53 protein-coding genes, 1 tRNA gene and 1 other RNA gene (2 of these 55 cut by a window edge) are annotated in these 56864 nt (G+C 54.6%); 27 read left to right on the top strand and 28 right to left on the bottom strand.

The window, feature by feature from the left end:
* The 3 genes from ACG0Z5_RS12915 to ACG0Z5_RS12905 form a co-directional block, all read left to right on the top strand.
* Positions 1-526: the 3' portion of an ABC transporter ATP-binding protein gene (locus ACG0Z5_RS12915; RefSeq protein ID WP_394447915.1), read on the top strand. The gene continues 269 nt to the left of window position 1, outside the view; 526 of the gene's 795 nt are visible here — the last part of the coding sequence; the start codon falls outside the window, past its left edge; the stop codon is at positions 524-526.
* Positions 523-2019 carry a histidine ammonia-lyase gene (gene hutH / locus ACG0Z5_RS12910; protein ID WP_394447913.1) on the top strand — a complete coding sequence of 499 codons (1497 nt, stop codon included), beginning with the start codon at positions 523-525 and terminating at the stop codon, positions 2017-2019. The genes ACG0Z5_RS12915 and hutH overlap by 4 nt, the downstream gene beginning before the upstream one ends.
* Positions 2020-2080: 61 nt before the next feature.
* Entirely contained in the window at positions 2081-2461 is a 381-nt protein-coding gene (locus tag ACG0Z5_RS12905) for a cytosine permease (protein WP_394447936.1), read from the top strand.
* A gap of 177 nt (positions 2462-2638) precedes the next feature.
* On the opposite strand, the gene ACG0Z5_RS12900 is transcribed toward ACG0Z5_RS12905, so the two are convergent.
* The 4 genes from ACG0Z5_RS12900 to ACG0Z5_RS12885 form a co-directional block, all read right to left on the bottom strand.
* Positions 2639-4012 carry a serine/threonine protein kinase gene (locus tag ACG0Z5_RS12900; protein ID WP_394447911.1) on the bottom strand — a complete coding sequence of 458 codons (1374 nt, stop codon included), beginning with the start codon at positions 4010-4012 and terminating at the stop codon, positions 2639-2641.
* Positions 4013-4043: 31 nt separating this feature from the next.
* Positions 4044-4994 (bottom strand): hypothetical protein, encoded by a 951-nt coding sequence (locus tag ACG0Z5_RS12895; protein WP_394447909.1) that lies wholly within the window; start codon positions 4992-4994, stop codon positions 4044-4046.
* Between the two features lie 57 nt (positions 4995-5051).
* Positions 5052-5549 (bottom strand): SH3 domain-containing protein, encoded by a 498-nt coding sequence (locus ACG0Z5_RS12890; RefSeq protein WP_394447907.1) that lies wholly within the window; start codon positions 5547-5549, stop codon positions 5052-5054.
* Positions 5550-5827: 278 nt separating this feature from the next.
* Positions 5828-8173, bottom strand: a complete 2346-nt coding sequence (locus ACG0Z5_RS12885) for an FdhF/YdeP family oxidoreductase (RefSeq protein WP_394447905.1) — start codon at positions 8171-8173, stop codon at positions 5828-5830.
* Between the two features lie 223 nt (positions 8174-8396).
* Between ACG0Z5_RS12885 and ACG0Z5_RS12880 the strand changes: the two genes are divergently transcribed.
* From ACG0Z5_RS12880 to ACG0Z5_RS12870, 3 genes are all read left to right on the top strand, one after another.
* Complete coding sequence (locus ACG0Z5_RS12880; protein WP_394447903.1) at positions 8397-10376, top strand: alkyl/aryl-sulfatase; 1980 nt, start codon at positions 8397-8399, stop codon at positions 10374-10376.
* Between the two features lie 51 nt (positions 10377-10427).
* Entirely contained in the window at positions 10428-11219 is a 792-nt protein-coding gene (locus tag ACG0Z5_RS12875; RefSeq protein ID WP_394447901.1) for a hypothetical protein, read from the top strand.
* A 164-nt stretch (positions 11220-11383) separates the two neighbouring features.
* Positions 11384-11698 carry a hypothetical protein gene (locus tag ACG0Z5_RS12870; RefSeq protein ID WP_394447899.1) on the top strand — a complete coding sequence of 105 codons (315 nt, stop codon included), beginning with the start codon at positions 11384-11386 and terminating at the stop codon, positions 11696-11698.
* A gap of 69 nt (positions 11699-11767) precedes the next feature.
* On the opposite strand, the gene ACG0Z5_RS12865 is transcribed toward ACG0Z5_RS12870, so the two are convergent.
* Together ACG0Z5_RS12865 and ACG0Z5_RS12860 are read right to left on the bottom strand one after the other, a co-directional pair.
* Positions 11768-11929: a hypothetical protein gene (locus ACG0Z5_RS12865; RefSeq protein ID WP_394447897.1), complete on the bottom strand. Its 162-nt coding sequence runs from the start codon at positions 11927-11929 to the stop codon at positions 11768-11770.
* A gap of 107 nt (positions 11930-12036) precedes the next feature.
* Positions 12037-12966 carry a LysR family transcriptional regulator gene (locus ACG0Z5_RS12860; RefSeq protein ID WP_394447895.1) on the bottom strand — a complete coding sequence of 310 codons (930 nt, stop codon included), beginning with the start codon at positions 12964-12966 and terminating at the stop codon, positions 12037-12039.
* 100 nt (positions 12967-13066) lie between these two features.
* On the opposite strand from ACG0Z5_RS12860, the gene ACG0Z5_RS12855 reads away from it, so the two are divergent.
* Both ACG0Z5_RS12855 and ACG0Z5_RS12850 read left to right on the top strand, forming a co-directional pair.
* On the top strand, positions 13067-13501 hold the full coding sequence (locus ACG0Z5_RS12855) for a DMT family transporter (protein WP_394447893.1): 435 nt from the start codon (positions 13067-13069) through the stop codon (positions 13499-13501).
* Positions 13502-13510: 9 nt separating this feature from the next.
* Positions 13511-14002 carry a DMT family transporter gene (locus tag ACG0Z5_RS12850; RefSeq protein WP_394447891.1) on the top strand — a complete coding sequence of 164 codons (492 nt, stop codon included), beginning with the start codon at positions 13511-13513 and terminating at the stop codon, positions 14000-14002.
* Positions 14003-14077: 75 nt separating this feature from the next.
* Here the strand turns inward: ACG0Z5_RS12850 and ychF are convergent, their stop codons facing one another.
* Together ychF and pth are read right to left on the bottom strand one after the other, a co-directional pair.
* A complete protein-coding gene (ychF, locus tag ACG0Z5_RS12845; RefSeq protein WP_394447889.1) occupies positions 14078-15172 on the bottom strand; it encodes a redox-regulated ATPase YchF in 1095 nt (364 codons plus the stop codon).
* 115 nt (positions 15173-15287) lie between these two features.
* Entirely contained in the window at positions 15288-15872 is a 585-nt protein-coding gene (gene pth, locus ACG0Z5_RS12840) for an aminoacyl-tRNA hydrolase (protein ID WP_394447887.1), read from the bottom strand.
* A 271-nt stretch (positions 15873-16143) separates the two neighbouring features.
* Between pth and ychH the strand changes: the two genes are divergently transcribed.
* Positions 16144-16419 (top strand): stress-induced protein YchH, encoded by a 276-nt coding sequence (ychH, locus tag ACG0Z5_RS12835; protein ID WP_394447885.1) that lies wholly within the window; start codon positions 16144-16146, stop codon positions 16417-16419.
* Between the two features lie 91 nt (positions 16420-16510).
* On the opposite strand, the gene ACG0Z5_RS12830 is transcribed toward ychH, so the two are convergent.
* The 6 genes from ACG0Z5_RS12830 to lolB form a co-directional block, all read right to left on the bottom strand.
* Positions 16511-16909 (bottom strand): YfeC-like transcriptional regulator, encoded by a 399-nt coding sequence (locus tag ACG0Z5_RS12830; RefSeq protein WP_394447883.1) that lies wholly within the window; start codon positions 16907-16909, stop codon positions 16511-16513.
* A gap of 165 nt (positions 16910-17074) precedes the next feature.
* On the bottom strand, positions 17075-17602 hold the full coding sequence (locus ACG0Z5_RS12825) for a GNAT family N-acetyltransferase (RefSeq protein ID WP_394447881.1): 528 nt from the start codon (positions 17600-17602) through the stop codon (positions 17075-17077).
* Positions 17603-17642: 40 nt separating this feature from the next.
* Positions 17643-19337: a C4-dicarboxylic acid transporter DauA gene (gene dauA / locus ACG0Z5_RS12820; RefSeq protein WP_394447879.1), complete on the bottom strand. Its 1695-nt coding sequence runs from the start codon at positions 19335-19337 to the stop codon at positions 17643-17645.
* 122 nt (positions 19338-19459) lie between these two features.
* Positions 19460-20407, bottom strand: coding sequence for a ribose-phosphate diphosphokinase (gene prs, locus ACG0Z5_RS12815; RefSeq protein ID WP_097164424.1), 948 nt, complete (start codon positions 20405-20407; stop codon positions 19460-19462).
* 124 nt (positions 20408-20531) lie between these two features.
* Positions 20532-21401, bottom strand: a complete 870-nt coding sequence (gene ispE / locus ACG0Z5_RS12810; protein WP_394447876.1) for a 4-(cytidine 5'-diphospho)-2-C-methyl-D-erythritol kinase — start codon at positions 21399-21401, stop codon at positions 20532-20534.
* A complete protein-coding gene (lolB, locus tag ACG0Z5_RS12805) occupies positions 21398-22015 on the bottom strand; it encodes a lipoprotein insertase outer membrane protein LolB (protein ID WP_394447874.1) in 618 nt (205 codons plus the stop codon). Before lolB ends, ispE begins: the two co-directional genes overlap by 4 nt.
* Positions 22016-22209: 194 nt before the next feature.
* Between lolB and hemA the strand changes: the two genes are divergently transcribed.
* The 5 genes from hemA (at position 22210) to kdsA (ending at position 27209) form a co-directional block, all read left to right on the top strand.
* Complete coding sequence (hemA, locus tag ACG0Z5_RS12800; RefSeq protein WP_394447872.1) at positions 22210-23466, top strand: glutamyl-tRNA reductase; 1257 nt, start codon at positions 22210-22212, stop codon at positions 23464-23466.
* Positions 23467-23508: 42 nt separating this feature from the next.
* Positions 23509-24591: a peptide chain release factor 1 gene (gene prfA, locus ACG0Z5_RS12795; RefSeq protein ID WP_319627563.1), complete on the top strand. Its 1083-nt coding sequence runs from the start codon at positions 23509-23511 to the stop codon at positions 24589-24591.
* Complete coding sequence (gene prmC, locus ACG0Z5_RS12790; RefSeq protein WP_394447934.1) at positions 24591-25427, top strand: peptide chain release factor N(5)-glutamine methyltransferase; 837 nt, start codon at positions 24591-24593, stop codon at positions 25425-25427. The genes prfA and prmC overlap by 1 nt, the downstream gene beginning before the upstream one ends.
* 78 nt (positions 25428-25505) lie before the next feature.
* The gene (sirB1, locus tag ACG0Z5_RS12785; RefSeq protein ID WP_319627562.1) at positions 25506-26315 is read left to right on the top strand and encodes an invasion regulator SirB1; all 810 of its coding nucleotides are present in this window, start codon (positions 25506-25508) and stop codon (positions 26313-26315) included.
* Positions 26316-26354: 39 nt separating this feature from the next.
* A complete protein-coding gene (gene kdsA, locus ACG0Z5_RS12780; protein ID WP_319627561.1) occupies positions 26355-27209 on the top strand; it encodes a 3-deoxy-8-phosphooctulonate synthase in 855 nt (284 codons plus the stop codon).
* A 120-nt stretch (positions 27210-27329) separates the two neighbouring features.
* Here kdsA and ACG0Z5_RS12775 read toward each other — a convergent pair whose 3' ends face one another.
* From ACG0Z5_RS12775 to chaA, 3 genes are all read right to left on the bottom strand, one after another.
* A complete protein-coding gene (locus tag ACG0Z5_RS12775; RefSeq protein WP_394447869.1) occupies positions 27330-29369 on the bottom strand; it encodes a TIM-barrel domain-containing protein in 2040 nt (679 codons plus the stop codon).
* Positions 29370-29408: 39 nt separating this feature from the next.
* Positions 29409-30782 carry an MFS transporter gene (locus ACG0Z5_RS12770; RefSeq protein WP_394447867.1) on the bottom strand — a complete coding sequence of 458 codons (1374 nt, stop codon included), beginning with the start codon at positions 30780-30782 and terminating at the stop codon, positions 29409-29411.
* Between the two features lie 359 nt (positions 30783-31141).
* Entirely contained in the window at positions 31142-32242 is a 1101-nt protein-coding gene (gene chaA, locus ACG0Z5_RS12765; protein ID WP_394447865.1) for a sodium-potassium/proton antiporter ChaA, read from the bottom strand.
* A 267-nt stretch (positions 32243-32509) separates the two neighbouring features.
* On the opposite strand from chaA, the gene chaB reads away from it, so the two are divergent.
* The gene (gene chaB / locus ACG0Z5_RS12760) at positions 32510-32740 is read left to right on the top strand and encodes a putative cation transport regulator ChaB (protein WP_319627557.1); all 231 of its coding nucleotides are present in this window, start codon (positions 32510-32512) and stop codon (positions 32738-32740) included.
* Positions 32741-32916: 176 nt separating this feature from the next.
* Positions 32917-33597 (top strand): gamma-glutamylcyclotransferase, encoded by a 681-nt coding sequence (locus ACG0Z5_RS12755; protein WP_394447863.1) that lies wholly within the window; start codon positions 32917-32919, stop codon positions 33595-33597.
* A gap of 76 nt (positions 33598-33673) precedes the next feature.
* Here ACG0Z5_RS12755 and ACG0Z5_RS12750 read toward each other — a convergent pair whose 3' ends face one another.
* The 4 genes from ACG0Z5_RS12750 to ACG0Z5_RS12735 all read right to left on the bottom strand — a co-directional run bounded on the left by ACG0Z5_RS12750 (position 33674) and on the right by ACG0Z5_RS12735 (position 37039).
* Positions 33674-33919, bottom strand: coding sequence for a DUF1883 domain-containing protein (locus tag ACG0Z5_RS12750; protein WP_394447861.1), 246 nt, complete (start codon positions 33917-33919; stop codon positions 33674-33676).
* Between the two features lie 215 nt (positions 33920-34134).
* Positions 34135-35937: a methyl-accepting chemotaxis protein gene (locus ACG0Z5_RS12745; RefSeq protein WP_394447859.1), complete on the bottom strand. Its 1803-nt coding sequence runs from the start codon at positions 35935-35937 to the stop codon at positions 34135-34137.
* 105 nt (positions 35938-36042) lie between these two features.
* The gene (locus ACG0Z5_RS12740; protein ID WP_394447857.1) at positions 36043-36393 is read right to left on the bottom strand and encodes a DsrE/DsrF/TusD sulfur relay family protein; all 351 of its coding nucleotides are present in this window, start codon (positions 36391-36393) and stop codon (positions 36043-36045) included.
* Between the two features lie 94 nt (positions 36394-36487).
* A complete protein-coding gene (locus ACG0Z5_RS12735; protein WP_394447855.1) occupies positions 36488-37039 on the bottom strand; it encodes a YbhB/YbcL family Raf kinase inhibitor-like protein in 552 nt (183 codons plus the stop codon).
* 166 nt (positions 37040-37205) lie between these two features.
* Here ACG0Z5_RS12735 and ACG0Z5_RS12730 point away from each other — a divergent pair, with 166 nt between their 5' ends.
* A complete protein-coding gene (locus ACG0Z5_RS12730) occupies positions 37206-38600 on the top strand; it encodes a YchO/YchP family invasin (protein ID WP_394447932.1) in 1395 nt (464 codons plus the stop codon).
* Here ACG0Z5_RS12730 and narL read toward each other — a convergent pair.
* Both narL and narX read right to left on the bottom strand, forming a co-directional pair.
* Positions 38597-39247, bottom strand: a complete 651-nt coding sequence (gene narL / locus ACG0Z5_RS12725; RefSeq protein WP_319627552.1) for a two-component system response regulator NarL — start codon at positions 39245-39247, stop codon at positions 38597-38599. The genes ACG0Z5_RS12730 and narL overlap by 4 nt on opposite strands.
* Positions 39240-41036: a nitrate/nitrite two-component system sensor histidine kinase NarX gene (gene narX / locus ACG0Z5_RS12720; RefSeq protein WP_394447853.1), complete on the bottom strand. Its 1797-nt coding sequence runs from the start codon at positions 41034-41036 to the stop codon at positions 39240-39242. Before narX ends, narL begins: the two co-directional genes overlap by 8 nt.
* 310 nt (positions 41037-41346) lie before the next feature.
* Between narX and ACG0Z5_RS12715 the strand changes: the two genes are divergently transcribed.
* From ACG0Z5_RS12715 to narI, 8 genes are all read left to right on the top strand, one after another.
* Entirely contained in the window at positions 41347-42738 is a 1392-nt protein-coding gene (locus ACG0Z5_RS12715) for a NarK family nitrate/nitrite MFS transporter (protein ID WP_394447851.1), read from the top strand.
* A 188-nt stretch (positions 42739-42926) separates the two neighbouring features.
* Positions 42927-43634 (top strand): GntR family transcriptional regulator, encoded by a 708-nt coding sequence (locus tag ACG0Z5_RS12710; protein WP_394447849.1) that lies wholly within the window; start codon positions 42927-42929, stop codon positions 43632-43634.
* A gap of 8 nt (positions 43635-43642) precedes the next feature.
* The gene (locus ACG0Z5_RS12705; protein ID WP_394447847.1) at positions 43643-44626 is read left to right on the top strand and encodes a sugar phosphate isomerase/epimerase family protein; all 984 of its coding nucleotides are present in this window, start codon (positions 43643-43645) and stop codon (positions 44624-44626) included.
* Positions 44627-44716: 90 nt separating this feature from the next.
* Positions 44717-45982 carry an MFS transporter gene (locus ACG0Z5_RS12700; protein WP_394447845.1) on the top strand — a complete coding sequence of 422 codons (1266 nt, stop codon included), beginning with the start codon at positions 44717-44719 and terminating at the stop codon, positions 45980-45982.
* 340 nt (positions 45983-46322) lie between these two features.
* Complete coding sequence (locus ACG0Z5_RS12695; RefSeq protein ID WP_394447843.1) at positions 46323-50066, top strand: nitrate reductase subunit alpha; 3744 nt, start codon at positions 46323-46325, stop codon at positions 50064-50066.
* Entirely contained in the window at positions 50063-51598 is a 1536-nt protein-coding gene (gene narH / locus ACG0Z5_RS12690; protein WP_319627545.1) for a nitrate reductase subunit beta, read from the top strand. The genes ACG0Z5_RS12695 and narH overlap by 4 nt, the downstream gene beginning before the upstream one ends.
* Entirely contained in the window at positions 51595-52305 is a 711-nt protein-coding gene (gene narJ / locus ACG0Z5_RS12685) for a nitrate reductase molybdenum cofactor assembly chaperone (protein ID WP_394447840.1), read from the top strand. Before narH ends, narJ begins: the two co-directional genes overlap by 4 nt.
* Positions 52305-52982: a respiratory nitrate reductase subunit gamma gene (gene narI, locus ACG0Z5_RS12680; RefSeq protein WP_319785716.1), complete on the top strand. Its 678-nt coding sequence runs from the start codon at positions 52305-52307 to the stop codon at positions 52980-52982. Before narJ ends, narI begins: the two co-directional genes overlap by 1 nt.
* Here narI and ACG0Z5_RS12675 read toward each other — a convergent pair whose 3' ends face one another.
* A complete protein-coding gene (locus ACG0Z5_RS12675; RefSeq protein ID WP_394447837.1) occupies positions 52983-53882 on the bottom strand; it encodes a DMT family transporter in 900 nt (299 codons plus the stop codon).
* Positions 53883-53990: 108 nt separating this feature from the next.
* Between ACG0Z5_RS12675 and ACG0Z5_RS12670 the strand changes: the two genes are divergently transcribed.
* Positions 53991-54434, top strand: a complete 444-nt coding sequence (locus ACG0Z5_RS12670; RefSeq protein WP_159465460.1) for an Lrp/AsnC family transcriptional regulator — start codon at positions 53991-53993, stop codon at positions 54432-54434.
* Positions 54435-54475: 41 nt separating this feature from the next.
* On the opposite strand, the gene ACG0Z5_RS12665 is transcribed toward ACG0Z5_RS12670, so the two are convergent.
* From ACG0Z5_RS12665 to ACG0Z5_RS12650, 4 genes are all read right to left on the bottom strand, one after another.
* Positions 54476-54605, bottom strand: a non-coding RNA gene (locus ACG0Z5_RS12665) — RtT sRNA.
* A gap of 42 nt (positions 54606-54647) precedes the next feature.
* A tRNA-Tyr gene (locus ACG0Z5_RS12660) sits at positions 54648-54732 on the bottom strand.
* Between the two features lie 152 nt (positions 54733-54884).
* A complete protein-coding gene (gene purU, locus ACG0Z5_RS12655) occupies positions 54885-55727 on the bottom strand; it encodes a formyltetrahydrofolate deformylase (RefSeq protein WP_319627542.1) in 843 nt (280 codons plus the stop codon).
* 49 nt (positions 55728-55776) lie between these two features.
* Entirely contained in the window at positions 55777-56232 is a 456-nt protein-coding gene (locus tag ACG0Z5_RS12650; protein ID WP_394447835.1) for a YchJ family protein, read from the bottom strand.
* Positions 56233-56344: 112 nt separating this feature from the next.
* Here ACG0Z5_RS12650 and rssA point away from each other — a divergent pair, with 112 nt between their 5' ends.
* On the top strand, positions 56345-56864 hold the 5' portion of the coding sequence (rssA, locus tag ACG0Z5_RS12645) for a patatin-like phospholipase RssA (protein ID WP_394447833.1). 392 nt of this gene lie beyond the right edge of the window; the window shows 520 of its 912 coding nt (coding positions 1-520); the start codon lies at positions 56345-56347; its stop codon lies beyond the right edge, outside the window.

The raw sequence follows: 56864 nt of genomic DNA, 5'->3' as shown, positions 1-56864 counted from the left end.
AGAGCGTCTGCGTTCGCGCCTCGGGATGGTGTTCCAGAGCTTCAACCTGTGGTCGCACATGACGGTGCTGCAAAACGTGATTGAAGGGCCGCATTACGTGCTCAAGCGCAACAAGCGCGAATGTATCGAACAGGCGGAGCAGCTGCTGGATCGCGTGGGCCTGCTCAACCGCAAAGATTATTACCCGGCCCAGCTTTCCGGCGGACAGCAGCAGCGCGTGGCGATTGCCCGGGCGCTGGCGATGGATCCTGATGTGATGCTGTTCGATGAGCCGACCTCGGCGCTCGATCCGGAACTGGTGGGTGAAGTGCTGAAAGTGATGCGTAGCCTGGCTGAAGAGGGGCGCACCATGCTGGTGGTGACGCACGAGCTCGGTTTTGCGCGGCATGTGTCAAACCGCGTGGTGTTCATGCATCAGGGCAATATCGATTGTGAGGGCGCGCCGGACGCGCTGTTTGGTGAGCGGGGATCGCCCCGTTTTCAGCAGTTCATCTCCAGCCATTATCAGAAGGAGCAGTCCCTGTGAATGCAACGGTAGAGTGGGGCGATGAACCTTTACGCTGGCAGGATGTGGCTCGCGTCGCGCGGGGCAAAGCGACCTTAACCCTCAGCGACAGCGTCTGGTCGCGCCTCGCGCAGGGACGCGAAATAGTGGCCCTGATTGTGGCTTCAGGCCACGTGGCGTATGGCGTTAACACTGGTCTGGGCGCGTTGTGCAATATCAGTTTGCCGGAAGAACAACTCAGCCAGCTGTCGCGCAATACTTTGCTGAGCCACGCCTGTGGCGTCGGTCCGCTGCTGGATGAGGCGCAAACTCGGGCCATCATGTGCGCAGCGATTGCCAATTACAGCCATGGTAAATCCGGGATCTCCCCGGCGATTATCGAACAGCTATTGGCGTTTTTGAATCAGCAGATTACCCCGCAGGTGCCATCGCAGGGATCGGTCGGCTATCTCTCACACATGGCACACATTGGCCTGGCGCTGATGGGCGTCGGCGATGTCAGCTGGCGGGGCGCGGTAGTTCCCGCCGAACAGGCGCTGGCCGAGGCCGGGCTTAAGCCGATTTCACCCGGTGCGAAAGAGGGGCTGAGCCTGGTGAACGGCACGCCGTGCATGACCGGCCTGGCCTGTCTGGCGCTGGACGACGCACAGCGTCTGCTGGATTGGGCAGACGTCACTGGCGCGATGAGTTTTGAAGCGCTGCGCGGGCAAATCGTCGCCTTCGACGAAGAGATCCTCGCCCTGAAAGCCAGCCCGGGCATTCAGCACAGCGGTGCCCGCCTGCGCAGATTATTGGCCGACAGCGCGCTACTGGCCGAAAGCGTTGGGGTTCGTACCCAGGATGCGCTCAGTTTGCGCTCAATGCCGCAGGTTCACGGCGCGTGTCGGGATCAGTTTATTCACGCGCGTCAGCAGGTTGAAACTGAGCTCAACGCCTGCACCGATAATCCGCTGGTGCTCGGCACGCCGGATAACTGGCGCGTTGTGTCGCAGGCCAATCCGCACGGTGAATCGGTGGCGATGGCCTGTGATGTGCTGGCGATTGCCATGGCGGAGTTGGGCAGTATGTCTGAGCGTCGCCTCGACCGGCTGGTTAACCCGCTGGTGAGCGGCTTACCGGCGTTTCTGGTGGCGAAACCCGGGGTCAATTCCGGGATGATGATCGCCCAGTACGTGGCGGCCTCGCTGTGCGGTGAGAATAAACAGCTTGCCCAGCCCGCAGTGCTGGATAACTTCGTGACTTCCGCTTTGCAGGAAGACCACTTAAGCCTCGGTACCGGTAGCGCGCTCAAGCTGCATCGCCTTCTCGGCAACCTGTATCACATCATCGGGATCGAATATCTGCTGGCGGCTCAGGCGCTGCATTTCCACGGTGAACATAAACTGGCGCCCGGCACCCGTCAGAGTCTGGCGCTGCTGCGCGAAACCGTCGCCCCGTGGGAAGACGACCGCTGGCTGGCACCGGAGATTGGCAAAGCGGTCAACGTGCTTAAACATCATCAACCGGGATTTTAGCGAGGCATCCATGTCGTCATTTTCATCAGCCGACCCGCAGGCAGGGCGGAAACAGGGGCGAATTTCCGAAACGCGCTCCATTGATTACATCCCGGATAACGAGCGTCACGGGCAGATTTTCAGCCAGTTCACGCTGTGGTTTGGCGGCAATTTACAGATAACCGCGATAGTCACCGGTGCGCTGGCGGTGGTGCTGGGTGGCGACGTGGTGTGGTCGCTGATGGGTCTGCTGGTGGGGCAAGTTCTTGGCGCGGCGGTGATGTCGCTGCATGCGTTACAGGGTCCACGTCTGGGCTTGCCGCAGATGATAATCAGCCGCGCGCAGTTCGGCGTCTTCGGGGCAGTTATCCCGCTGGCGCTGGTGTGTGTGATGTACGTCGGCTTCTCGGCCAGCGCGACGGTTACTGGAACCTGTTTGCCGGGAATGACGTGTCGTGGATGATCGGCTGGTTTGGTACTGCGCTGCTGTATATCGGCTTGCACAAGCTGGATCGCAGAGTATTGCCTGCGCAGACAATTTACCCGTCATAAAAATTAGCCCGGCGGCGCTTCGCGTGCCTGGCCTACGGAATCGGAATGTAGGCTTGTGCAAGCGAAGTGCCGCCGGGCAATTTGTGTGTTATGCCTGCGGGTCAATCAACCAGGTGCCGGGTTTATCCACGGTGATGGTCGCGCTCCGGGTCTGCTGCCCGTTACGCAGCGTCAGCTGGTATTTGCCCGGGGAGAATTGCACCGCCGCATAGCCGTTCACCGGGGTTGGCATTTTCTGCACTTTGCCGTTCACTTCCAGCTGATCACCATTCGCCACGTGAATATACACCCGGGTGAGGGCGGCCCCCGCTCCTGCTGATTTGGTGATGGTCCCGGTTGGTGCGGCGCTGCGTACCGGGGCGGTGGACGCCACCTCGGTGGATGCGCTGCGACCAAACAATACCCCTCCGGCGACCAGACCCACCAGCACGCCAGCGGCAATCTGTAACGGCGTGCGCTGCTTTTTCCACCAGGGTTCGGCGGCGTTGGGTTCTTTCGGCGGCTGCTCCACCGGAACTAACATCGACCCGGTCGGGCTGGCCGACGGCAGTTCCCCGGCCTGGTTCAGGGGAATACCCGCCAGCGCGGCGAACTCGGCGATGGTCTGCGGACGGTCTTCCGGTCTCAGGGCCAGCGTGCGGTCAATGGCCTGCAACAACGGCAGGGAATACCCTTCCGGGGCGCTTTCAGCCAGCGGAACGCAGTTATCCTGAATACTGCGCGTGACGCTGGCGGGCGGGCGATTGCCGGTGATCAGCGTGTAGAGGATCGCGCCCAGGGAATAGATATCGGTCCACGGGCCGGGCGGATTGTCGATATCGTCAGAATATTGCTCCAGCGGAGTAAAGCCCGGATGCAGCAGCGTTTTATTCACTTCACCATTTTCACTGCTGGTCTGGCGCAGAGCCCCAAATTCCAGCAGCAGCGGCAGGCCGTTGTCCTGGATATGGATGCTGTTGAGCGACAGCCGACAATGGATAAAGCCTTTGTCGTGCAGCGCCGCCAGCGCCCCGCAGAGCATTGGCAGCATTCGGCGCAGCCAGGCTTCGTTGATCTGTTCGGGATGTTGCTGAAAGAGATCGGCCAGCGAGACGCCGCTGTAAACCGGGGTCGCGGCGTAGGCCGTTTCGTTATAGGTCCAGAAACGCAGAATTTGCACCACGTTCGGGTGATTCAGGCGCGCAAGCTGGCGGGCTTCGTGAATAAACCCCTCCAGCCCGACGCTAAACGCCGACTGATCTTGCTTGCTGCGCGGCACCAGACGCTGGCTCTCGCTGCGAACGGTCAGGGTGCGCGGTAAAAATTCGCGGATCGCCACCTGACGTTCGAGCTGATGGTCCAGGGCGCGGTAGACGATGTTGTCGTTACTGGTGTCAATGACATCCTGAATTTCAAACTCATCAAAACGATAACCTGGGGGCAGAGCGTCGGGCGGTCGCTGTGTGTAATCGGTATCTGTCATGCTACGGATCTCAGCTCTTTAAGTGACAACATCAATTCTGGGTGCGCCATGCGCCGACTGCCGGATCGCGTAACTGCGTTTGCAGCGAGTCAATCAACAGCAGGGTCATCGGGGATTTCGGCTCCAGCCAACCCGCCCAGGCTTTACGCACCTGATTGAGCTGCGTTTGCAGGCTGGCTTCATCCATCGCCATTTCACGCGGGACTTTGACGGCAATGGTGCCGGTCGCCACCCAGGCGTTGAGTTCAGGTTTGTACGGCAGGATCATCCAGCTCTGCGGTGCCTGTTCGTTGCTCACCACCATCCGCTCGTTGTTGAGCGTGGTAATCAGCAGGCTGTTGGCATCGGCCCCGTCGCGCAGACCGCTGACCGGGAAACCGTGGACGAAGGTCATCGGCAGACGCTTCTCGCCCGCGCTGCCGCTCTGGACAACCTCGCTACGACCGCTTAACCAGCCACCTTTTTCACATAGGCCATCGGGGATAAACAGCGCCGATGCGCCGGAACCGGCGGTCCAGAAGGTGCGCAAATGGCAGCCATCCTGCAAGGTAAATTCCTGCCACGGGGTTCTGTCGGCGGGAACAGATTTTTCGTTGGATTGCGTTGGGGCGGCGGCATCGCTTTCCTGAATGGGTGTCACGTTGACATCCCAGTCGCTGTCGCGATCGGCTGTACCAAAGGCCAGCATCGCGCCCTGCGGATCTTCCATTCGCCAATGCACCCGTTGCAGGGTCGAACACTGGCTTTCGAGCAGCGTGCCGAGTCGCGGCATAAACCCGTTCAGGATAGACGGGTTCTGATCGCCGTTAGCCACAATGCGCAACGGTAATTCTTTCGCGCACCAGCTCTGCGGCGAATTACTTTTGATGTTATCAATCCAGATATCCAGCTTCTGCGAGGGTGACTGGACAAAACGGTAGTTTTCCGCCCAGGCGCCAGAAGATGCCAGCAGCAATGCCACACCTGAAAGCCAGAATTTCATAGATTTCCTTTATGCATCCAAAAACGGGTAAACAGAAACGCGGGGACAGAATAAAGATTAGTTAATAATCCAGGTTCCGCTGTTGGCGTTCTGACAAGCCTTACTGTTGCTATCCACGTTCACGCAGGTAGTTTTTTTGCTGCCACCCTTCCGGGCACGCGGGCGATCTTTCTTCAGCGTTTGCGCATACAGCTCGCTTTTCACCAACGCGCGCGGCGGCACGTAGCCCATCAGCTCCTGCTTATCTTCTTGTGCAATCGCCAGCCAGTCGTTCTCGACGCTGCCGAGCACGGTGTAGGTTTTGCCGTTTTCCAGCTCGCCCAGCACCTTGCCGCCAAAATCAGGCGTATTCATGACTGAACCGGCATACAGCGCCCGATAGCTGGTATTGATGGAGGTAAATTCTTTGGGTACGGCAACGATATAACGATGGGTAAGCGTGACGCCATTCACCTGGCTTGTGACCAGGGTGTCGTCAGTCATTTTCGGCGCAGGGGCTTTACAGCCGACCAGCACGGTGACGACCAATAGAGGCAATAAATTTCGCAATTTCATTCTGACGTTCCCTGCAACTCGAATGGTTTTGGGTATGGATATTTAACAAGTGTTTAGCACGGATGGGTTGATTTTACATAGCCTGATTAACAATACAATGCTGCTTACACGGATATTTCTGGTGCATCGGTTTGATTTATAAGCAAAGGCAGCGGCTGGCAGCGGTTTCTGCCGAGATTTACCTCAACGTGGGGGACCAAAGGAATGACTCCCGGCGAGGGTGGGAGTCATTTATGGCGTGAATGATTACTGCTTTTTATCCATCTCTTCTCTGGCGTCTATGGCCTTACAGTAGGACGGTCAGGGTTTGGCGTAAACGACAAAATAGCCTTTGCTTCTAGCGGACGGATCTCTTTCGAGCGCAGGGTGACCCTGACCGGCACCGATTTATATGACGGGGTGCCGCTGTCTTCATCCAGATAATTCAGCGGCACCAGCACATTGGCTTCCGGGTAATACGCCCCGACCGAGCCGGGCGCGATGTTATAGGCCACCACGGTAATATCCTCTAAGCGCTGGTCACTGCCGGGTAGCGCGGTGGCAATATCCACCCGATCGCCATGCTCCAGCCCGAGCTGCGCCATATCGCCCTCATTCATAAACAGCACATCCCGTCGACCAAACACGCCGCGGTAACGGTCATCCAGCGCGTAAATGGTGGTGTTGTACTGATCATGGCTGCGCAGGGTTATCATGCGCAAAGTCTGTTCCCCTTCACCTTTGGCATTCTCATCAACGCCGTGAAACACCGAGAACATTGCTTTGCCGCTGGCGGTGGGCCAGACACGTTCCGTTGGTGGGAGTGGCATGCGAAAACCGCCCGGAACGCGGATCCGTTGGTTGTAATCGGTAAAGCCAGGAATGGTTTTTTCAATCAGATCACGAATGCGGTCGTAATCGGCGATCAGTTCGGTCCAGGCGACTTTGCTGTGACGCAGCGTCGCTTTCGCCATCCCCGCGACAATCGCTGGTTCTGAGAGCAGCAGTGGCGAGGCGGGTTTTAACTTGCCGGAGGAGGCGTGAACCATCGACATTGAATCTTCCACGGTGATCGACTGCCGACCGGTTTGTTGCAAATCCAGCTCGGTGCGGCCCAGACACGGGAAAATGTAGGTTTCTTTGGCGACCAGCAGATGGGTGCGGTTGAGTTTGGTGCCGACGTGGACGCTCAAATCGAGTTTTTGCATCGCCGGGAACGCCTGTGCGTGGTCGGGCATCGCCACTGCAAAGTTACCCCCGAGGCAGAGCATCGCTTTGGCCTGCCCGGCAATCATCGCCTGAGTCGCCATCACCGCATCATGTCCGTGTTTTGACGGAGGGGTAAAGCCAAACACCTCTTCGAGCCGGGAAAGGAACGCGGGCGTCGGTTTTTCCGTAATGCCCACCGTGCGGTTGCCCTGCACGTTGGAGTGCCCGCGCAATGGACAAATGCCCGCGCCCGGTTTGCCGATATTGCCGCGCATCAGCAGCAGGTCAGCAATTAAGCGCACATTGGCGGTGCCTTTATTGTGCTGGGTCACGCCCATGCCGTAGGTGATGATGGTGGCGTTCGATTTGGCGTAGGCCGTGGCTACGCTTTCCAGTTGAGCCCGGGTTAAGCCGGATTCCTGCTCGATAGCATCCCAGCCTGTGGCGCGAATATCCGCGGCGAAATCCTCAAAGCCCTCGGTGTGGGTGCGAATAAATTCTGCGTCCAGCACGCCGCCACGTTGCGCATCCAATGCCAGCAGATGTTTGGCAATGCCTTTTAAGGCCGCCGCATCGCCCCCGGCCTTGACCTGGAAATAGGTCGACGCGATATCCGTCGAGCTGTAGGTCGCCATTTCGATAACGCTCTGCGGATCAGCAAAACGCTCCAGGGCGCGCTCCCGCAGCGGGTTAAAGACGATGATCGGCACCCCGCGTCGGGCCAACTCGTGCAAAGTGCCCATCATCCGCGGATGGTTGGTGCCCGGGTTATGGCCAATGGAAATCACCAGCTCGGTTTTATCAAAATCGTCGAGCGAGACCGTGCCCTTACCGATACCAATCGAACGCGGTAAACCGGTGCTGGTGGCTTCGTGGCACATATTGGAACAGTCGGGGAAGTTATTGGTGCCGAGTTCGCGGGCAAAGAGCTGGAATAAATACGCGGCTTCGTTTGAGGCGCGACCGGAGGTGTAGAACTCGACCTCCTCCGGGGCCAGCCCGCGCAGAATTTCGCCGATGCGCGCGAAGGCTTGCTCCCATTCGACCGGACGCAGGGTATCACTGGCGGGGTCGTACACCAGCGGATGCGTCAGACGGCCATAGCCCTCCAGCTCAAAATCACTTTTCTCCAGCAGCGCTGTGACGCTATTAGCGGCAAGGAATTCCGGGGTAACGCGTTTGCTGGTCGCTTCCCAGGTCACAGCTTTGGCACCGTTTTCGCAGAACTGGAAGGTAGATTTATGTTCCTTATCCGGCCATGCGCAGCCGGGGCAATCGAACCCGTCCGGCTGATTGGTTCGCAGCAACGTGGCGGGGGCGTCAAGGGTGTCCATTTGGGTCCGCACCGCAATCGCCGTGGCTTTCAGCGCTCCCCATCCACCAGCAGGCCCGTCGTAATGTCTTATTCCGGGTACTGCACGTCGTTTGTTGCTCATATTGGCTCCTGCTGAAGGGTTTCAGGAACTATTTTACACAGACCCGGCAGTAAAATCTTTTTGTTAGCTATTTGTATAGTAATTTGTAAAAGCGTAACTGTTTGGTTATATTTGAGCTCGATGAGGTTCAAAGACAAATATTGTCATTTTATTCAAAGAAATATTACCGCGTGTAACTATTCGGACAATACGAGTATTAAAGGGTTACCCATGAGGAAGAGATATGAGGCTTAAACTAATCGTCAAAAGTCTTGCGTTGGCAGGACTGCTTTCATCCACTGCAATGACGCCACTGTTTGCGCAGGAATCCCCCAAAGAAGCGACCGCTTCAACCAAACAAGCTAACGACGCACTCTATAACCAGCTTCCTTTTTCTGATAACACCGATTTCACCAACGCGCATAAAGGCTTTATTGCCGCTATCCCTACCGATGTCATAAAGGGTGAGCAGGGTAATGTGGTCTGGGATCCGCAGAAATATTCCTTTATCAAAGAAGGCGAAAAAGCGCCGGATACCGTCAACCCAAGCCTGTGGCGTCAGTCTCAGCTGATCAATATCAGCGGTCTTTTTGAAGTGACCGACGGTGTGTATCAGATTCGTAATCTCGATTTATCCAATATGACCATTATTGAGGGTAAAGAGGGGATTACCGTTGTTGATCCGCTGATTTCCGCAGAAACAGCCAAAGTAGGTATGGATTTATACTTCAAGAATCGGGGTAAAAAACCGGTTGTTGCAGTGATTTATACCCACAGCCACGTGGACCATTACGGCGGCGTGCGCGGGGTTGTTGATGAGGCGGATGTGAAGTCGGGCAAAGTGAAGATTTATGCCCCGGCAGGCTTTATGGACGAAGCGGTGTCCGAGAACATTATGGCGGGTAACGTCATGAGCCGCCGTGCCAGCTATATGTATGGCAACCTGTTGAAACCTGATGCGAAAGGTCAGGTTGGCGCTGGCCTGGGGACCACCACCTCAGCGGGTACAGTGACGTTGATCGCACCGACCAACTACATCACCAAAACCGGGCAAAAAGAGACCATTGATGGCCTGACCTACGATTTCATGATGGCTCCAGGATCTGAAGCACCGTCTGAAATGCTGTGGTATATCGAAGAGAAAAAACTCATCGAAGCCGCGGAAGATATCACCCACACGCTGCACAATACCTACTCGCTGCGCGGGGCGAAAATTCGTGATCCACTGGCATGGTCAAAATACATCAATGATGCGATTAACCGCTGGGGTGATAAGGCTGAAATCATCATGGCTCAGCACCACTGGCCAACGTGGGGGAACGAGAACGTCGTTAACCTGATGAAAGGCCAGCGTGATATGTATCGCTATATCAACGATCAGACCTTACGTCTGGCTAACACCGGCCTGACACGGGATGAAATTGCTGCCAATTTCAAACTTCCTGACGGCCTGGCTAAGGCCTGGGCAAGCCGTGGCTATTACGGTTCAGTGAGCCACGATGTTAAAGCCACCTATGTGCTTTACCTCGGCTGGTTCGATGGCAACCCGGCAACCCTCGATGAACTGCCGCCAGAAGAAGCAGCGAAGAAATTCGTCGAGTATATGGGTGGTGCCGATAACATCCTGAAAAAAGCGAAAGCCGATTACGACCAGGGGAACTACCGTTGGGTTGCGCAGGTGGTGAGTAAAGTCGTCTTCGCCGATCCAAACAACGAAGCGGCCCGTAATCTGGAAGCGGATGCCCTCGAGCAAATGGGATACCAGGCTGAATCAGGCCCGTGGCGTAACTTCTACCTGGCCGGGGCGCAGGAACTGCGTAATGGCGTTCAGAAATTACCGACACCTAATACGGCAAGTCCGGATACGGTGAAAGCGATGACACCTGAGATGTTCTTCGATTACCTCGGGGTGCATATCAATGGTGAAAAAGCGGCCAACGCCAAAGCGGTATTTAATGTCGATCTCGGCAGCGACGGCGGCAAATATAAGCTTGAGTTGGAAAATGGCGTACTGAACCATACTGCGGGTGCCGAAGCGAAAGACGCAGATGCGAGCATTACGCTGAACCGCGAAACGCTGAATAAGATCATCCTGAAAGAAGAGACCCTGAAACAGGCTGAAGATAAAGGTGATGTGAAGGTAACGGGGAACGGGGCCAAGCTCGACGAAATGTTGGGCTACATGGACAAGTTTGAGTTCTGGTTCAACATCGTCACACCATAACGTGTTCCCCTGCGGCTTGCGCGCCGCAGGGGATTTTAATCAGGTGATCCTATGCGTCTTTCCTACTCATTTTTGCCTTCAATTTTATGCCTTGCTTCCAGTTATGCGTTCGCCGCTGAAGATCATGCTCCCGATGCGGCACAGGCCAACAACCCGCTGGCGAATATGACTGCCTTTAATATGCAGAACTATTACATCGGGGATGTCAGCGGCACAGACCAGGATGCGAATCAGTTCTGGTTCCGTTACGCGCAACCTTTTTCGTTAGGTGAGAGCCATTGGCTATTGCGAGGTTCATTACCGATTAATACCTATCCTGTGGCACCGACCGGCGGGCATAAAACAGGGTTGGGTGATTTAAATCTGTTTGCTTCATGGCTGATTGATACCGGTAATCCAGCAGTGAGTTTTGGTTTTGGTCCGCAAATTACGGCGCCGACCGCAACGGAAGATGCGCTGGGAACAGAAAAATGGTCAGCGGGCCTGGTCAACGTGCTCTTTGACGCCAGTTCGCCAAAATTCCAGTACGGTTATCTCGCCTCATGGCAGCATAGTTTTGCGGGAGAAGATAATCGCAGTGATGTGAATCTCGGCACATTCCAGCCATTTTTATTCTATCAATTGGGCGGGGGCACCTATCTGAGAGCCGCGCCAATCTGGGTCTACAACTTCCAGAATGACAGCTACAGCGTGCCACTGGGTTTAGGGATCGGACAGGTTATCAAGCAGGATAAAACCGTCTACAACTTCTTTGTCGAACCGCAAGGTTCGGTGGCAGACCACGGCCCAGGCCAGCCGCGCTGGCAGATTTTCTTCGGGTTAAACCTGCAGTTCCTCGATTAATACGGTCGGGGTAAATCCTTTTAATTAAATGCAGTGACCATTAGCCCGGTAATTTTACTCTTCCGGAATTTGCATAAAATAGAGAGGAAGTCTATTACCGGGCCCGAATGCCGGGTCTGTTTTATTAATTTTGTGGGTTATTATATTCTACGGAAGGATATTTTATGCGTTATACACCTTTTTTGATTGTGCCTTTATTGAGTGCCTGTAGTGTTAGTTTTATGAAGTTTGATAACGATCCGCTGGTGCAGGCGACGTATGCCACTGATGCGACAAAAAGCTCGGTAATGGCTGCGGGAGGTAAACCAGACAGTGAGATGGCTGTGCCTGAAATTAACGGGACATGCATCAACTACACGCTGAAAAAAGACGCAGAGTCCATGCCATTTTATGTGGCGTTCGATAAGAATGGAAAGCGCAAACACTACGGCTATATCACTTGCCAGCAGGCGAGAGCGAAGGGCGTATTCAGTCAGTAAACCTAGTTAATACCCTTCCTCTTCTCACGCTCAACAGCGGGAAGAGGAAGGCGTAAATGGGTTTGACGCTTAGTAGCCGGCTGCCTTGTTAGCGGCTTTTATACGCTTATTTCTGGCATCTTTTTCTTGTTGGTCTTTTGCCTGCATTATTCCACCCGCAGCATCTATCCAATCATTTGCGGTACAGCCTGATAATCCCACGCTCAACAGCAGGGCATAGATATACTTCATTTTCGCTCCATCATTTGATTATTGTATAAATAACGTCCGTGTGAAAAACAACGTATTTGACGCCAGGGCCGTTATTTTAACAAATAATAAAGGGGAGCGGGGAGTGTTTATTGCCAGTAAAGCGGTTTGCCGAATACATCAATATAGTAATCGATGACCGTCCGCACGTTAAGCGGCGGGTGCCGGGCATTGGGATAGATTGCCGCGATGTTCTGTGGCTCGGTCTTGATAGAGGTTTCCATTGCCGGGAGCAGCTCAACCAGTTCGCCGCTTTGTAATCGCTCCCCAATAAGCCAGTCAGGGAAAAGCACGATGCCCATCCCACCCAACGCGGCGATCAGCAGCGTTTCCGCATTGTTGGATAACATCAACGGCGAGACGGGGTAGTGGACCCACTCCCCGCCAGGCTGGCGCACTAACCACCGATTCGGCCCGGATGAGCCACGATAGACCAGACATTTGTGGTGGTTCAGGTCCTCTGGCTTCTGAGGTGTACCGTTCTTACGCAGATAGTCCGGTGACGCCGCCAAATGATAAAACTGCTGTCCGAACACTCGCGCGTGAAAAGAGGAGTCGGTCAACGCACCGATACGGAAGATAACGTCCGCGGCATCCCGATGCGGATCGATAAAATCATCGGTTAATGTCAGTTCGATGCTGAGCCGGGGATAACGTTCGGTCAGGCCGGGCAGGGCGGGGGCGACGTGACGCTGCCCGAAAAATACCGGGGCATTGATCCGAATAACCCCGGACGGCTCCTGGGTTCTGGCATCCAGTTCCCGACGCGCATCTTCAAGATTAGTGGCCATCGCCCGCGCATAGCGGATAAAGAGATGGCCACTTTCGGTGGGGATGACAGCCCGGGTATTACGGTAAAACAACTGCTGACCGAGGGCATCCTCTAGCTGATGGATGACGCGTGAAACCTGCGAGGCAGAGATCCCTTCCCGACGTGCCACCCCGGAAAAATTCTGGGTTTCATACACCTCAATAAAGAGCAGTAACGAGCGAATGCTCATGTTTCCGGGGTTATTCATTAATGCATATCCTGCACAGGTGTTTCCTGCATTATGGCATTTTTCTCATCGCCGAACATGGGTAGTCTTCACCATCTGAATAATGGGAGACTATTTTGCTATGCAGGTATTATTGATTTTACTCGTCATTGCCGCAGGGATGGGGCTGTCCGTAGAGGCAGGATTGCTGGGGCCGCTGGGCAGTAAAGTGGGTGACTTATGGGCAACGTTCAGCATCTTTGGGGTCGGGGCTGCACTGACCTTTCTGCTGATGCTGTTTTTCAGCCCGCGAAACAGCGCGTCGTTTTTTTCACAGCCTTCATGGACATTATTGGGCGGCGTCCTGGGGCCTGTCTACGTGATCATTTTGACCGTTGTTACCCCGGCTATTGGCATCGCAATGACGATGATCGGCATCCTGGCGGGTCAGGTGTTTAAAAGCCTGGTGATTGATCACTATGGTCTGCTGGGAACAGCGCGTCGCAAAATCGACAACAAACGCATTATCGCGCTGGTTTTCATCATTGCGGCACTGATTTTGGTTGCACAGGGGTAAGGTAACGACATGACAATTATTATGATTCTTTTAGCAGTGGCCGGTGGCGCCACCCTGAGTATTCAGGCCGCCATTAACGGGCAACTGGGCAGTAAAGTGGGGGTCTTCAAAAGCGCGTTCCTGACGTTTTCCGTCGGGGCGCTGGTGACCGGCCTGCTTATCTTTTTCTTTGAGCCTAAACATGCCCTGAGCCTGATGGATGTTCCTAAATGGCAACTGCTGGGGGCGATGTTCGGCGTTCCCTACATTGTTGTTATGGTGTTGGCCGTGCAACGTATCGGCACGGCGGTCGCCACGGTGGCGGTGATATTCGGTCAGTTAACTATGAGTATGCTCATCGATAACTTTGGCTGGCTGGACAATGCGTCGATCCCGTTCTCGATCAGCCGTCTCGGGGCAGTGATCTGCTTAGGGATCGCGCTGTTCTTTATCTACTCCAGCGGCAGAACGACGGTGCCTGAGGATAAGAAGGCGCTTGAAAAGAGTGCCGTAAACAATTAGGCATTAGTCGATAAGCGCCCATAAAAAAATCCACGCGGGAGCGTGGATTTTCACTGTGTACAGCAGAAGGGAGACTTAGACGTTGAACAGGAAGTTCATCACGTCGCCATCTTTAACGATGTAGTCTTTACCTTCGGCACGCATCTTACCGGCTTCTTTCGCGCCTTGTTCACCTTTGTAGGTGATGAAGTCTTCGAAGGCGATGGTCTGCGCACGGATGAAGCCTTTTTCGAAGTCGGTGTGGATTTTACCGGCAGCCTGCGGGGCAGTCGCGCCAACAGGGATGGTCCACGCGCGAACTTCTTTCACGCCAGCGGTGAAGTAGGTCTGCAGGTTCAGCAGTTCGTAACCAGCGCGGATAACGCGGTTCAGACCTGGCTCTTCAATACCCAGCTCGGCCATGAATTCTTCACGGTCGGCGTCGTCCAGTTCAGCGATGTCGGATTCAACGGCGGCGCATACAGCAACCACAACGGAACCTTCGCCAGCGGCGATTTCACGCACTTTGTCGAGGTATGGGTTGTTTTCGAAACCGTCTTCGTTGACGTTAGCGATGTACATGGTTGGCTTCAGGGTCAGGAAGCTCAGATATTTGATTGCCGCTTTATCTTCGTCAGTCAGATTCTTCAGCGCGCGCAGCATACCGGCGTTTTCCAGCTGAGGCAGGCATTTTTCCAGCGCCGCCAGTTCCGCTTTCGCGTCTTTATCACCGCCTTTGGCTCTCTTCTGTACGCGATGAATGGCGCGTTCGCAGGTGTCGAGGTCAGACAGCGCCAGCTCAGTATTGATAACGTCAATATCATCAGCCGGGTCGACTTTGTTATTTACGTGGATAATGTTGTCGTTTTCAAAGCAGCGAACCACGTGGCCAATAGCTTCTGTTTCACGGATATTGGTCAGGAACTGGTTACCGAGACCTTCGCCTTTGGATGCGCCTTTCACCAGACCGGCGATGTCGACGAATTCCATGGTAGTCGGCAGAATACGCTGCGGCTTCACGATTTCAGCCAGCGCATCAAGACGCGGATCGGGCATCGGCACGACACCGGTGTTCGGCTCGATGGTACAGAACGGGAAGTTGGCCGCTTCGATACCCGCTTTGGTGAGCGCGTTGAACAGGGTGGATTTGCCGACGTTAGGCAGGCCGACGATACCGCATTTAAATCCCATGATGTAAATCACCTTAATCTTTGGTAATCAATCTGTTACGTTGAACAGATTGCATAAAAGTAAATAACTTCGCCTATTATACACGGCGCGGGGCAAAATTGCCGCCTGCCGGGCGTTATTGTGCTTTAAAAGCGTGTAAGCGGTTGGTGGCTTTAGTCAGGCCGTCTTTCAGCCAGATTTCCGTGCAGCGTGCCGCTTCGTCAACCGCGTCGTCAATCAGCTTCTGCTCAGCAGCCTGAGGTTTACCCAGCACGAAGCCGACAACTTTGTTTTTATCGCCCGGATGACCAATTCCCAACCGTAAACGGTGAAAATTAGGGTTATTGCCGAGTTTGCTGATGATGTCTTTTAGGCCGTTGTGGCCGCCGTGACCGCCGCCGAGTTTGAATTTCGCCACCCCCGGCGGTAAATCCAGTTCATCATGTGCCACCAGAATTTCATCCGGCGCGATGCGGAAGAAGGTCGCCATTGCCGCCACCGCTTTTCCGCTAAGGTTCATAAAGGTGGTCGGTACCAACAGGCGTACATCTTCGCCCGCGAGGTTGATGCGAGAGGTGTAGCCGAAGAATTTGCTCTCCTCGCGTAGCGGGGCGCGAAAACGATCCGCCAGTAAATCCACGTACCATGCCCCGGCATTATGGCGGGTAGCCGCGTATTCCGCGCCTGGATTGGCGAGCCCGACAATCAGTTTAATCGTCACGTTGTTATTCCTGGGTGAGTCGAAATCTGGCGCGTAGTGTACTGTAATCGCAGCGGTTGACACAATTGCGCCAGGCAGGCAAGGCGAAGCGGATAGTTACGTCGATGAACCATTATAAATTCATATAGTTCAGTCTGTTATTTGTAAAGTTTTGTTATCCAGATGTTCGTAATTGTGATCGCCTACGCACTTAACAAGCAAAGTGTTGTCTATACTTTACACACAAGGACCAGGGGTATTCCCTGTCAACCCAAAGTTCCGGAGGTGACATATGAAACGCAGATACGCTTCACGACTCGGTAACGTGCTCATGGGTTTAGGGTTAGTCGTCATGGTCGTTGGGGTGGGTTACTCAATTTTAAACCAACTGCCTCAATTTGACCTGCCGCAATATTTCTCACACGGCGCGGTGCTGAGCATTTTCCTCGGCGCGGTACTGTGGCTGGCAGGGGCCCGCGTGAGCGGCCACGAACAGGTAAGCGACAGATACTGGTGGGTGCGCCACTTTGATAAGCGCTGTCGTCGCAATGGCCAGCATCACAGCTAAGCCTGAACGGTGTGATGAGTTGGGGAAATGACCCCATGAACAGATACGATCCGGAGATGCTGCGCATTTCCGGATTTTTTTCGCCTGACGCTTACTCGCTTGGCTCAGCCATACTCACGTGCATCAGAACAGCACTCCGATCGTCTCGCTCCAGCAGATCCAATAATCGCTGCTTCTCGGTGGTGGTCATCTTCAGCAATTTCGCCTGAATCTTGCGTAACAGCGGATCGTTTTCCTGCGCCTGGTAAAAGGGGTCTGGTTCTTCCGCCTGCAATCTCAGCGTGAGCTTGCGAAGCTTTCGGGTTATGGCCAGCGTGTCTCTGACCGCCGGGGTGATAACAATCACCCGACCCCGGCCACCTTGTACGCCCATCACTTTTTGGGTTGCCCAGTGATGCTTTCGGATCCAACGGTTAACGGTCTGGGTTGTCACCCCGACAAGGGTTGCCAGTTCGCTGGTACTCATTTTACGGAGAAGGGTTATTTTCATTGTGCGTATGACGCACGTTCAGCGTTATCGCGTTCTTTCCCTGAACATGCTGCTTCCTGCAATCATGATGGTGGCTATTAGAGCTTCATTTTATAGCATCCTTTTAGTTGAACGCATGACGGGTTTTGTTAATCATTGCGAGCATGCTCGCAATGTGAAACAGCCTCAGCGTGCAGCGGGGCGGGTAAACATGCGTACCGGTTTACCGTGGTAGATGACGTCATGTTGGTAAGTAAATCCGAAACGTTCCGCCAGATGAACGGAACGCAGATTATCCTCATCAATAATGCAGCACAGCGGGCCGCCGAGTTCACGGTCGGCCCAGTGCAGCATTGCCTCTAACGCTTCTTTGGCATAGCCCATTCCGTGTACGGTAGGGGTAAGCGCCCAGCCCGCTTCGGGGCAAGCCAGCGCGGGGGTGAGATCCCGACGCGCATCCTGCAAACCAAACGATCCGACATAGCGTCCGGACTGCTTTTCAAACGCCGCCCAGTAACCGTAACCCAGCACCTGCCAGTGGCCGATGTAGCGCAGCAGTCGGCTCCAGCTTACCTCCGCACTTTGCGGTTCCCCGCCGATAAACTTCACCACCTGTGGATCGGCCCAGAAGGCCGCCAGGTCGTCAAAATCATCCACGGTAAAATGGCGTAACACCAGGCGTTCGGTCTCCAGGCGCGGGGCGTGAGTTTGCATCGTTATCCTTCCCTTAGGTCGTTTAAATCATTGTTTGGCTTTAAGGCTGATTATCGACGATATCCGCCAGGGCCGCATCGCGGTTAGGGTAAAACGCCAGTCGGCCCGCAATGGGCTGAACACCGGCCCGCGCCAGGGTACGCAACGGCTGGAATTCCAGATTCGATACCCGCAGTTCGCAGCCTTCCGGTAGTTTACTCACGAAACGCTGGAACGCTTCGAGGCCGCCAGCATCCAGCACCGGCACGGCATCCCACTTCAGCACCACCACACGCTTGCCGCTGATGCGCGACTCCAGGTCAGTAAAGACCGTTTCGGCGGCGGCAAAAAACAGCGGGCCGATCACCCGAATGACCAGCACATCGTCCGGCACGGTGACATTCACCGGGGCCAGATGGGTCATGCGCGCGATACGGCGCATAAACAGCAACGAGGCCAGCACGATACCGACGCTGATCGCCACCACCATATCGAATAGCACCGTGAGCGACATACAGATAAGCATCACCACGATGTCGTCGATTGGCGCCCGGCGCAGCAGATGCACCACTTTATGCGCCTCGCTCATGTTCCACGCCACCATTAATAGCAGGGCGGCCATCGCGGAGAGCGGCAGCCACGACAGCAGCGGGGCCAGCACCAACAGCGCCATAATCACCAGCACCGCGTGGATTATCGCCGCCACCGGTGAGGTGGCTCCAGCGCGCACGTTAGCGGCCGAACGGGCGATGGCAGCAGTGGCGGTAATACCGCCAAAGAATGGGGCAATCATGTTGCCCAGACCCTGGCCAATCAGCTCGTTATTAGCTTTATGGCGGGTGCCGGTCATGCCGTCGAGCACCACCGCGCACAGCAGCGATTCAATCGCGCCCAGCATCGCCATGGAGAAAGCGGCGGGCAGCAGGGCCTGCAAGGAATCCCAGCTCAACGTAAAGCTTGAGTCAGGCATGTTCCACGGCAGCACCAGCTGCGGCAGAAGTTGTGGAATGCCGTTGCCCTGGGTGCCGTCGCTGAGAATATAGTGAAACTGCGAACCGATGGTCGCCACGTGACCGCCGAGCAGATTGACCACGCCCATCACCGCACAGCCCCCCAGCAGGGCCGGTAAATGCCCGGGCAGTCGAATACCCAGCCGCGGCCATAAAATCAGGGTCGCCAGCGTCACCACGCCGATCGCTGCATCGCCCGGATTGATCGTCGGTAGCGCCATAATCAGCGCGCCCACTTTTTGCCAGTAGTGTTCCGGCATGTGGGTTAACTGCAGGCCGAAGAAATCTTTAATCTGCATGGTGGCGATGGTGATACCAATCCCGGAGGTAAACCCGAGGGTGACCGAGATCGGGATATATTCAATCAGGCGGCCAAACCGGGCGAGGCCGAACAGCACCAGAAATACGCCCGACATCAGGGTCGCCACCAGCAGGCCCGCGAGGCCGAACTGTTGGGAAACGGGGTAGAGGATAACCACGAACGCCGCGGTCGGGCCGGAGACGCTGAAACGCGAACCGCCTGCCAGGGCAATAACGATCCCGGCGACCGCCGAGGTATAGAGGCCATATTGCGGCGCAACGCCGCTGCCAATCGCCAGCGCCATGGCTAACGGAATGGCAATAATGCCGACGGTTATCCCGGCGATCAGGTCGCGGGTGAAACGGTTAACGGTGTACTTTTCTTTCCAGCAGGCGTCGATAAGGGCGCGAAACGGTAAGATATCTGCGAGTGTGGCTTTATTCACAGCGGTCTTTTCCAGGAGCGCATCATTTGCTTTGTGAATGGCAAATGAAGGAGGCATTAGTCATACAAATAGTTATTGAAAACAAAAAAACCCGCCGCAGCGGGTTTTTATACCGGGTTCGATTAATGCTCGAACATGGCAGAGATGGATTCTTCGTTGCTGATACGACGAATCGCTTCCGCCAGCATACCTGACAGGGTCAGGGTACGGACGTTTGGCAGCGCTTTGATTTCATCCGACAGCGGGATGGTATCGCAGACGATAACTTCGTCGATGACGGAGTTACGCAGGTTACTCGCCGCATTGCCAGAGAAGATCGGGTGAGTCGCGTAAGCAAATACGCGTTTTGCACCACGCTCTTTCAGCGCTTCGGCGGCTTTGCACAGAGTGCCGCCGGTGTCGATCATGTCATCAACCAGCACGCAGTCACGACCCGCAACGTCACCGATGATGTGCATCACCTGGGAAACGTTAGCGCGTGGACGACGTTTGTCGATGATAGCCATATCGGTATCGTTGAGCAGTTTCGCGATAGCGCGAGCACGCACAACGCCGCCGATGTCCGGAGAAACCACGATTGGGTTTTCCAGTTTCAGCTGCAGCATATCTTCCAGCAGGATTGGGCTGCCGAAGACGTTGTCTACCGGTACATCGAAGAAGCCCTGAATCTGTTCAGCATGCAGGTCAACGGTCAGTACGCGGTCAACGCCGACGCTGGACAGGAAGTCCGCGACAACTTTGGCAGTGATTGGCACACGAGCAGAACGTACGCGACGATCCTGACGGGCATAACCAAAGTAAGGGATAACGGCGGTGATACGGCCTGCGGAAGCACGGCGCAGAGCATCGACCATTACAACCAATTCCATCAGGTTGTCATTGGTTGGGGCACAAGTGGACTGGATGATGAAAATATCACCACCGCGTACATTTTCGTTAATTTGTACGCTGACTTCACCGTCGCTAAAACGACCTACGGCGGCATCGCCAAGAGAAGTGTACAGGCGGTTGGCAATACGTTGTGCTAGTTCCGGGGTAGCGTTACCAGCAAAAAGCTTCATATCAGGCACGAGAAGAACCTCAGGCATGCGTCCAGTGGTGGATGAATGGGCCAAAAACTGTGCGGGCCAGGCGCATTTCATCCAGGCGGTGTATTAATGAGCACGATGCAACGTCTGGAACGGGGTGACGTTGTCACCGAAACTCAGTCTGCTCCTTCAAAGCGTGCATTAACGGTGAGATGTTCACACCGCGGGCAATAAAGCCCTGCAGCCATTCCGGGGCTTGCTCAAGCACCTGGCGGGCAGCGGATTCGGTGTCAAATTCAGCAAACACACAGGCCCCGGTGCCAGTCAGGCGCGACGGGGCGTATTCTAACAGCCAGGAAAGCGCTGCATCAACCTTACGAAAACGTTTTCTTGCGATAACCTCGCAATCGTTGCTGAATTCACATTTTAGTAACGTTTCAATTGACCTGCGCGGTGAATTTCTGGGCAATTCGGGATCGTTGAAGATAACCGGGGTCGGGATGCTCTCGCCAGGGTGCGCGACCAGATACCATTTTTCCGGGACGGTGACCGGAGTCAGTTCTTCACCCACGCCTTCGGCGAAGGCTGCATGACCGCGAACAAACACCGGCACGTCGGCCCCGAGCGTCAGACCTAATGTCGCCAGTTCATCCACTGACAGCCCGCAGCGCCACAGATGATTCAGGGCCACCAGCACGGTGGCCGCATTTGAAGAGCCACCGCCCAGCCCGCCGCCCATCGGCAAACGCTTGTCGATACTGATGTCTGCGCCAGCGCCCTGCGGCAGGCGACCGCTGTCCGCCGCAGTCTTCATCAACAGACGCGCGGCACGCACGATCAGATTCTCTTCATCCGCCACGCCTGTTACCGGCGTCAGCAGGCGCAGCTCGCCGTCCGTCCGTACATCGATGGTTATCGTGTCGCCGTAATCAACAAACTGAAACAGCGTCTGCAACGTGTGATAACCATCGGCGCGCTGGCCGGTGATATAAAGAAAAAGATTCAGTTTTGCCGGGGAAGGCCAACGGGTACTCATTTAACTATCCAGCTATCCATTTTCAGTTTGATGCGCTCGCTGCCTTCGGTCAGCTCCATGTTTGACGGCAGGGAGGGTTTGCTCTTGCTGTCATAACCGCTGTACACCACTTTCCAGGTTTTACCGTTCTGGGTGTAGTTCAGCTCACTCAGGCGCGCCTGGTCGTCAAGTTTGTAGTCGGTGGCATCGCCCGGCAGGCCGAGGATCCACTGGCGCAGGCTATTCAGCGGGATAGGCATTCCGGTCAGTTTGCCAATCATCTCTTCGGCATCGGTGGAGGTGTACGACTGACCTTTATTATCCACCAGCGTCACGCTGCCGGGCGTCGCGGTCAACGACAGCTCGGTGCTGCCGAGCGGGTTGGTCAGCAGCAGACGGTAGTTATCTTTCCCGGTCTGCTGCCAGAAGAAGCGGGCATAGACTTTTTGCTCATCATTCAGGAAAGCAAAGGCGCCACGGGTCTGATACTGGTTCAACTGACGTACTTCTTGCTGATGCTGTTGCCACTGCGGAGAATCTGGGCTTTTGCCCGGACCCTTCGGCGCGTTAATGGTACAGGCGGTCAGTACCAGCGCCGCCAGGGGCATCAGGCGTAATACAGGGGTCAGGTTCATAAAAATCCTTGAGATACGTTGCAGTTATAACCGTCAATGCTAGCGCCGCCTGCGGGCAGCGTCTACGTTCAAGTTGTCCCAAATCATAATATTACCGATTACTCCGAAAGGGGGGCCTCCCTTTTATTGACCTTGCGCATCCTGTATGATGCGCTGAGACTAACCTTATCAACGCTGGTACTACTCCTGCATTCATGACGCTCCTGGCACTAGGCATTAACCACAAAACCGCTCCGGTCGCGCTGCGAGAACGTGTTACGTTTTCGCCGGATACGCTCGACAAGGCGCTGGAAAGTTTGCTTTCCCAGCCAATGGTGCAGGGCGGAGTCGTGCTGTCGACGTGTAACCGTACCGAACTTTATCTCAGCGTTGAAGAACAGGGTAATTTGCAGGAATCGCTGATTCGTTGGCTGTGTGATTATCACCAGCTCAATGAAGAAGACCTGCGCAACAGCCTTTACTGGCATCAGGATAACGACGCGGTCAGCCATTTAATGCGCGTGGCCAGCGGGCTGGATTCACTGATCCTCGGTGAACCGCAGATCCTGGGGCAGGTAAAAAAAGCCTTCGCTGACTCCAGTCGCGGTCATCTGCACGCCAGCGACCTGGAACGCATGTTCCAGAAATCCTTCTCCGTCGCCAAGCGAGTACGTACCGAAACCGATATTGGTGCCAGCGCCGTGTCCGTGGCGTTCGCCGCCTGTACGCTAGCCCGGCAAATCTTTGAATCGCTGTCGTCGGTCACCGTATTACTGGTCGGCGCCGGGGAAACCATCGAACTGGTGGCCCGCCATTTGCGCGAACATCGCGTCAAAAAAATGCTGATTGCCAACCGCACCCGCGAACGTGCGCAGGTGCTGGCGGATGAAGTCGGGGCCGAAGTCATTGCCCTTAGCGACGTCGATGAACGCCTGAAAGAGGCGGATATCATTATCAGTTCCACCGCCAGCCCGCTGCCCATCATCGGTAAAGGGATGGTTGAACGTGCGCTGAAGGCGCGACGTAATCAACCGATGCTGCTGGTGGATATTGCCGTTCCGCGCGATGTTGAGCCGGAAGTCGGCAAGCTCGCCAACGCCTATCTGTACAGTGTGGATGACCTGCAAAATATCATTCAGCATAACCTGGCGCAGCGCAAAGCCGCAGCTCAGCAGGCTGAAACTATCGTTGAGCAGGAAACCAGTGAATTTATGGCATGGCTGCGCGCGCAAAGCGTCAGCGAGACCATTCGTGAATACCGCTCGCAGGCCGATCAGGTGCGTGATGAACTCACTGCCCGTGCGCTGGCCGCGCTGCAACAAGGCGGCGACGCCGAAGCCATAATGCAGGATCTGGCGCGTAAGCTGACCAATCGCCTGATCCACACCCCGACAAAATCACTTCAACAGGCTGCCCGTGACGGGGATGATGAACGCCTGAATATTCTGCGCGACAGCCTCGGGCTGGAATAGCGCCGCTCTCTCAAATTCTCATTACAGGATGAATCCAGGCCTATGAAGCCGTCTATTGTTGCCAAACTGCAAGCACTGCACGAGCGCCATGAAGAAGTTCAGGCGCTGCTGGGTGATGCCGGAACCATCGCCGATCAGGATCGTTTCCGCGCGCTGTCGCGGGAGTACGCCCAACTCAGCGACGTGGCGAAATGTTTTACCGACTGGCAGCAGGTGCAGGAAGATATTGAAACGGCACAGATGATGCTCGACGACCCTGAAATGCGCGACATGGCGCAGGAAGAGTTGCAGGACGCCAAAGCCAAAGGCGAACAGCTGGAGCAAGAGCTTCAGGTGTTGTTGCTGCCGAAGGATCCGGATGACGAACGCAGCGCGTTTGTCGAAGTCCGCGCCGGAACCGGCGGAGATGAAGCCGCGCTGTTTGCAGGCGATCTGTTCCGCATGTACAGCCGTTACGCCGAATCTCGCCGCTGGCGGGTAGAAATCATGAGCGCCAACGAAGGCGAGCACGGCGGCTTCAAAGAAGTCATCGCCAAAATCAGCGGCGACGGCGTTTATGGTCGTCTCAAATTTGAATCCGGCGGTCACCGCGTACAGCGTGTCCCGGCCACCGAATCGCAGGGGCGTATTCACACCTCCGCTTGCACCGTGGCAGTGATGCCAGAACTGCCGGAAGCCGAAATGCCGGACATCAACCCGGCGGACTTGCGTATTGATACCTTCCGCTCCTCGGGCGCGGGCGGTCAGCACGTTAACACCACCGACTCCGCAATCCGTATTACCCACCTGCCAACCGGCATTGTGGTGGAGTGTCAGGACGAACGTTCGCAGCACAAAAACAAAGCCAAAGCGTTGTCCGTACTCGGGGCGCGTATTCGTGCCGCCGAAGTGGCGAAACGTCAGCAGGCTGAAGCCTCAACCCGTCGTAACCTGCTGGGCAGCGGCGATCGCAGCGATCGTAACCGCACCTACAACTTCCCGCAGGGCCGCGTGACCGACCACCGTATCAACGTGACGCTGTATCGTCTGGATGAGGTGATGGAAGGCAAACTCGACATGCTGATTGAACCGATCGTCCAGGAATATCAGGCCGATCAGCTGGCGGCGTTGTCCGATCAGGAATGATGAATTTTAAGCAGTGGCTGACGCAGGCGATTGCCCGTCTGGCGCAGAGTGAAAGCCCGCGCCGCGACGCCGAGATTTTGCTCGGCCACGTCAGCGGAAAAACGCGGACCTACATTCTGGCTTTTGATGAAACAGCCTTAACGGCCGAGCAAAGCGACAGGCTGGAATTGCTGCTGAGCCGCCGGGTCAACGGCGAACCGGTGGCACATTTAGTCGGCATGCGTGAGTTCTGGTCATTGCCGCTGGAAGTCTCTCCGGCGACGCTTATCCCGCGCCCGGACACCGAGTGTCTGGTGGAACAGGCGCTGGCGCGTTTGCCTTCTGCGGCCTGCGATATCCTCGATTTAGGCACCGGCACCGGGGCGATAGCCCTGGCACTGGCAAGCGATCGCCCGGATTGCCGGGTGACCGCCGTGGATTTTGTTGCAGATGCCGTGGCGCTGGCGCAACGTAACGCCACCAGTCTGGGCATCGACAATATAACGATTGTGCAGAGCAACTGGTTTAGCGCGCTGGCGGGCCGCACATTCGACATGATTGTGAGTAATCCGCCGTATATTGACGAACAGGACCCGCATCTCGCTGAAGGTGACGTGCGTTTTGAACCGCGGACTGCGCTGGTGGCAGCAGACGAAGGACTGGCCGACTTAGCTTACATCATTCGTGAAGGGCGGCACTTTTTAACGCCCGGCGGTTGGATGCTGCTGGAACACGGCTGGAAGCAGGGTGACGCGGTGCGTCAATGCTATCTTCAGGCGGGTTATACGCAGGTGGAAACCTGTCGTGACTATGGCGGCAACGAACGCTTAACGGTCGGACGACGTAATGCTGACTGAAAGCCCGTTTAGCGTTATTATTAGCATCATTTTGAAGTTATCTGGTTGCCATTGCGCAACCCGCAGTTGGGGTAGGTCATGAGGTCATTAGCAGATTTTGAATTTAACAAAGCACCTTTGTGCGACGGCATGATCCTCATCTCTGAACTCATCCGTGACGATTTCCAGGCCCAGTACGTCATAGACGAGCTGGAGCAACTGGTGAGTCTGGCACGGGAAGAGATTAGCCCTTCGTGGACCGAAACCCGTCAGGTAGAACGCCTGATTGAGCTGTTCTACGGCGAATGGGGTTTCAGTTCCGCCCACGGTATTTACCGTCTCTCCGACGCGCTGTGGCTCGATACCGTTCTGAAAAACCGTGAAGGCAGCGCCGTTTCGCTCGGGGCGATCATGCTCTGGGTCGCCCGCAGCCTGTCTATCCCAATGATGCCGGTGATTTTCCCGACCCAGCTGCTGCTGCGTGCCGACGTTGAAACCGGCGAAATGTGGCTTATTAATCCGTTTACCGGCGATACCCTTGATGAACACACCCTCGAAGTGTGGCTGAAAGGCAATATCAGCCCGGTGGCTGAACTGTTTAACGAAGACCTGGATGAAGCGGACAACGCCGAAGTTATCCGTAAGTTGCTCGACACCCTGAAATCTGCGCTGATGGAAGAGCGGCAGATGGAGCTGGCGCTGCGCGTCAGCGAGGCGCTGTTGCAGTTTAATCCGGAAGACCCGTATGAAATCCGCGATCGCGGTCTGATCTACGCCCAGTTGGAGTGTGAGCACGTGGCGCTCAGCGATTTGAGCTATTTCGTCGAACAGTGCCCGGAAGATCCGATCAGCGAAATTATTCGCGCGCAGATCAACAACATCGCGAACAAACACATTACCTTGCATTAATCCGGAAAGAATCCGATTAACCCCTGATAAGGCGATCCTATGAAACAAAAAGTGGTTAGCATTGGCGATATCAACGTCGCAAACGACCTGCCGTTCGTACTGTTCGGTGGTATGAACGTGCTCGAGTCGCGTGACCTCGCGATGCGTATCTGTGAGCACTATGTGACCGTGACCCAAAAGCTGGGCATTCCTTACGTGTTCAAAGCCTCTTTTGATAAAGCCAACCGCTCATCCATCAAATCCTATCGTGGCCCGGGCCTCGAAGAAGGGATGAAGATTTTCCAGGAACTGAAGCAAACGTTCGGCGTGAAACTGATAACTGACGTTCACGAAGCACATCAGGCGCAGCCTGTGGCCGAAGTGGTTGACGTTATCCAGCTGCCTGCGTTCCTCGCCCGCCAGACCGACCTGGTCGAAGCGATGGCGAAAACCGGGGCGGTGATCAACGTGAAAAAACCGCAGTTCGTCAGCCCCGGCCAAATGGGGAATATCGTCGACAAATTTGCCGAGGGCGGGAACGACAAGGTTATCCTGTGCGACCGTGGGACGCAGTTTGGCTACGACAACCTGATTGTCGACATGCTGGGCTTCAGCGTGATGAAAGCCGTTTCCGGCAACTCTCCGGTGATTTTCGACGTGACCCATGCGTTGCAGTGCCGTGACCCGTTTGGTGCCGCATCCAGCGGTCGCCGTGGTCAGGTAACCGAACTGGCGCGTGCCGGGATGGCAACCGGCCTGGCTGGTCTGTTCATCGAAGCGCATCCGGATCCAGAAAACGCGAAATGCGACGGCCCGTCCGCGCTGCCGTTGGATAAACTGGAACCGTTCCTGAAGCAGATCAAAGCCATTGACGACCTGGTGAAGAACTTCGAACCGCTGGATACCAGCAAGTAAGAAGCCGTTGAAAGGATCCGGAAATGCGCAGCCGTTCCCGGATCCTTTATGACACTCAGCACAGACACTCAAGCAGTTTACTCCCCTCCGGTGAGGCGTAAGGCACCGAAGGCGTCTGATTTACATCGGCAGTAAGTGACGATATTTCCCTTTTTCCCGAATGAAAACAGGGATCTGATTCAGCGGTGCGGCGTGAGAACGTGTTTGCCCACCCGCATAGCGCTCTCCGCTATAAAAATCAATCCAGCTTTCCCCTTCAGGTAGCCACACCTCCCGCTCCCGAACGCCTTCATTTAGAATCGGCGCGACCAACAGATCCGGTCCGAAACAGTATTGATCGGTAATATTCCAACTCATGGGTTGATCCGGGAATTCAAAGAACAGCGTTCGCATGACGGGCGTATTTTTACGGTGGGTTTCCTGCATAATTTGGGTGAGATAAGGTTTCAATGTCTCGCGCAGTTGCAGACAGCCAATCAGAATCTCCTCTACCTCGCCTCCGAAGCTCCAGACCTCATTTGGTGCCCCGGTAGGGCATTGTGCAATGCCGTCACGATAAGGTTGTTCCGGCAGTATCTGTGGATCCCGATTCCCGTGTAGACGCATTACGGGGCTGAAAACACCCCACTGGAACCAGCGGATTAACAGCTCATGGAATTTCGGATCGTGGATGTTGCCCCCGTGAAAACCGCCGATATCCGTTGTCCACCACGGGATACCCGCGATCCCCATATTCAGACCCGCCGCAAACTGGTTGCGCAATGAGCGGAATGAGGAGTGAATATCGCCGGACCACACCAGCGCACCGTATTTCTGACTGCCTGCCCAGGCGCAGCGCAGGAGATTGATCACCTGTTCCTCCCCGTCAGCTTTCATTCCGTCAAAGAACGTTTTGGCATACATGCGCGGATAAATATTACCAACCTCCAGCACCGGTCCGGCGTGGTAGCGATAGTTATCATAGTCGTAGACGCTGAATTCAGGCTCTGCTTCATCCAGCCAGAACAGCTTCACGCCTTTGTCATAGTAATGGCGTTTTGCTTTGCCCCAGACATACTCCCTCGCCCCCGGATTTGTGGCATCGAAAAAGGTCGTATTGCCGAGGAAATCCATATTGATGGGCAAACCACGTTCGGTATGGACCAGCCAACCGTTTTGTTTCATTTCTTTGTAGCTGTCGGTGCGATTATCGACTGTCGGCCAAATCGACACCATCAGTTCAATGCCCATCGATTTTAGCTCTGCAATCATGGCATCCGGGTTGGGCCAGTCGCGGGAGTCAAACATCCAGTCGCCCTGATTCGGCCAGTGAAAGAAATCAATGACGATGACAGAGAGAGGGAGTTGGCGACGCTTGTATTCACGCGCAACGGTGAGTAATTCTTCCTGATTACGATAACGCAGTTTGCATTGCCAGAACCCCATGGCGTATTCCGGCATCATAGGGGGTGTACCGGTGACCCGGGCGTAGGCTTCGCTAATTTCAGCGGGGGTATCACCTGCGGTTATCCAGTAATCTAACTGTTCACTGACAGCGGCTTCCCACTCCGTTCCATTTTGGGCAAAAGTGACACGGCCAATTGCCGGGTTATTCCATAAAAAGCCGTACCCCTGGCTGGAAAGGAGGAAGGGGACCGACGCCTGAGAATTTCGTTGGGCCAGCTCCAGCATGCAACCTTTTAAATCCAGATTCGGCTGTTGATACTGCCCCATCCCATATAATTTTTCGCCTTCATTGGCCTCAAAGCGCGCTTTGATGGAGAACTTGCCGCCGGGGATGGGTTTGAACTCGCGTCCTTCCAGATTCAGGGCGCTGACATATTGCCCATGCGCAGATTCGTCCTCACCCATTTCGCCGCGTTGACGCCAGAATTCCTGAAGCAAACATCTCTCTGAATCGCGCCAGAAGCTGACTTGCCCCTGTTGATTAACCACCGCGGTAATTTTTCCATTCTTCAGCGTGGCTTGTTTATCCCCATAGGTCAGTTGGGCCGCACAGGTGGCGGGAACCTCCGTTAAGGCCCAGTTTTCATTTCGCATCACTGGCAGATGACGTCCACTACGAACGCGCAGACTATTTTCGCCCCAGGCTTCAATCCATAGATAGCGATCGTTGTATTGCCAGATCAAACGATGGGGGTCTTGCTTGATAAACGACATAGGTATTCCTTCCGATTGTGATTGATGGGTTGGAAATTTTCAGTGAGTGTCAGACAGCAGGTCCTGCTGGATACGGCTCTCCATCGCTTCATATCGACGAAAGAAGAGCAAAGGCAGCGCTGCCAGCGCAAAGAGGAGTGCTGGCGCCCAGATAAAGGCGCAGGTAATGCCGGTAAGGCCATCGGCGGTCTGGGCATGATTAGGCACATACCCAAAACTGTTCATAATCCATGCCGCAAATGCCGTACCGATCCCGCTGCCCATTTTGATGCAGAAGGTACTGCCGAAAGCGATCAGGACACCCGTGGCGCGGATACCGGTTCTCCATTTACCGTAATCGACCGCAAAACCGAGCATGGCGAAGGGCATTGAGCAGGCAATCCCGCTACCGATATTGGCGAGCACCCAGGCGGCGATGAGCAAAGGAATGTTATCTGCCGCGAACCACATCAATATCCCGCCGAAAGCAGCCACCAGCAGACCGCTTATCCATATCCAGGTTTTGCTCAGAAATTTACTGAAGAAGGGGATGGCGATGATGAATAAAATCTGCAACGTGGCGAGGCTGTTGATGAGCGGGACCAGATCTTTACGATCAAGATTCCAGGTTAAATAGTAAACAATGGTGGTGGCCCGTTGCTGTAAGGCAATCCAGAAAATGAGGTTCGCCAGCACCATCAGGATCCACGGCCAGTTTCCCTTCATGGCCGAGAAACTTTTTATCATTGGGAGTCGTGGTTGTTGCTGAATCTTTCCTGCATCTAATTCGCGAATATTTTTAAAGGCAAAAAATGTGAGCGCACAGGATATTACGGCGAACGTTATCGCGGTATAAATAAAACCGATTTTGTCATTGCCATTACCCAAAAAAGCAACCAAAGGTAATGCTGTGGCATTCATTAATAACACCCCAATTTGCCCACCCGTCATGCGGTACGAATTTAAAATTAATCGCTCTTTTGGCGATAGGGTCATTAGGGGTAATATTGCACTTAGTGGTGTGTTTAAGCCTGTGAAAAGAATGCTGGCCAACATGTAAGATATGGCTGCATAGATGGCTTTTCCTGTCATGCTAATATCGGGTGACCAGAACGAAAGCGCACTGAATACGGCAAAGGGCAACGGCAACCATAAAAACCAGGGGCGACATTTACCATAGCGTGAGCGCGTTTTATCAATGATAACTCCCCATACAGGGGCATCAATGCCGTCTACGATACGCGCCAGCAGCAGAATGATCCCTGCAATAGCAAGGCTGATACCTGCAACATCCGTGTAAAAATAAAGAATGTAGGTAGAACCAAAGCAGTACAGCAAGTTGCCAGCGACATCCAGCGCACCATAACTGACCCGTTGTATCAGAGGTAATGAATCAGCATCAGATGGCTGGGTGCTTTCAATAAGAGAACTCATTTCATTCGCTCCAGTAATAGAAGTGCAGGCCCAGAAATACAGCTTTATTTTCTAAGCGGAGAGAGATGTAAAATCCTGTTCATATTATTTTGGTGAATATTAACGTATTGAGGGTGATATGACTTGATAATGAATGTGTGCAGGTGAGAGTAGTGAAGGTTGGTGGTGTGGACAATTATTATATTTTGTTTTGATGTTGCGTTAATTGGTTTTTAGACTATTCATGCTGATATTTGCTAAGCGCTTCACGTTTTCAAATAAAAAATAAATAATGTCGAGGGAGTGAAGGAATAACGTTCAGATAGCTCCCCATTTCAAAGGAGAGCTATCTGCAATAACGCCATTGCTGGCAGCCGTTATCAGGCAAATATTGTCATCAAATACGCCACAAACAATGCCAGATGCGCCGAACCGTTAAGCACATTGGTGCGTCCGGTGGAGAAGGAGAGCTGGCACAGTACCAGAGACGCCACCATCACAATCATTTCCGGCGCCCCCAGCGCGAACTCCAGATGATTCCCGGTTGCAAACGCAATGAGCGTCACGACCGGCACCGTCAGAGAAATGGTCGCCAGCACCGAACCAAAGAACAGATTCATTGCACGCTGTACCTGATTATTCAGCACCGCACGCAATGCCCCGAGACCTTCAGGGGAGAGGATCAGCAGCGCAATCAGGAAGCCGGTAAAGGCTACCGGGGCGTTCATGGTCCCGAGCAGCATCTCCAGCGGGCCGGCATTCATTTTAGTCACCGCGATGACCGCAATCAGATGGATCACCAGCCACACTGCATGCCAGACGCTGCTGTGCGCGGAGGGTTTACCGTGATGCGGGTCATCGTCGTCGGCCTCGTCTTCATGCTCGTACACGAACAGGCTCTGGTGCGTTTTGGTCTGAATTAGCAGGAACACGCCGTACATCGCGGCGGAAATCAGGGCAACCAGCAGCGCCTGTCCGGTCGAGAAATTCCCACCCGGCAGCGCCATCGGGAATACCAGCACGATGATTGCCAGCGGGAACAGGGCAATCAGGTATTGTTTAATGCCAAAGAGATTCATGTACTGGGTGGCAAACTTGCGTCCGCCCATCAATAACGAGAAGCCCACCAGGCCGCCGGTAACAATCATGATGATCGAATACAGGGTGTCACGCATCAAGGTCGGGGCCGCATCGCCGGTGGCCATTAATGCGGAAATAAGGCTCACTTCAAGAATAACGACTGAGAGGCTTAAAATGAGTGAGCCGTAAGGCTCGCCGAGACGATGGGCCAGCACATCTGCGTGGCGAACCACGCTAAAAGCACTGCTTAAAATACCGACCAGGGCCAGGATGTTAATCCCAATAACCACTGGCAGTGACTGGCTGTTACCAAAGAACACCAGCACTGCCAGTGCCAGTACCGGGAAAATGAGAGTCGTCTCCTTGTGGCGGGTTTTCACCGCCTCATGTGCATGTGTCATGAACCATCTCCATTTGAGCAGGTAATTTTAATTATAGATAACATAAGGATATAAGATAGCAGACCACTCGGTATTATCTGCATATTTTTACTGAAATTTACCTCTCTGTATCATCAATCATAATAAACACAGTAAAAATCATGTTATGTTTATATTTTATTTATATAACAGTGAGTTGTTTGTCATTTGTCTGCAATAATCTCTTGAATTTGCGCCTCAGGAAATCCTCGGCCACACTGAATACGGGTCTCAATTCAGGAGAGCGTTATGCCTTACCACGACCGAAGTGATTTACCCGACAGCGTGCAGCATGTGCTCCCCGCTCATGCTCAGGATATCTATAAAGAAGCGTTTAACAGCGCCTGGGATCAGTATAAGCATAAAGAAGACCGCCGGGACGATGCCAGCCGCGAAGAGACCGCGCACCGTGTGGCGTGGGCGGCGGTGAAGAATGATTATCAGAAGGGAGACGATGATAAGTGGCATAAGAAGAAGTAAATGAAAGGCTTAATGGAATAAGCTGTCACTTGCCGGAAACAATTGTCATTTATTAACACTTTGTTGCCTTGCCTTCGGCCCGTTCATTGCATATTGTCTGAGGAAGCTGGATAATATTTCAGCAATTCAGAGGGAAATAGTGGTAACAGGGAAGATTGCAGTGGCGGAGGTATAAAGTGTTAACACGTGATTTCTTGCTGAAAGCCGATTGCAAGACGGCGTTTGGTGCAATCGAGGAATCGCTACTCTGGTCGTCGGAACAACGTGCAGCCTCACTGGCCGCGACGTTAGCCTGTCGTCCGGATGATGGCCCGGTATGGATTTTTGGTTACGGTTCCCTGATGTGGAACCCGGCGCTGGATTACAGTGAATCCTGCACCGGGACGCTCGTCGGCTGGCACCGTGCCTTCTGTTTACGCCTGACGGCAGGGCGTGGAAGTGCCTGTCAGCCAGGCCGCATGCTTGCCCTAAAAGAGGGCGGACGCACCACCGGCGTCGCCTATCGTCTGCCGGATGGTACGCTCGAAGAGGAGCTGTCGCTGCTCTGGAAGCGTGAAATGATCACCGGATGCTATCTGCCGACCTGGTGCAAGCTGGAACTCGACGACGGTCAGACGGTGAACGCGCTCGTGTTCATCATGGATCCGCGCCACCCGCTGTATGAATCAGACACCAGCGTGCAGGTCATCGCCCCGCTGATTGCCGCCGCCAGTGGGCCGCTCGGCACTAACGCCCAGTATCTGTTCTCGCTCGAACAGGAATTAGTGAAGCTGGGCATGCAGGACGAGTGTCTGAACGAGCTGGTCGGGAAAGTGCGCTATCTGCTGAATGGTGAACATCTGCCGCGAACGGCATGAAAAATGCCCGGTGGGGCTAGCGCCTGCGGGGTCTACGGTTGTGTAGGTCCGCTAAGCGAAGCGCCACCGGGCAGTATTATGCCGGAACGAAGCTGATTGAATGTTCCAGTGACTGGCTATGACTGTCGATCAGCACGTTCCAGGTTCCACTGTACGGCACGGTCAGATAGGCATTTTCACGATTTTGCACGCTGAGGATATCCGTCTGCGCATCGCTCGCCTGTTTTTTTGCACTCATCAAATGAATGTGGCAGCGTTCAGAGCACCGAACCACCACCGTATCCCCACCAAATAACGTCAAACTTGCTTTCACCATTGCCATTGTTTACCCCGTTGCTGTCCGCCCACGCACTCCGTGCCAGAGAATCCCCGTGTGTGATGTTGTTCACAATTCACTCATGGCATAACACCAAATGGGGAGGGGACTGATGCTGATTTTGATCAAAAAATGCGGCAACGATTCAACAAAAATGACAATGTTCCTGAAACCATTCAGCTGGCGCGTGATTTGAAGTTCAAAACCGCGCCAGCAGAAAATTAAATGCGGAAATGTCCGGCGGTTGTAGCAAGGTCGCCCGCCTGGCTTTGCAGGGCGCCCGCCGCTGCGGCCGATTCCACCACCAGTTCAGCATTCTGCTGCACCATTCTGTCCAGATGAATTACCGCGTGATTTATCTCTTTAATGCCCTGCATCTGTTCGCTGCTGGCGATGCTGATTTCACGGATGATCCCCGACACGCTGCCGATGTTGGACACTATCTCCTGCATGCTCTCCCCGGCCAGGCGCACGAAATATGAGCCGGTGGCGACGCTTTGGGTGGTGGAGTCGATCAGCGTTTTAATCTCTTTCGCCGCCTGGGCGCTGCGGCTGGCGAGGTTGCGCACCTCACCGGCGACGACGGCGAATCCGCGCCCTTGCTCCCCGGCGCGTGCAGCTTCTACCGAGGCGTTCAGGGCGAGGATATTAGTCTGGAAGGCGATGCCGTCGATGACGCTGGTGATGTCGCCGATTTTCGCCGACGCGGTTTCAATCGCCTGCATCGTGTCGATGGCGCTGGACACTACGCTGCCCCCTTTAGACGCCACTTTGGTCGCTTTCTCAGCCTGAGCGCTGGCGGCCGTCGCGGATTCGGTCGACTGCGCCACCGAGGTGCTAATTTGCTCCACGGCGCTGGCGGTTTCACGCAGGCTTGAGGCGGCCTGTTCGGTACGGGCCGACAGATCGCGGTTTCCGGCGGCAATTTCCTGCGCGGCGGTTCGTACCGAGGAGGTGGAATCCCGCAGCTGGCGCATTACCTGCGCCAACTTATCGCTGAACAGGTTAAAGGCATGGGCGATTTGCGCCACTTCATCTTTGCCGTTTTCCGGTAAGCGCTGTGACAGGTCGTTGGTTCCGTTGCTGATCGCCAGCATCGCATCGCGAATGGTGATCAGCCGTTTAAGCATCGTCGCGACCAGCAAATGCACTACGCCTCCCCCTACCAGCACCAGCACGATAAACGCGATGGCCGAGGCTTTCAGCAGGGCGTTCATTCCGGAGGTGGCGTCCTGATGGTCAAGTGCCACCACCAGCAGCCAATGGGTTCCCTTCACCGGTACGGCAGAGAAGATTTTATCCTGACCGCCGAGGCTGCCTTGCACCGTCTTTCCAGCGGTGAGTGCGTGTAAGTCGACGCCGGATATCGCGTCATTAAACGGTTTCAGGGTCAGGGCCGGATCGCTGGCGGCAATCACACTCCCGTCGCTGTCCAGCAGCAAGCCGCTGTCCAGCAGCAAGCCGCTGCTGGCGGGGGTAGGGTGGATTTCCCGTACGTTAGCTACGACGCTGTCCATCGTTACGTCCCCGGCAACCACTGCTTTCAATGTGCCGTTGTCTTTCACCGGTACTGCGAAGGTCACCACCAGTTTGCCCGTGCCCGCGTCGACGTATGGCGCGGTCACGACCGGCGCATCATCATGCAGCACCTGCTGATACCAAGGCCGGGCGGTTGGGTCATAATCGGCGGGAACGCCGGTCGGGTCGGAGAATTTCGCGGTTTTGCTGGCGTAGCCGACATACACATTGCTGAAGCCGCCTGCGCGCGCCATTTGCAGAAACTGTGGGACCGGGTCGTCACTGAGGGCGACTTTATCGAGCGACGCGATGACCGCCATTTTGCCGCTGACCCAGTCGGCGATGGCCATGCCGTGACTGATCCGCGTGCTGACCAGCATTTCCTGCTGCGCCTGAAGATTATCGCGACGGGTGACCTGATAGTTGATGATGGTGTTCAGAAGAAGTGCAACCGCCAGACATCCGGCGGTTGCAGCGATAATGCGCGTGCGAATGGAACGAAACATAATATATTCCTGCTGTGTTGTTTGCTGGCATATCGGCAACCCAACCAGGAACTTGATGCTGTAACCGCGTACATAAGAAAAAACACTTTATCGGCACTTTTTGGCTCAGAAGGTTAATACCTTGTCCGCCTCGAGCGTCCACTGCGCCAGCTCAACCAGCGTGCCGATTTCCACGCCATCTGCCAGCGGAAGCGGGGTGATACCCCGACCATCGGTGCAGGTTTTGCATAATTTCACCGGCACATCCTGCGCGGTTAAAATTTCCAGCATTTGCTGAATATTGTAGCCCTCGGCCGGTTTTTGCCCTTTCAACCCAGCGGTCACCGCATCGGACATCAGGAACACTTTCAGGTCTAACGGCTGTTGGTCGCGCAGCGCAATGGCCAGACGCAGACTGTTAAAAAGCGATTCGCTGCCGTACGCCGCGCCGTTGGCGATAATCACAATACGTTGCATGCTCACTCCTGAAATAGCGTATAGACTCCCGATGCTACTGCGCCGCGTCCAGGCTGCCAACCGCTTCAGGCCTGGGGCATGATCTGGCGCAGCTCTACTGTCCGAAACGGCCAATCAACCCGGCGGCGGCCAATTGATGTCCTTTCAGTTTTTCAAACAACGCCTCGCGGGTTAAGCCTTCGGGCAGGGTCGGTGGCAGCGACGTGGCGATTAAGGTAAAGGTGTAATGGTGGGCCCCGGTTCCCGGAGGCGGACACGGCCCATACCAGCTGGCGGTGCCCGGCGTGTTTTTGCCACCGCTGAATCCTTTCCCGTCGCGTAAGGCATCCGGTCCAAATCCGGTCAGCGCCGGGGAGATGTTGTAAGCCACCAGATGCGTCACGCCGAGCCCTTTATTGCCCTCAGGATCGTGCACGACCAGCGCCAGGCTTTGGGTTTGCGGCGGAACGTTGCTCCAGACCAGCGGCGGCGAGTTGTTTTTCCCGGTGCAGTTCGCATTCTTCGGGTCATTCCCGGCGAAGGCTTTATCGAGCATCGCGTTATCGGCAAAATTAGGCGACTGCAGTATAAACAAACTGTCCGCGCAGGCGGCATTGACGCTGGCAAATAAGGCCGCGCAGGCCAGCAGGCGGGGGAGGGTTTTCATAAGCACATCTCACACTGAAAGGTTGGTTTAACTGTAGCCGATGCTTAAGGATCTTCCTGAAATTTGCGCTTAGGCTGAAAGAGAAGAATAAAACCGTTAAAATAAAAGGAGGTGCTATCCGGCACCGTGTTGATTTACTGAGGGATCCCGCTGCGTTTTGCAATATTTGCTGTCACCACCACGTCTTCTGTTGTTCCTACTCTTGCCCTTCGCAGGAGGTGTCGCCGGTGCTCGTCAAACCTTTGTCGATCGGGCAGAACACCCTTTTGAGCAGAGCCCCGACGTGCTGCCGAGTCTGGGCATTGCCCCTGATAATCACGAAAGTGAAAAGCAGCTTGCCGAAATGATGAAAGCCTTTGGCGAAGCCAGCATGAAGGATAACGGGCTGGATACCGGCGATCAGGCTCGCCTTTTCGCCATCGAAAAACTCAGTCATCAACTGAACGCCGAAGTGAATCAGCAACTGGACTACTGGCTTTCTCCGTGGGGCAACGCCTCGGCGGAATTGCTGGTGGACCGCGAAGGTAAATTCACCGGCAGCCACGGCAGTTGGTTTGTACCGTTGGAAGATAACAACCGTTATTTGACCTGGAGTCAGGTGGGCGTCACCGAGCAAGACGATGGTTTGGTGAGTAACCTGGGCGTCGGGCAGCGTTGGATCGCAGGCAGTTGGCTGGTGGGTTACAACGCTTTTTATGACGCGCTGCTGGGCGAACGCTTGCAGCGTGGCGGCTTTGGCGCCGAAGCCTGGGGCGAATATTTGCGCCTTTCGGCGAACTACTATCAGCCGTTCAATGGCTGGCAGGACGAGAGTGAAACCCAGGAAAGCCGGATGGCGCGCGGGTACGATCTGACCGCACAGGCCCGACTGCCGTTTTATCGCTACATTAATACCAGCGTCAGTTTCGAGCAGTATTACGGCGACAGCGTCGACTTATTCCACTCCGGCACCGGGTATCACAACCCGATGGCCGTGTCCCTTGGCCTGGCGTATACCCCGGTGCCGCTGGTGACCATTTCCGCCGAACATAAGCAGGGCGAAAGCGGCGTGAGCCAGAATAATCTCGGCATGAAGCTCAACTATCGCTTTGGCGTACCGTTGAAGAAACAGCTGGCATCCAGTGAAGTGGCAGCCTTTACCTCGCTGCGCGGCAGTCGTTACGACAGCCCGGAACGCAGTAATCTGCCGGTGGTGGAATATCGCCAGCGCAAAACACTGTCGGTGTTCCTCGCCACGCCACCCTGGGATTTACAGCCGGGCGAAACGGTGTCCCTCAAGCTGCAGGTGCGCAGCCGGTTTAAAATAAAGTCGCTGACCTGGCAGGGGGATTCGCAGGCGTTAAGCCTGACGCCGCCGGTGAATCGCAGCAGCACCGACGGCTGGACGGTGATTATGCCCGCGTGGGATTACAGCGACGGGGCACTGAATCGCTGGCATCTGTCGGTGGTAGTTGAAGATGAGAAGGGGCAGCGCGTCTCGTCCAATGAGATTACGCTAGTGCTGACGGAGCCGCTGGTGACCTTCCCGGCGGCATCGTCAGATTCGCTACTGATGCCTTAGAAAATGCGTTCCTGATGCACCCACACCGCCGCTTCGACGCGGGATTTGAGCTTCATCTTTTTCAGCATGTGCTTCACGTGAACCTTTACGGTGCTCTCGGTGATATCAAGACGGCGGGCGATCATTTTATTCGGCAGACCCTGGGCAATCAGCTTCAGAATGTCGCGTTCACGCGGGGTCAACTGATTAATATCGCGGTCAGAGGTAGCGCGGTTGGCGCGCAGGCTGGCGGCCAGCACTGGCGTTAACGCTTCACTGAGTACCATTTCACCCGCCGCGGCCTGATGCAGCGCTTTGAGTAAATCCTCCGGCTCCATGTCTTTGAGCAGGTAACCGTCCGCCCCGCGTTTCAGCGCGGTTACCACGTCTTCTTCGTGGTTCGACACGCTGAACACCACCACCCGGCCAGAGAGTGACTTCTCACGCAGCTTGTCGAGGGTTTCCAGGCCGTTCATGCCGGGCATATTTAAATCCAGCAGGATCAAATCCGGGTCGAGTGACTCAGCCAGTTCAATACCCTGTTCGCCGTTGCTGGCTTCGCCGATCACCAGAAGATCGGGGGCCATGCTGATCAATTGCCTGACGCCGGTGCGCAGCATAGGGTGGTCGTCAATTAGCAGGATGGTGGCCCGTTCCTGATTACTCATGGATTTCTCCTTGCGGTTGTGGAAGCGGTTTTTCGGGAATAAAGGAGACGACAACTTCTGTGCCGCCCGCGTCACGGCGTCTGACCTGGCAATCGCCACGTAGACTCTGCGCGCGATCGCGCATGATGATTAAACCATAGTGGTTATTCCGCTCGGCATGGTCCGGCACGCCGCGGCCGTTATCGGTCACGGTCAGACGGACCTGGTTGCCGTTATGCGTCACCGACACGGTGACTTCCGTCGCTTCAGAATGTTTAAGCGCATTGCTCAACGCTTCGCGGGCTATCTGTAAGGCATGAATCGCCTGATGCGAAGGGACAAAACGCGGGGGAAGCTGGTAATCCAGCTGCACCGGGAAGCCAAAGCGAGCGCTGTATTCTTCACAGCTCGCCTCCAGCGCAGGGCGCAAGCCCGGTTCGGTTAACTGTAGCCGGAAAGTGGTCAGCAGTTCGCGCAGCTGCATCCAGGAGGTGTTAAGTTCATTACGCATCTGGCTCAGCAACTGGCGACTGTCTTCCGGCAGTTTCTCGCCCTGCATTTGCAAACAGCTGACCTGCATCTTCATACACGACAGCGACTGGGCGATGGAGTCGTGGAGTTCGCGGGCGATAGTGGCGCGCTCTTCCATCACAATCAGCTGATGCTGACGCTCCTGTTGGCGGTCGAGCGCCAGCGTGGCGGTCAGTTGTTCTACCAGAGTATCAACCAACTGCTGCTGATCGTGACTCAGATGACGGCCCGCAGGTAGCGTCGCGAGCAAAATGCCGTATTGATTATGGGCGTCGGTCAGTCGCCATTTCAGCGTGGTGCCGGTGCCGGGTAGCTCAGGCAGATTGCGCGGGCAGAGATAGCAGCCTTTTTCGTCACACTCTTGTTCGGAGTGACAAATAAACTCCTGATGGTTTTCCTCATCTTCCAAATCGTAGACCCGGACTTCAATATCCCGCAGTAAAGTCAGGCCCTGAAGACCATTGAGCACTGGCGAAATGCGCTCGCACAGCGGTGCCTGAGAGTGCAGACGGCGATTGGCCTGCCAGAGGAAGTTGAGGATTTCGTTCTTTTGTTCGAGGTTGGCGGTTTTTTCCTGAACCCGCTGTTCAAGCACCGCGTAGCTGCCCGCCAGCTCTTTCGACATATTGTTCAGCGCCATGCCCAGCGTCGCCATTTCGTTGCGACCGCTGATAGTCGCGCGCTGGGTGAAATCACGCTGGCTCACCGCCCGCGCCATCCGTAACAGCTGTTCCCACGGATGCAGCAACCGCGCGCGCAGCCAGACGATGGTGAACAGTAACAGCAGCGCCATACACAGGGCCATCATGCGATGTACCCACACCACATGCTGAATGCGTTTTTCGGTGGTATGGTCAAAAGCGGTCACCAGTTCGTCGATGCGGTTCACAAAGCTGGCGACTTCTCCGGCCACCTGTTGCTGGCGGTCTGCGAGCTTCATGCTCGGCGCAAGCTTAGACTGCCAGTAGGTTTGCAGGGCTTCGAGCTGCTGACGCTGACCGTCGCGGCGTGCGGCTTCGATCAGTTCCGGGCTGGTTACCGTCTGGTTCATTTCATCGAATAATTTCTGGCTGTCAGGATGCAGCGGGATAGCCGCCAGCAGGCGATAGCTCTGCATTCGCAGGGAGCCTGCTTTGTTGATGGCATGGGCGCTGCCCTGCACCCCGTGAACCAAACGGGCAGAGATAGCCATGCCCGTTACACCAATGGCGGTGGACAACAAAACGATAAGCGCCAGTTGATTGACCAGCGTAAGCGGGGTAAAAAGACGTTTAAACATCGACAGCTAGGCTCCTGACCTGGATACAATCCGGGAGTGAGGCTTATTCTCGGATATCACCTGGAGTATACCCATACCCCTAAAGGATTACCTCTTAATTGCCGGGGTGACGGGGCAGGGGATGAAAAGGGGTATTTCCCGGCTAAGTGATGTGAAAAACCACACTTTTTTGATTGGTTTGCTCTACTCACTAAGAGTAATGCCGATTTTTCGCCCTCAATTATGTTCGATTTTCCTTTGATTTATATCAACTTACCCCGGCCCGTAAACCCTAATGTGGCAGCAACTAACTCCATCATTTGAGGTTTATATGAGTCACACTTCCGCATCGGAAAAGGAAAAAGGCGCCGTCATTACTGACTGGCGCCCAGAAGACGCAGCCTTCTGGCAAACGCGTGGGCATCGCGTGGCCAGCCGTAACCTGTGGATTTCCGTCCCCTGTCTGCTGCTCGCGTTCTGCGTCTGGATGTTATTCAGCGCCGTTGCCGTAAACCTCAATAAAGTCGGTTTCAACTTCTCAACCGATCAGCTGTTTATGCTGACCGCGCTGCCAGCGCTGTCCGGCGCACTGCTGCGTGTGCCTTACGCGTTTATGGTGCCGGTCTTCGGTGGTCGTCGCTGGACTGCGTTCAGCACCGGGATCATGATTATTCCGTGCGTATGGCTGGGCTTTGCGGTGCAGGATCCGACCACGCCGTTTGGCGTGTTCATGGTTATTGCGCTGCTGTGCGGTTTCGCCGGGGCTAACTTTGCTTCCAGCATGGCGAACATTAGCTTCTTCTTCCCGAAAGCGAAGCAGGGCGGTGCGCTGGGCCTGAACGGCGGCCTGGGCAACATGGGCGTGAGCGTGATGCAGCTGGTAGCTCCGCTGGTGATTTCCGTTTCGGTGTTCGCGATGTTTGGCGGCACTGGCGTGGAGCAAGCCGATGGCTCGTCGCTGTTCCTGGAAAATGCGGCGTGGATTTGGGTGCCGTTCCTGATTATCTTCACCCTCGCAGCCTGGTTCGGCATGAACGATCTGGCGGCGTCTAAAGCCTCTCTGAAAGAGCAGTTGCCGGTCCTGAAACGTGGTCACCTGTGGATCATGGCGGTGCTGTATCTCGCAACGTTTGGCTCGTTCATCGGCTTCTCTGCCGGGTTTGCTATGCTGTCTAAAACCCAGTTCCCGGACGTGCAGATCCTGCATTTCGCCTTCTTCGGCCCGTTCATTGGCGCCCTGGCGCGTTCTCTCGGCGGCGGTATTTCTGACCGTCTGGGTGGGACTCGCGTGACGCTGATTAACTTCATCGCGATGGCTATCTTCTCTGCGCTGCTGTTCCTGACCCTGCCTACCAACGGCCAGGGCGGCAACTTCATCGCCTTCTTCGCGGTATTTATGGGGCTGTTCCTGACGGCCGGTCTGGGAAGTGCGTCTACCTTCCAGATGATCTCCGTTATTTTCCGTAAGCTGACGATGGATAAAGTGAAGGCAGAAGGCGGTACTGAAGAGCACGCCCTGCGTGAAGCGGCTACGGATACTGCGGCGGCACTGGGCTTCATCTCTGCGATTGGCGCTATCGGCGGCTTCTTTATCCCGAAATCCTTTGGTATCTCGCTGGAACTGACCGGTTCGCCAGCGGGTGCAATGAAAGTGTTCCTCGTGTTCTATATTGCCTGCGTGTTGATCACTTGGGTGGTATACGGGCGTAAAACAAAAAAATAAGCGTTACTTTTTGATTATCATGGCGCGAGAAATCGCGCCTTTTTTTTACCTGAAATACCCCCCTGATCCGACTTTTTTCTGCGAGAAACCTCACATTTAGAATAACTCCCCCGCCAGACACCATTGTCACTTTCGCTGGCTAAGAGTACCGTGATGACAAATCTGGTTTAAACCAAATGGATTAAAGCATGAAAAGCCATTCCACCGTAGAAACGGCAAAAGAGATGCTCAATGACTGGTTGAGCAAAGGAGTCGTCCAGCCGGGCGGTAAATTACCTTCCGAGCGTGAGCTGGAAGAATTACTGGGCATTAAGCGCATGACACTGCGACAGGCGCTGCTGTTTCTGGAGGGAGAAGAAAAGATCTTTCGAAAAGATCGCCGCGGCTGGTTCGTCGCTTTACCGTGCTTCAAATATACCCCTAACACCTCCACCAGCTTTAAGCAGGCAGCTCAGGAACAGGGGCGTTTGCCGTCCTGGGGCTTTCTGGAAAAAGAACGGGTTTATACAGCGGAAGCAGAAGTTTTGTCGCAGCTAAATGTGAAGGATGGTGATGAAATCTACAAAATTTGCGGTTGGGGAGCGCTTGATAACCATAAAGTTTTCTATCACGAAACCTTTATCAACGCGCAATTCGCCCCCGGTTTTATCGATAAATTAGGCGATCGCTCTTTTGTTGAGGTGTGGCAAGAAGACTTCGGCAAGCGCTCGCACACGCAGCATCTGGCCTTCAAGCCGACACGTCTTTCGGCAGGGGCTTGTAAGGGGATGGGCGGCACTGCGGGAACTCCGTCTATCCGGGTTGAAAAATACCGTGCTGATGAAGCCGGACAAGTCATTCAGGTTGATATCGAATATTGGCGTTTTGAATCAGTAGAGTTTTATATCGATTTATAGGAGTTTCCATGAACAATACCCAGGCAACAAAAATTGTCGAACGCGCTGCAAATCTGCCGCTGTATCTCCATGCCTACGCGTTTCATTTAAACATGCGCATGGAGAAGATTCTGCCGGAAGACTTACTGGATATTGCCTGCCAACAGCAATTGAAAGGGGTAAAAATTCATGTTGTGGACGGTGAAAGCCAGTCTTTAAGGCATGCCAGTACAGAGCGGCTTGAGAATTTTGCAGAGAAATCGCGCCAGTTGGGACTGGATGTTCACATCGAAACCAGCGCCTCAGATGCTCGAACCATTGATGAGGCCGTGACTATTGCGCTGAAATCGGGCGCGACATCGGTGCGGTTTTATCCGCGCTATGAAGGGACACTTTCCGAGGTAATGGAAATTATTGCCAAGGATATTCAATATATTAAAGCGAAATATCAACATAGCGGTCTGACATTTACCCTTGAGCAACACGAAGATTTGCAAAGCCACGAACTGGTGAAGCTGGTTCAGCAAGCTGATTTTCCACAGCTTTCCCTGCTATTTGACTTCGCCAACATGATTAATGCCAACGAAGATCCGCTTGACGCGTTAGCGGTGATGGGAAATGAGGTCACTCAGGTGCATATCAAAGATGCATTAATTACTCACGAAGGTGAAGGCTGCGGGCATACAGCATGTATTTCTGGCGCAGGTGAACTGCCATTTAGAGAATTATTACTGCAACTAATTTGTCTGGGTGAAGATAAAGCACAAGTCACCGCATTCGGTCTGGAAGAAGAAGTAGATTATTATGCACCGGCATTTCGGTTTACCAACGAAGATGAAAATCCGTGGATCCCATTGCGTCAGATGAGTGAAACTCCGTTGCCAACCTCCGGGCTTGATGAACGGTTAAATAAAGAAATTGACGATGCCATGAATCAAATAAAATATGTGCGCAATATTCTTGGCGATCTTCATAAAGAGGCTGTCGCTGTTTTAAGAAAGTCATCAATCTAAAACATTTAAATTCAGTTGTCTCACCGTTCGTGAGGTCACTGTACTCTCACAATAATAATTAATTCCGCTAATTCAGGGGTGGAGTATCTTATGCTATCCAAAAAAAGATGGACTATATTTAGCTTGTTAGTTCTGTGCGGCGGGACAATATATAAACTGCCGTCATTGAAAGACGCATTTTATGTTCCTATGCAAGAGTATTTTCACCTGACCAACGGTGAGATTGGTAATGCTATGTCGGTTAACTCTATCGTTACAACCATTGGTTTCTTCTTGTCAATTTACTTTTCTGACAAATTACCACGACGCTTTACCATGTCGCTTTCACTGATTGCGACTGGCCTGCTGGGGATCTACCTTTCTACAATGCCGGGCTACTGGGGGATACTCTTTGTCTGGGCGTTGTTCGGCGTGACCTGCGACATGCTCAACTGGCCAGTGTTGCTAAAGTCGGTAAGTTTGCTGGGCGACAACACTCAGCAGGGGCGCTTGTTTGGTTTCTTTGAAACAGGCCGAGGAATTGTCGATACCGTTATCGCGTTTAGCGCACTGGCAGTGTTCACCTGGTTTGGTAGCGACTATTTCGGATTTAAAGCCGCAATATTATTTTACTCTTTCATCGCTATTGTGGTCGGCGTGGTTATATTCTTTGTATTAAAAGAAACCCCGGAAGAAAAAGTTGCGAAGCAACAGAAGGCAGAGAAAAAAGAAGCTAACCCAGGTCTTGGACATGTATTAAAAAACAGAACCGTCTGGCTAATCGCTTTTAGCGTGTTCTGTGTCTATGCGGTATATTGTGGATTAACATTCTTTATTCCATTTTTAAGAAATGTTTATGCATTACCCATTGCATTGGTAGGTGCGTACGGAATTATCAATCAGTATTGCTTAAAAATGGTCGGCGGCCCAATTGGTGGATTAATTGCCGACAAGGTTTTAAAATCACCGAGCCTGTATCTGTTCTATACCTTTATTATTAGTGCTTTGGCTTTGGTGGCACTGATAATACTGCCACATGAACAAATGCCTGTTTATTTAGGCATGGCTTGTACCCTGATGTTTGGTGCGGTCATCTTTACTCAGCGTGCGGTATTCTTCGCCCCTATCGGTGAAGCGGGAATCAGTGAGAAAAATACCGGTGCGGCAATGGCGTTGGGGAGTTTTATCGGATATGCCCCTGCGATGTTCTGTTACAGCCTGTATGGATACATTTTAGATACCCATCCAGGGCTGTCAGGCTACAAAATCGTTTTTGGCTTGATGGCTGTTTTTGCCTGCGCCGGAATCGTTATTTCGGGCTTGCTTATCAAAAACATACGTGCTGAACGCAAAGCTGAACCGCTGGCATCTATCTGATAATTGCACCGTTCAACATGGGGCTATCTTCGCAAGGGGGCCCCTTTTTTGACCTATCCCCGCCTCATCGACTGACTTACCCCTTAATACCCAGTAGCGCTAATTCCTACCCCTTACACAAGTCTGGAAATGTATAAAATTTATATATATCAATAAATTAACCGGTCTTCCTCTATTGCCACTTTAGTGGTAGATCGCCACCTTGCGATTAAAACATCCTCAGATGTCGTTGATCGTTATCAATTATCCCTCCTTTTGAGCAGGTTACCGTGCCGTCAATCTTAGCAATGTCGATTTTTTATAAGACAGAGCCTCAAGGCTCCACATCAGGAGAAACCCGATGAGCAAATTTCTGGACCGGTTTCGCTACTTCAAGCAGAAGGGCGAAACCTTTGCCGATGGGCACGGTCAGCTTCTGGAAACTAACCGGGACTGGGAAGATGGATACCGTCAACGCTGGCAGCATGACAAAGTAGTGCGGTCGACCCACGGCGTGAACTGCACCGGTTCTTGTAGCTGGAAGATCTACGTTAAGAATGGCCTCGTGACCTGGGAAACCCAGCAGACCGACTACCCGCGTACGCGTCCAGATATGCCAAACCACGAGCCACGCGGCTGTCCACGTGGCGCGAGCTACTCCTGGTATCTCTACAGCGCAAACCGTCTTAAATATCCGCTGATGCGCAAACGCCTGATGAAAATGTGGCGTGAAGCGAAGGTTCAGCATCCCGATCCGGTGAATGCCTGGGCGTCAATTATTGAAGACGCGGATAAAGCCAAAAGCTTTAAGCAGGCGCGTGGTCGCGGGGGCTTCGTACGCTCTTCCTGGCAGGAAGTGAACGAGCTGATTGCCGCTTCCAACGTCTATACCGTCAAAACCTACGGCCCTGACCGTGTGGCTGGCTTCTCGCCGATCCCGGCGATGTCGATGGTTTCTTACGCCGCAGGCGCGCGTTACCTCTCTCTGCTGGGCGGCACCTGTCTGAGCTTCTACGACTGGTACTGTGACCTGCCGCCTGCGTCCCCGCAGACCTGGGGCGAGCAGACCGACGTACCAGAATCCGCCGACTGGTATAACTCCTCGTACATTATCGCCTGGGGCTCTAACGTGCCGCAGACCCGTACGCCGGATGCACACTTCTTCACTGAAGTCCGTTACAAGGGCACCAAAACGGTGGCGGTCACGCCGGACTACGCTGAAATCGCCAAGCTGTGCGATCTGTGGCTGGCACCGAAGCAGGGCACCGATGCGGCGATGGCGCTGGCAATGGGCCACGTGATGCTGCGCGAATTCCACCTCGACAAACCGAGCCAGTATTTCACCGACTACGTGCGTCGTTATACCGACATGCCGATGCTGGTGGCCCTTGAACAACGTGAAGGCTATTACGCCGCAGGCCGTATGCTGCGTGCCGCCGACCTGGTGGATGCGCTGGGTCAGGAAAATAACCCGGAATGGAAAACCGTTGCCTTTGATGAAAGCGGCGAACTGACCGTGCCAAACGGCTCTATCGGTTTCCGCTGGGGCGATAAAGGCAAATGGAACCTCGAACAGCGTGATGGTCAGAGCGGCGATGACGTTCAGCTGCGCCTGAGCATGTTGGGCAGCCACGATGATATCGCGGAAGTCGGCTTCCCGTACTTCGGCGGTGACGGCACCGAGCATTTCACCAGTGTCGAACTGGAAAATATCCTGCTGCACAAACTGCCGGTGAAACGCCTGCAGATGGCCGACGGCTCCGAGCAGCTGGTCACCACCGTGTATGACCTGACCATGGCCAACTACGGCCTGGAACGTGGTCTGGGCGATGACAACTGCGCCAGCAGCTACGATGATCTGAAAGCGTACACCCCGGCGTGGGCCGAGAAAATCACCGGCGTCTCCCGGGCACAGATTATCCGTACCGCGCGTGAATTTGCGGACAACGCCGATAAAACTCACGGTCGTTCGATGATCATCGTCGGCGCGGGTCTGAACCACTGGTATCACCTCGATATGAACTATCGCGGTATTATCAATATGCTTATCTTCTGTGGCTGTGTTGGTCAGAGCGGCGGCGGCTGGGCACACTATGTGGGCCAGGAAAAACTGCGTCCGCAGACCGGCTGGACCCCGCTGGCGTTCGCCCTGGACTGGAACCGTCCGCCGCGTCACATGAACAGCACCTCCTATTTCTATAACCACTCCAGCCAGTGGCGTTATGAAACGCTGACCGCGCAGGAACTGCTGTCGCCGATGGCGGATAAATCGCGCTACACCGGGCATCTGGTGGACTTCAACGTCCGTGCTGAACGCATGGGCTGGCTGCCATCGGCCCCACAGTTGGGCACTAACCCGCTGCACATTGCCGCTGAAGCGGAAAAAGCGGGCATGTCACCGGTCGATTACACCGTGAAATCGCTGAAAGACGGCTCGATGCATTTCGCCTCTGAGCGTCCGGACAACGGTAAAAACCATCCGCGTAATATGTTCATCTGGCGTTCGAACCTGCTGGGCTCATCCGGTAAAGGCCACGAATATATGCTCAAGTACCTGCTGGGTACCGAGCACGGTATTCAGGGCAAAGATCTGGGCGTGCAGGGCGGTGTGAAGCCGGAAGAAGTTGAATGGGTGGATAACGGTCTCGACGGCAAATTGGATCTGGTAGTGACGCTGGACTTCCGTCTGTCGAGCACCTGCCTGTTCTCCGATATCGTGCTGCCCACTGCCACCTGGTATGAAAAAGACGACATGAATACTTCGGATATGCATCCGTTTATTCATCCGCTGTCGGCGGCCGTTGATCCGGCGTGGGAATCAAAAAGCGACTGGGATATCTACAAAGACATCGCGAAGAAATTCTCCGAAGTCTGCGTTGGCCATCTGGGTAAAGAAACCGACATCGTGACCCTGCCAATCCAACACGACTCCCCGGCGGAACTGGCGCAGGCGATGGATGTGAAGGACTGGAAAAAAGGCGAATGCGACCTGATCCCGGGTAAAACCGCGCCGCACATCATGACCGTGGAACGCGATTACCCAGCGACCTACGAGCGCTTTACCTCCGTCGGTCCGCTGCTGGAAAAAATCGGCAACGGCGGGAAAGGCATTGCCTGGAACACCGACAGCGAAGTTGAGCTGCTGCGTAAGCTGAACTACACCAAGGCCGACGGTCCGGCGAAAGGTCAGCCGATGATTAACACCGCGATTGATGCGGCGGAAATGATCCTGACTCTGGCCCCGGAAACGAACGGCCAGGTGGCGGTGAAAGCCTGGGATGCGCTGAGTAAAATTACCGGTCGCGACCACACCCATCTGGCGCTGAATAAAGAAGACGAAAAAATTCGCTTCCGTGATATTCAGGCCCAGCCGCGCAAAATCATCTCCAGCCCGACCTGGTCCGGCCTTGAAGATGAACACGTATCGTATAACGCCGGGTATACCAACGTTCATGAGCTGATCCCGTGGCGTACGCTGTCTGGCCGTCAGCAGCTGTATCAGGATCACCAGTGGATGCGTGATTTTGGCGAAAGCCTGCTGGTGTACCGTCCGCCGATTGACACCCGTTCGGTTAAAGCGGTGATGGGCCAGAAGTCCAACGGCAACCCTGAGAAGGCGCTGAACTTCCTGACGCCGCACCAGAAGTGGGGCATTCACTCCACTTACAGCGACAACCTGCTGATGCTGACCCTGTCACGCGGTGGGCCGATCGTCTGGATGAGCGAAGCCGATGCCAAAGACCTGGGTATCGAAGATAACGACTGGATTGAAGTGTTCAACAGCAACGGTTCTCTGACCGCGCGTGCGGTGGTAAGCCAGCGCGTTCCGGCGGGGATGACCATGATGTATCACGCCCAAGAACGTATCGTGAACCTTCCAGGGTCTGAAATCACCGGTCAGCGCGGCGGGATCCATAACTCCGTGACGCGTATCAGCCCGAAACCGACCCATATGATTGGCGGCTACGCGCAGCTGGCGTACGGCTTTAACTACTATGGCACCGTCGGCTCGAACCGTGATGAGTTCGTGGTGGTGCGTAAGATGAAGAACATTGACTGGTTAGACGGTGAAGGTAACGACCAGGTACAGGAGAGCGTAAAATGAAAATTCGTTCACAAGTCGGCATGGTGCTGAATCTCGACAAATGCATCGGCTGTCATACCTGCTCAGTCACCTGTAAAAACGTCTGGACCAGCCGCGAAGGCGTGGAGTACGCGTGGTTTAACAACGTGGAAACTAAGCCGGGCGTCGGCTTCCCTAACGACTGGGAAAACCAGGAGAAGTGGAAGGGCGGCTGGATCCGTAAAATCAACGGTAAACTGGTGCCGCGCATGGGTAACAAAGCGCTGTTGCTGGGGAAAATCTTCGCTAACCCGCATCTGCCGGGTATCGACGATTACTACGAGCCGTTTGATTTTGACTACCAGAATCTGCACAAAGCGGGTGAAAGCAAACATCAGCCGATTGCGCGTCCGCGCTCGCTGATTACTGGACAGCGGATGGACAAAATCACCGCTGGCCCGAACTGGGAAGACGATCTGGGCGGTGAGTTCTCTAAGCTGTCCCGTGACAAAAACTTCGAAAACATCCAGAAGGAAATGTACGGCCAGTTCGAAAACACCTTCATGATGTACATGCCGCGCCTGTGTGAACACTGTCTGAATCCGGCGTGTGTCGCGACCTGTCCGAGCGGCGCGATTTACAAGCGTGAAGAAGACGGCATTGTGCTTATCGATCAGGACAAATGCCGTGGCTGGCGCATGTGTATCACCGGTTGTCCGTATAAAAAAATCTACTTCAACTGGAAGAGCGGCAAATCAGAGAAGTGCATTTTCTGTTATCCGCGTATCGAAGCCGGTCAGCCGACCGTGTGTTCCGAAACCTGCGTGGGCCGCATCCGCTACCTGGGCGTGCTGCTGTATGACGCAGACGCTATCGAACAGGCGGCGAGCACTGAAAGCGAGAAAGATTTGTACCAGCGTCAACTGGACGTGTTCCTCGATCCGAACGATCCGAAGGTTATCGAGCAGGCGCTGAAAGACGGTATTCCTCAGAGCGTTATCGACGCCGCGCAGCAGTCGCCGGTCTACAAAATGGCGATGGACTGGAAGCTGGCGCTGCCACTGCATCCGGAATATCGCACCCTGCCGATGGTCTGGTACGTGCCGCCGCTGTCACCGATTCAGTCGGCGGCGGATGCCGGTGAGATTGGCAGCAATGGCATTCTGCCTGACGTCGATAGCCTGCGCATTCCGGTGCAGTATCTGGCGAACATGCTCACTGCGGGTGATACCGCGCCGGTGCTGCGTGCGCTGAAACGTATGCTGGCGATGCGTCATTACAAACGTGCCGAAACCGTTGACGGTGTGAACGATACCAGCGCCCTGGACGAGGTCGGTCTGACCGAAGCCCAGGCTCAGGAAATGTATCGCTATCTGGCGATTGCGAACTACGAAGACCGCTTTGTGGTACCAAGCAGCCATCGCGAACTGGCTCGCGACGCTTTCCCTGAGAAAAACGGCTGTGGCTTTAGCTTTGGTGACGGTTGCCATGGCTCCGACAGCGGCTTCAACTTGTTCAACAGCCGTCGCATCGACGCCATCGATGTGACCAGCAAAACGGAGCGTCAGTCATGAAAGAACTGGTGATCCTCTCCCGCCTGCTGGAATACCCGGATGCTGCCCTGTGGCAGCATCAGCAGGAGGTTCACGCCGCGCTGGCGGAGTCTGATGTGCTAAGCAAAGAAGATGCACAGTCTCTGTGCGTTTTCGTCCGCGATTTAACGCAGAAAGACGTGCTGGATGTACAGGCTGATTACAGCGAACTGTTCGACCGGGGCCGCGCGACGTCGCTGCTGCTGTTCGAGCACGTACACGGTGAATCCCGGGACCGGGGTCAGGCGATGGTTGATCTGATGGCGCAATATGCGCAGCACGGTCTTGAGCTGGACAGCCGCGAGCTGCCGGATCACTTACCGCTGTATCTCGAATATCTGGCACAGCTCCCGCGTGATGAGGCGCTGGGTGGTTTGCAGGATATTGCGCCGATCCTCGCCCTGCTGAGTGCGCGTCTGCAACAGCGAGAAAGTCGTTATGCGGTGCTGTTTGACGTATTGCTGAAGCTTGCCAGTACGGAAGTGGACAGCCAGAAAGTGGCCGAAAAAATTGCCGATGAAGCCCGCGACGATACGCCGCAGGCGCTGGACGCGGTCTGGGAAGAAGAGCAGGTCAAATTCTTCGCGGACCAGGGATGCGCTGAGTCGGATATCACCGCCCATCAGCGTCGTTTTGCCGGGGCCGTTGCGCCGCAGTATCTGAATATTTCCACTGGAGGGGAGCGCTAATGCAATTCCTGAATATGTTCTTCTTTGACATCTACCCGTACATCGCTGGGGCGGTATTCCTGGTCGGCAGTTGGCTGCGTTATGACTACGGGCAATACACCTGGCGTGCGGGCTCCAGCCAGATGCTGGACAAAAAAGGCATGAACCTGGCCTCGAACCTGTTCCATATAGGGATCCTCGGGGTGTTCGCCGGGCACGCCCTCGGGATGCTGACGCCGCACTGGATGTATGAATCGTTCCTGCCGCTGGAAGTGAAACAGAAAATGGCGATGATCGGTGGCGGGGCTGCCGGCCTGATGTGTCTGGTGGGCGGGGTGCTGCTGCTCAAGCGTCGTCTGTTTAACCCACGCGTGCGGGCGACCACCACCGGAGCCGATATTCTGGTGCTGTCGGTGCTGGTTATCCAGTGTGCGCTGGGCCTGCTGACCATTCCGTTCTCCGCCCAGCATATGGACGGCAGCGAAATGATGAAGCTAGTCGGCTGGGCGCAGTCGGTGGTGACGTTCCACGGTGGTGCATCTGCGCACCTGGACGGGGTAGCGTTCATTTTCCGTGTGCATCTGGTGCTCGGTATGACGCTGTTCCTGTTGTTCCCGTTCTCGCGCCTGGTGCATATCTGGAGCGTGCCAGTGGAATACCTGACCCGCAAATACCAGATTGTTCGCGCGCGTCGCTAATTACCGCGCTTTCTGTTCAAGGCCTTGCTGATGCGAGGCCTTATCTTTTGTGCCCCAGCCCAGATTATTCCCCGCCGCCGCAAATAGAATCAGTATCCCGCCAACCCACTGTATCGCGCTCGGCGTATGACCAAACGCCAGGCTATCAACCACAATCGCCACGAGTGGATAAATAAACGAGAGCGAGCCGATAATGGGGGTTGGCAATTTCTGAATCGCGCTGTAGAGCAATTGATACATTACCCCGGTGTGAACAATCCCGAGTGTGAGCAAAATCCCCCAAGGAAAGGTTGCAGAGATTGGGCTGAAATGTGCGAGGGGTAACAGCATCACTACGCCGGTCAATACCTGAATAAAGGCGATATGCTGCGGTGGGAGCGGGTGTAATTTCCGGGCGATGATGGCTGTTAGCGCATAGAAAAAGGCGGCACTTAACGCCAACGTAATACCGGCCAGTAAATCGCTGTGATGCCAGCCACTTAGCTCGCTTGATAACAATACCACTACGCCGCTAAACGCCAGCAGCAGCCAGGCCCATTTCACCCGTGATACCCGCTCACCCGTCACTATTCCCATTAACACCAGCATAAACGGCTGAGTATTGTAGACCACCGTCGACATTCCAATTGAAATCTTGCCGTAGGCAGCAAACAGAAGTAACCAGTTGATGACCAGGGTAATGCCACCGGCCACGGCCAGCATCCACGTTGAACGCGACAGGCGGATGAAGGGCTGTCGGCTCAGAAGAATAAACGCCCCTAACGCGAGCGCCCCGATGGTGCAGCGCCAGAACACCACGTCAATAACGGGTAAGCCGGAGAGCAGGACAAACGCGCCGATAGAGCCAGAAATCACCATCGCCAGGCACATTTGCCAGACGCCATTGTTACGAGAACCCATATACACCTCCATAATTAGATGGCTTTATTGTGGAGGAGAGGCTGAGTGTGTTACATACTTGTTATAAGGTGATATGCGGTTTTTTCTTTTTTAAATAAGGTGATTATGATGGATGTCCTTATTGATGATATCGATCGGGCGATAGTGGCAGCGCTGGCAGAGGATGCGCGGCTTTCATTAAAGGTGCTGAGTGCGCGAGTGGGGCTGACGTCGCCCAGTACGGCGGAACGCCTAAAGCGTCTGGAGGAACGGGGGGTAATTCAGGGCTATGGTGCCAGAGTGAATCTTTCAGCGCTCGGCTATACCTTGCAAGCGCTGGTGCGCGTCAGACCTCTACCGGGGTTGTTACAAAAAGTCGATAAATATATCCAGGCGATGCCGGAATGCATTGAATGCGACAAAGTGACCGGCGAGGATTGCTTCGTGATGCGATTAGTGGTGAAGGATATTGCGCAACTGGATACGCTGCTTGATGGGCTGGCCGAATTTGCGCAATGCAATACGTCGATTGTAAAAAGTTCCCCCGTGAAACGGCGTTTACCTGTGATTTGAGCATAGAAAATGTGAGTTTGATTGTGATGCTAAAAGGAAGATGGTGGCGGGGGAAGGATGACTCGGCGCAAGCGCCTCGCCCTTCGGGTCGTTGCCTGCGGCAACGCTTTCTCGCTTTGCTCGAATCGAACCTTAGTCGAAGCTTCTCATCCTTCCCCGTGCGGAGAATAATGTGGCATCTAAAGTGAGTTTGATTGGGTGCTAAAAGGAAGATGGTGGCGGGGGAAGGATTCGAACCTTCGAAGTCGATGACGACAGATTTACAGTCTGCTCCCTTTGGCCGCTCGGGAACCCCGCCAGGGGTAATGCTTTTACTAGCCTGCTCCCTTTTGGGAAGCGGGGCGCATCATATCAAATGACGCGCCGCTGTAAAGACTTCCTTTCAGGAAAATGAACCGTTTGCGTGCTTTTTGCCCATAACGTTTAAAAGCGCTGCAACGGTTATTTGCGTTACAGGATAATTGTCCGATTACCGTACACAAACACGCGCTGGGCAAGAACCTGATACAGCGCGCGGCTGAGGACATTTTTCTCTACGTCTCGGCCAGCACGCATCATGTCTTCTGCGGTATAGGTATGATCGACATGAATAACGTCCTGCATGATGATTGGGCCTTCATCCAGATTGTCGTTCACGTAGTGCGCTGTAGCACCGATGATTTTCACGCCGCGATCGTAGGCCTGCTGATACGGACGTGCACCGATAAACGCGGGCAGGAATGAATGGTGAATATTGATGATTTTATTCGGGAAGCGTGACACGAAGGCCGGAGTTAACACACGCATGTATTTCGCCAGCACCACGTAATCGGGCTGATGGGCGTCAATCGCGTCGGCCATCAGGGCGTCATGTTCTTCGCGGGTGTGGCCTTCGTGGCTAACCAGCTCAAACGGCACGTCGAATTTCTCAACCAACGAACGCAGGGTGTCGTGGTTACCAATGACCGCGGCGATATCGACATCGAGGCCGCCATAATTGGCTTTCATCAGTAAGTCGCCCAGACAGTGCGCTTCTTTGGTGACCAGTATCACCACCCGGCGACGGCCCGCAGGCGTGAGTTCGCGAATAGAGCCTTCAGGCAGCGCGCTGTCGAGATCGGCCAGCAGCGTGGAGTCGTTGAAAATGCCTTCAAGTTCGGTGCGCATGAAGAAACGCCCGGTACGATGATCGACGAACTCGTTGTTCTGCACGATGTTCAGTTCATGCTTGTAGCAAATGTTGGTAATGCGTGCGATCAACCCTTTTTGATCCGGGCAGATTGTACGCAACACTTTTCGTTGTAATGAGTGCATTGCGGGGGAAATCCTGTTGACGGTGTTTGCTGTTTTTGTGGCGGCTTGACTAACCGCAGCACTTTTTAAATTTTTTACCCGACCCGCAAGGGCAGGGGTCGTTGCGGCCGATTAAGGGACGTGTACCATCAATATAATACCATTGTCCATTTTCTTTTAAGAATCTTGAACGCTCAATCAGGGCACTACTCTTGCTATGTTCACTAAATCGGGCGACAAAGCTGACAAAGCCCTCATCCGGGGTCTTGCCTTCTTCGGCGGCAAAAATAGTGAGGCCCAGCCATTCGGTTGTCGCAAAGCTTTGTTCCAGACTCTGACGAAATTGCTGGGGCTCGCAGGACGGATGCCAGGTCTTGAGCAGATAATCTGCGTCCTTCATCACAAAGGCGCTGTAGCGTGAGCGCATGAGCTGTGACGGCGTAGGCGCAAGCGTGTTACCTGAAAGATATCGCTGGCAACATAGGCTATACTCCAGAGCGCTGCCGCAGGGGCAAAGTGAATGCATAAATGCCTTCCCGTTGGTGAATAAAGAAAGGCGCAACTGCGCCGGCGGCAAATATGTTAACTGACCAGTGGCAATGTGGCTACGTTGGGAATGGGGTTCAGTACTTGCAGGAATGAGAAAGCTTAAAATTGGTTTAGCCCTGGGGTCAGGCGCGGCGCGAGGATGGTCACACATCGGTGTCATCAAAGCGCTGCAGAAAATGGGCATTGAGATTGATATCGTTGCAGGGTGTTCCATTGGTTCTCTGGTGGGCGCGGCTTATGCCTGCGACCGATTACCGGTGCTTGAGAAATGGGTGTGCTCCTTCAATTCATGGGACGTACTACGTCTGATGGATCTCTCCTGGCGTCGCGGCGGTCTGCTGCGCGGGGAACGCGTGTTCAGTCATTTTCGCCAACTCATTCCTGTCGATAATATCGAGTCCTGCGAACGTCGTTTTGCCACCGTCGCCACCAATCTCAGTACCGGTCGTGAGCTGTGGTTCACCGAAGGTGACCTGCATCTGGCCGTACGCGCTTCCTGTAGTATTCCTGGGTTGATGTCACCCGTTATGCACAACGGCTACTGGCTGGTAGATGGCGCGGTGGTAAATCCCATTCCGGTTTCGCTCACGCGTGCATTGGGCGCCGATA

It is taken from the genome of Scandinavium sp. M-37, assembly GCF_043558715.1.
Lineage (GTDB): Bacteria > Pseudomonadota > Gammaproteobacteria > Enterobacterales > Enterobacteriaceae > Scandinavium > Scandinavium vulneris_A.
This window is presented reverse-complemented; position numbering and strand designations above follow the sequence as displayed.

What these genes read in the sequence shown, in the direction of transcription:
- ACG0Z5_RS12900 (WP_394447911.1), bottom strand. Translation starts at nt 4,012, where the DNA reads ATGACAGATACCGATTACACACAGCGACCGCCCGACGCTCTGCCCCCA.
- ACG0Z5_RS12895 (WP_394447909.1), bottom strand. Translation starts at nt 4,994, where the DNA reads ATGAAATTCTGGCTTTCAGGTGTGGCATTGCTGCTGGCATCTTCTGGC.
- ACG0Z5_RS12890 (WP_394447907.1), bottom strand. Translation starts at nt 5,549, where the DNA reads ATGAAATTGCGAAATTTATTGCCTCTATTGGTCGTCACCGTGCTGGTC.
- ACG0Z5_RS12885 (WP_394447905.1), bottom strand. Translation starts at nt 8,173, where the DNA reads ATGAGCAACAAACGACGTGCAGTACCCGGAATAAGACATTACGACGGG.
- ACG0Z5_RS12880 (WP_394447903.1), top strand. Translation starts at nt 8,397, where the DNA reads ATGAGGCTTAAACTAATCGTCAAAAGTCTTGCGTTGGCAGGACTGCTT.
- ACG0Z5_RS12875 (WP_394447901.1), top strand. Translation starts at nt 10,428, where the DNA reads ATGCGTCTTTCCTACTCATTTTTGCCTTCAATTTTATGCCTTGCTTCC.
- ACG0Z5_RS12870 (WP_394447899.1), top strand. Translation starts at nt 11,384, where the DNA reads ATGCGTTATACACCTTTTTTGATTGTGCCTTTATTGAGTGCCTGTAGT.
- ACG0Z5_RS12865 (WP_394447897.1), bottom strand. Translation starts at nt 11,929, where the DNA reads ATGAAGTATATCTATGCCCTGCTGTTGAGCGTGGGATTATCAGGCTGT.
- ACG0Z5_RS12860 (WP_394447895.1), bottom strand. Translation starts at nt 12,966, where the DNA reads ATGAATAACCCCGGAAACATGAGCATTCGCTCGTTACTGCTCTTTATT.
- ACG0Z5_RS12855 (WP_394447893.1), top strand. Translation starts at nt 13,067, where the DNA reads ATGCAGGTATTATTGATTTTACTCGTCATTGCCGCAGGGATGGGGCTG.
- ACG0Z5_RS12850 (WP_394447891.1), top strand. Translation starts at nt 13,511, where the DNA reads ATGACAATTATTATGATTCTTTTAGCAGTGGCCGGTGGCGCCACCCTG.
- ychF (WP_394447889.1), bottom strand. Translation starts at nt 15,172, where the DNA reads ATGGGATTTAAATGCGGTATCGTCGGCCTGCCTAACGTCGGCAAATCC.
- ychH (WP_394447885.1), top strand. Translation starts at nt 16,144, where the DNA reads ATGAAACGCAGATACGCTTCACGACTCGGTAACGTGCTCATGGGTTTA.
- ACG0Z5_RS12830 (WP_394447883.1), bottom strand. Translation starts at nt 16,909, where the DNA reads ATGAAAATAACCCTTCTCCGTAAAATGAGTACCAGCGAACTGGCAACC.
- ACG0Z5_RS12825 (WP_394447881.1), bottom strand. Translation starts at nt 17,602, where the DNA reads ATGCAAACTCACGCCCCGCGCCTGGAGACCGAACGCCTGGTGTTACGC.
- ispE (WP_394447876.1), bottom strand. Translation starts at nt 21,401, where the DNA reads ATGAGTACCCGTTGGCCTTCCCCGGCAAAACTGAATCTTTTTCTTTAT.
- lolB (WP_394447874.1), bottom strand. Translation starts at nt 22,015, where the DNA reads ATGAACCTGACCCCTGTATTACGCCTGATGCCCCTGGCGGCGCTGGTA.
- hemA (WP_394447872.1), top strand. Translation starts at nt 22,210, where the DNA reads ATGACGCTCCTGGCACTAGGCATTAACCACAAAACCGCTCCGGTCGCG.
- prfA (WP_319627563.1), top strand. Translation starts at nt 23,509, where the DNA reads ATGAAGCCGTCTATTGTTGCCAAACTGCAAGCACTGCACGAGCGCCAT.
- prmC (WP_394447934.1), top strand. Translation starts at nt 24,591, where the DNA reads ATGAATTTTAAGCAGTGGCTGACGCAGGCGATTGCCCGTCTGGCGCAG.
- sirB1 (WP_319627562.1), top strand. Translation starts at nt 25,506, where the DNA reads ATGAGGTCATTAGCAGATTTTGAATTTAACAAAGCACCTTTGTGCGAC.
- kdsA (WP_319627561.1), top strand. Translation starts at nt 26,355, where the DNA reads ATGAAACAAAAAGTGGTTAGCATTGGCGATATCAACGTCGCAAACGAC.
- ACG0Z5_RS12775 (WP_394447869.1), bottom strand. Translation starts at nt 29,369, where the DNA reads ATGTCGTTTATCAAGCAAGACCCCCATCGTTTGATCTGGCAATACAAC.
- ACG0Z5_RS12770 (WP_394447867.1), bottom strand. Translation starts at nt 30,782, where the DNA reads ATGAGTTCTCTTATTGAAAGCACCCAGCCATCTGATGCTGATTCATTA.
- chaA (WP_394447865.1), bottom strand. Translation starts at nt 32,242, where the DNA reads ATGACACATGCACATGAGGCGGTGAAAACCCGCCACAAGGAGACGACT.
- chaB (WP_319627557.1), top strand. Translation starts at nt 32,510, where the DNA reads ATGCCTTACCACGACCGAAGTGATTTACCCGACAGCGTGCAGCATGTG.
- ACG0Z5_RS12750 (WP_394447861.1), bottom strand. Translation starts at nt 33,919, where the DNA reads ATGGCAATGGTGAAAGCAAGTTTGACGTTATTTGGTGGGGATACGGTG.
- ACG0Z5_RS12745 (WP_394447859.1), bottom strand. Translation starts at nt 35,937, where the DNA reads ATGTTTCGTTCCATTCGCACGCGCATTATCGCTGCAACCGCCGGATGT.
- ACG0Z5_RS12740 (WP_394447857.1), bottom strand. Translation starts at nt 36,393, where the DNA reads ATGCAACGTATTGTGATTATCGCCAACGGCGCGGCGTACGGCAGCGAA.
- ACG0Z5_RS12735 (WP_394447855.1), bottom strand. Translation starts at nt 37,039, where the DNA reads ATGAAAACCCTCCCCCGCCTGCTGGCCTGCGCGGCCTTATTTGCCAGC.
- narL (WP_319627552.1), bottom strand. Translation starts at nt 39,247, where the DNA reads ATGAGTAATCAGGAACGGGCCACCATCCTGCTAATTGACGACCACCCT.
- narX (WP_394447853.1), bottom strand. Translation starts at nt 41,036, where the DNA reads ATGTTTAAACGTCTTTTTACCCCGCTTACGCTGGTCAATCAACTGGCG.
- ACG0Z5_RS12715 (WP_394447851.1), top strand. Translation starts at nt 41,347, where the DNA reads ATGAGTCACACTTCCGCATCGGAAAAGGAAAAAGGCGCCGTCATTACT.
- ACG0Z5_RS12710 (WP_394447849.1), top strand. Translation starts at nt 42,927, where the DNA reads ATGAAAAGCCATTCCACCGTAGAAACGGCAAAAGAGATGCTCAATGAC.
- ACG0Z5_RS12705 (WP_394447847.1), top strand. Translation starts at nt 43,643, where the DNA reads ATGAACAATACCCAGGCAACAAAAATTGTCGAACGCGCTGCAAATCTG.
- ACG0Z5_RS12700 (WP_394447845.1), top strand. Translation starts at nt 44,717, where the DNA reads ATGCTATCCAAAAAAAGATGGACTATATTTAGCTTGTTAGTTCTGTGC.
- ACG0Z5_RS12695 (WP_394447843.1), top strand. Translation starts at nt 46,323, where the DNA reads ATGAGCAAATTTCTGGACCGGTTTCGCTACTTCAAGCAGAAGGGCGAA.
- narH (WP_319627545.1), top strand. Translation starts at nt 50,063, where the DNA reads ATGAAAATTCGTTCACAAGTCGGCATGGTGCTGAATCTCGACAAATGC.
- narJ (WP_394447840.1), top strand. Translation starts at nt 51,595, where the DNA reads ATGAAAGAACTGGTGATCCTCTCCCGCCTGCTGGAATACCCGGATGCT.
- narI (WP_319785716.1), top strand. Translation starts at nt 52,305, where the DNA reads ATGCAATTCCTGAATATGTTCTTCTTTGACATCTACCCGTACATCGCT.
- ACG0Z5_RS12675 (WP_394447837.1), bottom strand. Translation starts at nt 53,882, where the DNA reads ATGGGTTCTCGTAACAATGGCGTCTGGCAAATGTGCCTGGCGATGGTG.
- ACG0Z5_RS12670 (WP_159465460.1), top strand. Translation starts at nt 53,991, where the DNA reads ATGGATGTCCTTATTGATGATATCGATCGGGCGATAGTGGCAGCGCTG.
- purU (WP_319627542.1), bottom strand. Translation starts at nt 55,727, where the DNA reads ATGCACTCATTACAACGAAAAGTGTTGCGTACAATCTGCCCGGATCAA.
- ACG0Z5_RS12650 (WP_394447835.1), bottom strand. Translation starts at nt 56,232, where the DNA reads ATGCATTCACTTTGCCCCTGCGGCAGCGCTCTGGAGTATAGCCTATGT.